This is a genomic window from Pseudoalteromonas luteoviolacea H33-S, from assembly GCF_001625695.1.
In the GTDB taxonomy this organism is placed as follows: Bacteria; Pseudomonadota; Gammaproteobacteria; order Enterobacterales; family Alteromonadaceae; genus Pseudoalteromonas; species Pseudoalteromonas luteoviolacea_B.
Map to the genome: position 1 here is coordinate 1 of NZ_AUXY01000089.1, position 57,671 is coordinate 57,671.

Here is a 57,671-nt window from a genome sequence, read left to right on the forward strand (position 1 = left end):
TCATAGTTTGCTCTAAATTGTTCGCTGGAGCGCGACGGGTCGCGTCTAACGTTTTAGCAGCTGAGCTAATGCTGCTTCATAGTTTTGTCTTAACAAAACCCGCTCAAAAAAACTTGCTCTTAGCCTTAAGAGCTTGTCGTTTCAAGCGGGGCAGGATTCTACAAGATACAAAATGCTTTGCAAGCTTTTTTTATAAATTGAAGAATTTTTCTTGATAAACCTTCAACTCCATAATGGAGTCTTTGATATCGTCCAATGCTAAATGCGAGCTTTTCTTCTTGATATCATTTAAAAGTTCAGGTCGCCAACGCCTTGCAAGCTCTTTAATCGTGCTCACGTCAAGGTTGCGATAATGGAAGTATGCCTCAAGTTCTGGCATATACTTGTGAAGAAAACGACGGTCCTGCCCGATAGAATTACCACACATAGGCGATTTACCCGGTGGCACCCACTGCTTCAAGAAGTCGAGTGTTTGTGCTATCGCGTCAGCTTCGCTAAACGTACTCGCTTTACAGCGCGCAGTAAGCCCCGAGCGGCCATGTTGGTTCGTACACCACTCATCCATATTATCAAGTAATTCATCACTTTGATGAATCGCAATCACTGGACCTTCAGCAAGCACATTTAAATCGCAATCTGTTATCACAGTTGCAATTTCGAGAATTTTATCTGTTTTAGGTTCTAGCCCTGTCATCTCTAGGTCGAGCCAGACCAAATTTGATTCATGAAAAGACATACACTACCTTAACGGTACTTTCCTTTAGATCCAATGCAATTAGATATATCATATTAGCTTCATCACTCGACCAAAAGCTTTTTTTTACAAAGCGGGGCATTTTTATTGAGTTATAGCCTATGAATGGCTTATACACCAATCATTCGCAATAATTCGTCTCGTGAGTTTACAGATATGGCAAAACGAAAAAAACTCAGTCATGGCCAATCCAGACGGATTAAGGCCAACCAACAGAAGCGTTTGGCTAAAGCCAAACATAATGAAACCGCTGAATTACAGTGGCAATCAGACAACCTCGGCCCCACCGAGCCGGCTATCGTTGTAAGCCGTTTTGGTCAGCATGCAGATATTGAGGTCGAAGATGGCCAAGTGCTGCGCTGTAATATCCGCCGTACCGTGAATAGTTTAGTCTGCGGTGACAACGTCATTTTCCGACGCGCGAAAGTCAGTGAGGGCGATTTAGCTGGCGTAATTGAAGCCGTTGAAGAAAGGCGCACACAGCTCACGCGTCCAGATTTTTATGACGGTGTCAAAGTCGTGGCCGCCAATATCGACCAAATTCTAATGGTCTCCGCGGTAGTGCCCGAATTCACGCCACAGATCATAGACAGATATTTGGTGGCCTGTGAAGATATGGGTATCGAGCCTATTTTACTGCTCAATAAAATTGACCTACTTGACCCTGAAGGTCTGGGATATGTCGATGAGGTACTCGATATCTATCGTGAATTGGGTTACCGCGTCTTGCTGGTCAGCAATAAATCAGGGGAAGGCATCGACGAACTCAAAGAGTTATTAAAGGACAAAAACAACATATTTGTTGGTCAATCCGGTGTCGGCAAATCTACGCTGGTTAACACGGTTTTGCCTGATGCAGATATCCTGACTCAAGAAGTATCAGAAAACAGTGGTTTAGGGCAGCACACAACCACGGTATCTAAACTTCATCACTTACCAAGCGGGGGTAACCTCATAGATAGCCCAGGGATCCGTGAGTTTGGCCTGTGGCACTTGGAAGTAGAGCGCGTGACTTGGTGCTTTAAAGAGTTCAGAGAATTCATCGGTGGTTGTCGATTTAGAGACTGTAAACACCATAACGACCCAGGCTGTTTGATCACCGAAGCTGTTGAACAGGGCAAAATCAGTGAACTACGTTTTGATAGCTATCACCGTATTTTAGAGTCAATGGCCGATGGCCGTGCAGGTGCGCGCGCACCAAGAGTTTGATACTATCCGTTACCGGTTTTAGATAATTTATATAAATAACGCCAATGGCAGCGACGGTGCACTTGGCTGAGACTTCAGGAAAATAATGTGAATTTGGATAAAATTAAAATTGCTCTGCAATATGCGCTTCCTAAACATGCAGTATCACGTTTAGTGGGTAAACTCGCTGCAGCCCAAGCTGGCGCACTGACAACTCAGTTAATCAAGCTATTCATTAAGCAATATAAAATTGATATGACCGAGGCATTGCACGAAGATCCTGCGCATTATAAGACGTTTAATGAATTTTTTACTCGCCCGCTGAAGCCAGGTATTCGTCCGTTAACCACTGAAGAGCATATCATTGCCCACCCTGTTGACGGTGCAATCAGTCAACTTGGCGATGTAGTCGATGGTCAGATCATCCAAGCAAAAGGCCATGATTACAGCTTGCAAACGCTATTAGGTGGTAACGAGCAAGATGTTGCACCTTTCCTAGGTGGTAAGTTCGCTACGATTTATTTGGCACCAAAAGATTATCACCGCATTCATATGCCAGTAGATGGCGTATTAAAAAAGATGATCTATGTACCCGGTGACCTATTTTCAGTTAATCCTCTAACGGCACAAAATGTACCCAACTTATTTGCACGCAACGAGCGAGTAGTCGCCATTTTTGATACCGACATTGGTCCATTGTCGATGGTGTTAGTGGGTGCAACCATCGTAGCAAGCATTGAAACTGTATGGGCAGGCACTGTCACACCACCAGCTGGCAAAGATGTATTTAGTTGGGATTACCCAACGACAGGGCCGCAAGCCATTAAATTGAAAAAAGGCGATGAAATGGGCCGCTTTAAGCTGGGCTCAACTGTGATTCTATCGTGGGGTGCAGACACTGCTGAATTCCTAGCGGATCAACAGCCAGAAACAGTAACAAGAATGGGCACGCCATTTGCGACCATCAATCAATAACAACTAAAAAGGCCCGCTCTGGGCCTTTTTATTATCTTCACTTGCACTTTGCACAAATGAGTTTAATTACATACCTTACATGCTGGGTCTTTCGCTAACGCAAACCGTCTTTGCATCAGCGTTAGTGCGTCAATGCTGACAAAAAAACTCTCCCCTTGTTGCAAACCCAATATCGCATTACACACGGCTTGTGCTTGCATTGAGCCAACCATACCCAGTAACGGACTCATAACTCCAGCATTTTGACAGTTAAGCCCTTCACTGCTTTGCTCCGACTCAGGAAACAAACATGCATAACAGGCACTGTACTCGCGGTAATCAAAAAAGCCAAACTGACCACTGGTCGCCTGCGCTGCGCCCGAGATCAAAACTTTACCATTATCAAAGCAATATTGATTAAGTAAATAGCGAGTGGTGAAGTTATCACTACAATCCACCACCAAATCAACACCTTTTAATTGCGCTTCAATGTTGTCTTTAGAGAGGCGAAGATTATGCGGGTTAAGTTGAATATCATTGTTCAAACTGGCCAACACTTTTTTAGCAGCAAGACTTTTATCCTGCCCCAAGTGATTAACCTTATATAGTATCTGACGCTGAAGATTCGATAGCTCAACCTTGTCATCATCATAGAATGACAAGGTGCCAACGCCGCTGGCCGCTAAATAAAATAACACCGGGCTACCGAGTCCTCCGCAGCCAATGACTGCTACATGCGCCGCTTTGAGCTGTTTTTGACCCGTTTCTGACACTTTGTCTAACAAGATATGGCGACTGTATCTCAGCCGCTCTCTATCGCTTAATTCTTCGCTCATTGCTCGCCTATGGCCTGCTTAAGGTCGATAATCGCTTGCTCAGGTGACTGTGCCTCGGTAATCGCGCGAACCACAGCGACACTACCAACGCCCGTCGCGGCAACTTCACTGGAGCGAGCCAAATCAATACCGCCAATGGCAACTGTCGGATACACAGAGTCCATCAATGGCACAAAGTGACGCAGTTTTTCCAAGCCTTGGATCTGCCCTGTCATATCTTTTGTGGTTGTAGGATAAATTGCGCCAAAGGCCAAATAGCTTGGGCGATAGTTGTGTGCGCGTAGCATTTCGTAAAAACCATGCGTCGAAAGCCCTAACCTTAAACCAGCTTGTTTGATGGCATTTAAATTCGCGACATTTAAGTCTTCTTGGCCTAAATGCACACCGTATGCACCATGTTTTATCGCCAGTTCCCAGTGATCATTGATAAACACACGACCGCCATAAGTGCTGCCAAGCTCAATTGCTTTGGCAATATCCTGCTCAAGGGTTGGAGAGTCAGCATCTTTTATTCGTAGCTGAACTGTTTTAACGCCATTCTTTAAGCACAACTCAATCCAATCAACAGAATCCACTACCGCATATAGGCCTAGCTCGCCGTCAATGGGTGCAAACCCAGCGGCGTAGTTGTATTCATCAGGTACTAAAAATTCAAGCTCATCACCCAACCAGCTGCCAGGCTCAATCACTTGAGGGTAATCCGCAATAGACTCTGGGAAATGAGTATGTGCAACAGGCCCAATCCCCTCACCATAGCGTTTAGCCGCTTTCAGCCCTGCATTGATATAGGCTTTACCCAAAATAAAGGCATCTTTGAGCGGATAACCTTTTGCCAAACAAGCCGCAATAACCGATGACAAACTACATCCCGTACCATGTGTATGCGGTGTATTGACAGACTCATTACCCAGCCAATATTCTTCCTTTTGATACCAACAGTAATCAATGCAATATCCTTTCGGGTAATCCCAATGGCCGCCCTTAATCACCACAGACTTCACCCCAAAGGACAGCAGCTTTTGTGCCGCCTCTCGTACCGCATCAGGTCCAATTAAATAGACGCCCGTCAATAACTGCGTTTCATGGGTATTTGGCGTGATCACATCCACTAAAGGTAGTAAGTGAGTTTTTAAAGCATCTACAGTATCTTCTTCTGTGAGCGAGTCACCACTGGTCGCAATCGCCACGGGGTCGTACACAATCACAGGCGGCGTTTCCCAACGCGCCTTGTAACGTGTCAAATGCTCAGCAATCAATTGAATTTGCTGTACATTGGCCAACATTCCTATTTTTATCACCGCAGCCGGCATATCCGACTCAAGCGCCAATAGCTGCGCTTCTATGACTTCTGTTGATACCGCATTTAAAGACTCTACACCTAGGCTATTTTGTGCGGTCAATGCCGTAATAGCTGTACAGCCATGTACGCCAAAGCTGTGCATCGCTTTTAAATCTGCTTGCACACCTGCACCACCACCGGAATCAGAACCAGCAATACTCCATACAACTTTTGACACTTGGACTCCTAATTTTCTTAATTTTGATGCCAAAAAGGCATGCCCATAGTAGGCGTTGAAGGCGCTGCGACCTCTTTTTCAGGCATTGCTTGTGCAATATAGCCCATACGACCCGCTTCCACAGCATGAGAAAATGCCGCCGCCATCTTGACCGGATCGCCGGCACCTGCAACAGCACTGTTTAATAGCACGGCATCGTAACCTAATTCGAGTGCTTGGCAAGCATGTGAAGGCAGCCCAAGGCCAGCGTCCACAATCAAGGTTTGCTCAGGTAAGCGTTCACGAATGGTCTTTAAGTTATAGGTATTAATGAGCCCTTTACCTGTCCCTATCGGCGCGCCCCATGGCATAAGCACTTCACAGCCAAGATCCGCTAATCGCTGACATAACACTAAATCATCAGTGCAATAGGGTAATACTTTAAAGCCCTCTTTCAACAAGATATCCGTCGCTTCTAACAAACCAAAAGGGTCCGGCTGTAAATTATATTCATCACCAATCAGCTCCAGCTTTATCCAATCGGTATCAAAGACTTCTCGGCACATCTGCGCCAGAGTCACGACTTCTTGCACACTGTGGCAACCTGCGGTATTGGGTAGCACTTTAAGCCCAGTCTCTTTTATCAGCTGCCAAAAGTCTTCACCTGCTGAAACCGAGTTTTGTCTGCGCAATGATACAGTCACGATTTCTGCCCCCGAGCTTTGTATCGCTTGCTGCATAATTTGCGGCGAAGGGTAAAGCGCAGAGCCAATCAATAATCGACTATTAAAATACTCACCATAAATATTAAGCTGTTCAGAATGAGAGTTAATCATCTAACCCCCTTGGATAGGTGAGAGCACTTCAATGCTGTCACCTTGATTAGGCATGGTATCAGAAAGCTTCGCTGAGGGTACAAACTGCCCATTGAGCGCCACCGCAAAGGGCGGCTTTGCCCCTTTGCTGACGATGATTTGCTGCAAAGACTGTGCGCTTTCAATACGGATAGCCTCGCCATTATAAGTTAGATTCATAGTAGCCCCTTTGAAAGTGCTTGTTGTACAACAACTGGCGCAAGTAAATACCCATGTCGATATAAACCATTAATTGAGATGACATTATTCTGAACTTCGATATGCGGGTGATTATCGACGAACGCAGGCCGTAAGCCCGCATTTAAGGACATGACTCTCCCCTCAGCAAAACCACTGTGTACCGTATAGGCCGCTGATAACAACTCCAATGTAGAGCGCACGGTAATGTCATTGGCATCTTGAGATTCAATCTCAGTTGCACCGATCACATATTGATGATTTGGTTTAGGTGCAATGTAGATAGGGTAACGCGGATGCATTAAGCGCACTGGACGCTGTAAATTGACCTCTGGTGCAAATATACGCGCCACCTCACCACGCACACCGCGAAGCCCTGGCTTATCTTGCTTAGCCCCCACCCCTCGGCAATCAATGATCCAATCGAATGCTTGACCATTAACTTTATCTGCTTCGATGGTGGCAGCTTGAGTAAATTGAAAATCGACGCCACGACAGCACAGCGTCTCATAGCTGCTTGTAAAAAAAGCGGAATTATCTAATTGCCCTTCACAGGGTAAAAACAGCCCTTGGTTAAATTTGCCACCAAGTTCAGGTTCTAACGTAGCAATATCACGTTGACTCACCCGTGTTGATTGATGTTCACCCAAAGGTTTTAAACGCTGTTCGAAGCTCTGTAGATCGCCTCTATCTTGTTGGTGCGCGACGATTAAACTACCTTGCTGCTGAAAAAATACCGGTGTGTCTAGCTTTTTAAGTAAACTTGGCCACAAAGCAATGCTTTTCAAGCCTTGCTCAGCGAGTATTCGGTCACAAATCACTGATTCGGCCAAAGGCGCTAACATAGCGGCGGCCAAAGTGCCGGCACCCGTTTGCGCATCTTGCGGATCTTTTTCAAAAATGGTGAGCTGATAACGATCCATCAGCTCCAATGCCGCGACCCTGCCAACTAAGCCAAACCCGACGATAGCAACGGATGGTTTTGCTCCGTACTCTGTCATGAGAATTCCAGTTGTTATGCGCTACAGCACTAGACTGCAGCGCTATAAAGTTAAATAGCTTTGTGATAAATCTCAGAACCAGTGCTCTTAAACTCTTCTGATTTCGCTTTCATTTCAGCTTCAACATCAACCATTTTAATTTCAATCGCATCACCCACGTTATTCGGGTCAATACCACGTGCTTCTAGCTCTTTTGCATAGTCACGAACGTCTTGGGTAATTTTCATCGAACAGAACTTAGGTCCACACATTGAACAGAAATGTGCCACCTTACCAGACTCTTGTGGCAGTGTTTCATCGTGGTAAGACAAAGCTCTTTCAGGATCAAGGCTCAAGTTGAATTGATCGTGCCAGCGGAATTCAAAACGCGCTTTAGATAACGCGTTATCACGGATCTGTGCACCACGGTGACCTTTTGCCAAATCAGCAGCATGTGCAGCAATCTTATAAGTAATTAAGCCTTCTTTCACATCCTCTTTGTTCGGTAAGCCCAAATGCTCTTTTGGTGTTACGTAACACAGCATCGCTGTACCGTACCAAGCGATCTGCGCAGCACCGATACCAGAAGTGAAATGATCATAACCTGGGGCAATATCCGTTGTCAGTGGGCCAAGTGTATAGAAAGGCGCTTCATGACAGTGCTTTAATTGCTCATCCATATTCTCTTTGATCATGTGCATTGGTACGTGACCTGGGCCTTCAATAAAGACCTGTACGTCATGCTCCCACGCGATTTTTGTCAGCTCACCCAATGTGCGTAACTCAGATAACTGTGCGTCATCATTGGCATCTGCAATAGAACCTGGACGCAGACCATCACCTAATGAGAAACAGACATCATATTGCTTCATGATTTCACAGATGTCTTCGAAGTGCGTATAGAGGAAGTTTTCTTTATGGTGTGCCAGACACCACTTCGCCATAATTGAACCACCACGCGATACAATACCGGTTACACGCTTTGCCGTCATAGGCACATAGCGTAGAAGCACGCCTGCGTGAATGGTGAAGTAATCCACACCCTGCTCAGCTTGCTCAATTAAGGTATCGCGGAAAATTTCCCATGTCAGATCTTCTGCGACCCCATTTACCTTTTCAAGCGCTTGGTAAATAGGCACGGTACCAATTGGGACTGGCGAGTTACGTACTACCCACTCACGGGTTTCATGGATATAACGACCTGTAGAAAGATCCATCACGGTGTCAGCGCCCCAGCGCGTTGACCAAACTAGCTTTTCTACTTCCTCTTCAATTGATGAGGTGACCGATGAATTACCAATATTGGCATTCACCTTAACCAAAAAGTTACGACCCACAATCATAGGCTCAGATTCAGGGTGGTTGATATTGTTTGGAATAATCGCTCGACCACGTGCCACTTCTGAACGAACAAATTCAGGTGTAATAAAATCTGGGATCTCTGCTCCAAAAGACTGACCTTCATGCTGCTCTGCCAACAGCTCTTCACGAATTTTTGCACGGCCCATGTTTTCACGGATCGCAACAAATTCCATTTCAGGTGTGATAATCCCCTGACGTGCATAGTGCATTTGCGTCACGTTTTTGCCCGGCTTTGCACGGCGTATCTTAGGTAGGTTTTCAAAACGGATATGATCTAAACCTTCATCCGCCATACGTTGCTGAGAAAACTTCGAGGTTACTGAGTCTAGCAGCTCCGTATCGTCACGGTTAACGATCCAATTCTCCCTATACTTTGGCAAACCTTCACGCACGTTTAACGTAAACTCAGGATCTGTATAGGGACCAGATGTATCATACACTCGAACTGGCTCATTTTTTTCATAGATAGGTTCTTCTTCTGTGCCCCCAACAAAAGAGTCATTCAATGAGATCTCTCTCATTCCAACACGAACACCATCTTGCTCCCCATCTACATAGATTTTCTTTGAATTAGGGAAGGGTTGACCTTTAAGGTTATAGATAAATTCCGAAGCCGCTTCGCGTGACTCGCGACGTGACAACTTGCTACTGTTATTTGACATGACATGCCTCATTGTTAGTTAAGGTGTCTTGTCAGAATTCCGAAAGGAAGAGATAGGGTTCACTTATCTGTACCATATAAAAAGCATAGCTAGACAGTGATGTTGGTGGAAAAATTTATTAGCACGACACTAACAAACTTGGCAGCCTTAACATCCATACACATTGGTACAACCATCAAGGCAGCTTGTTCCCTACGCAGGCATTAACCTGATCAGGTCCACGGATCCCGCAATACAGCGATCTCAGCCCAAAAGGGCACTCCGACAAGTAACGAATTGAGACAAAGTCTACTGAATGTCACCCCATTAGTCAAAGCGACCTTCAACCAATTTAAAGTGCCATTCAAGGTCAGAACTTAAAATCAACTCACTTTGTGTATATTGCATAGGCGCCCCAATTTGGAGCATGTTTAAAAATGCATCCTCTCGCTCGTTGGTCGCTGCATCACATAGCTTTCTGGTCATACCAATATTAGATACAAATAATTGTCCGTCTTTGATTTCAGCTTGGCCAAAAAAGCGATTGCAACCAGCAAAACCATTAACACGAAAAGCATCTAAAAATTCGATACGGATGGGGTTATTTTTGACGTTCATATCATCAGATATAAACTGCCAGCTTGAATATTTGAGTGTATCTGCGTTTACCGTCCCTGTACTTGAGCATCCCATCAAAACCACACTCAACAAGCATAATAAAAAGGAATATTTCATGGTAAACCAATCGTTTGATAATCAGTGCTAATTATAACGCTTGGCAGCACAGAATAGGCAGTAAAAATATGTAATAAATTGCCTATCCTGTTAAAAATTACGAAAATAGTTGCTCTATTTCCTGAGGTAGGAACGGACGACCCCGCTCATTGACAGATGTACCTGTTACGATAGCATCCAACATCAGTTTATCATCTCGGCTTCTTAGTACTTTTTGATGGAATGCAAACTTCAGTTTACTGACTTTCTCCACTTCAACTTCGACATAAAACGCATCACCTGGGCGAAGGGAATCTTTGTAATTCATCTCAGAGCGGATCACAACCAAGTTTACTTTTTGCTCAGCTAACGCTGCGAAATCGATATTTTTATGCGCTAAAAATTCATGTCGCGCATGCTCTAAATAGTTAAAATACACACTGTTGTTCACGATCCCTTGCAGGTCACACTCATAATCTCTTACTTTAAAGTCAACTTTAAACGTCATCATTCGTCCTCAAATTAGATTGCAAAAGTTTATAACACAATTTTTCAGTCATCTGGTCGGGCTTTTGCTAAACTAGTGCGCAACTAATACGGGACATATATAAACGAATGAAATTAAAACTCTCTTTACTCACCATGGGTCTGATGGTGGCATTTTCTAGCTCAGCGAATGAAACAAACTCTATAGCAACAAATAGTATTGAAACCATTGAAGTTAGTGGAGACTTTCAGCAAGAATCTCTACAAACATTAAGTGCAAGTGCCTCTGTCTTTGGTGAAACGCAAATTACTACACGTGGCGCTAGCTACTTAGATGAAATCCTCAACAGCGCAGCCAATGTCAACTTTACTGCTGGCGCTTCTCGTGGACGCTTTGTGCAAATCCGTGGGGTTGGCCTGCGCTCACAATTTGTTGATCCAATCACACCCAGTGTGGGCGTTTTAATCGACAATATTAACTATTCTGGCCTAGGTGGCAGTGCGTTGCTATTCGATGCGGATCAAGTCGCTATTTATCGAGGTCCTCAAGGCACTAAATTTGGTGCAGACGCCATGGGCGGGATCATTGATATTCACTCAAATTCACCTGCCCAAGCGCCCAGTCTCAACCTTAAGTTAGGCGCTGCAAATTATGGCACACACGAAGCAGGCGTTGCGGTCGGTGCAGGTCTGACTGACACGATTGCCGCACGTGCCAGTATTTATCAAAAGCAATCTGATGGCTTTGTAGAGAATGTGTACTTAGACGAAGACACTCAGGATTTAGATGAAAGCATCGCAAGATTTAAACTCAACTATGCTGCGAGCGACGATTTAAAGCTAGACTTTGCCTATCACCACATTGATATTGAGAATGGCTATGATGGCTTTACTTTAGACAATACACGCCAAAGTGTTGCAAGCCAGCCCGGCCAGGATACACAACAAAGTGATGCATTCTCTTTAACCGCTGACTACACAGGTTTATCTTCTGTCGACATTGAAATACTTACTAGTGGTCTGCAAGCTGATACCGTATACAGCTATGATGAAGACTGGGTTTGTGCAGATTTAGCGCAACCGTCACTGTGTGAAGCTGGCCTTCACCCAGATCATATCGCTTACTATGGCCAATACTTTGACAAGTATGCGAGAGACCATGAGAGAGGCTCGGCCGAAGTAAGAATTAAAAGCAAAGATAGGTCTTGGGTCGTTGGTATAGTGAGTCGCAGACATGATGTCGATTTGGACCGTAATAGAGGCAAACATGGTGACTTCCCAGCACAGTTTAAATCTAACTTCGAAACACAAAACCATGCCTTATTTGCACATAAAGTCACACAGCTACAAGATGATGTCAGACTAATTACAGGTATTCGCGTTGAGTCATATTCAAGTGATTACATGGACAGCAATGCATTCGACTTAGACACAGATGATACTATGGTCGGTGGCAAGGTTGCGCTTGAGTACCAAGTTGTGCCACAAACGATGATCTATACCAGCTTAAATCGCGGTTACAAAGTAGGTGGTGTGAACGGTGAAGCACTTGCTAAAGCCAAAGATGATGGCATCACAATTCCACAATCAGGCTTCACATTCGACCCTGAGTACCTCTGGAATCTTGAGTTTGGTGTTAAAGGACAATCTGAAGACAAGCGCCATACTTTAAACCTCAGCGCATTTTATATGCATAGAGAAGACATGCAGTTAAAGCAATGGCAATTAGAAGGCGTGCAATTTGCCGGATTTATTAGCAATGCTGGCAAAGGCACAAATTATGGCCTTGAAATCGAGGGGACCAGCCAACTGCTTGATGCACTGTCACTGCAATATAGTGTTGGTTATTTAGATACCAAGATTGAGGACTTCATTACTGTGAATGGCGACGATTTTGATGGCCGCGAACAAGCACAGTCACCAAAGTATCAATATGCCTTTAGCTTTGTCTATGACGTTACCAATAACATCAGTGCACAATTAGGATTTGAAGGTAAAGATGACTACTTCTTCTCTGATAGTCATGATGCTCAAGCGCCAAACCAGAACCTGATCAATGCCAGTGTTTCATACTACAGTGAAAGCTGGAGCTTAACGGCATGGGGTCGTAACTTAGCAGATAGAGACGTACCTGTACGTGGCTTCCAATTTGGTAATGATCCGAGAAATGGCTGGGAAACGGATACGTACGTACAGTATGCAGAGCCTCGTGTATATGGCTTAACGTTTAACTATACACTTTAATAAAAAACGGCGCTTAAAGCGCCGTTTTTACTGTTATCTTTGGCTTTATTCTGGATCTGGTAAATTTCTACCGTAAAAGACTTCTTGAATTTCACGATTTAATTTATTACGGATCTCTTCTTCTTCCTCATCAGTGAGCTCATCCGTTGTAATACCGAATAGATAGGTATTCAAATCGGTTTCTTTAAGCATCATCTTAGTGTGGAACAAGTTCTCTTGATACACGTTCACGTCGACCATTTGGTAAGCGTCTTTTGTATCTTCAGTCATAAAGTTCTGAATTGAGTGAATTGGGTGATCAATATAGTGTTTTACACCATTCACATCACGGGTAAAGCCACGTACTCGGTAATCGATTGTCACCACGTCTGACTCAAGCGAGTGAATTAAAAAATTCAGCGCTTTAAGCGGAGAAATAATGCCACAGGTAGACACTTCAATGTCCGCTCTAAACGTACAGATCCCATCGTGCGGGTGCGCTTCAGGATAAGTATGAACACAAATATGGCTTTTATCCAAATGAGCCACAACTGAATCAGGTAAAGGTCCAGGTGTTTCCTGAGAATGTGGCATCGTCCCCTCTACCGGCTCCTCAGATACCAAGATAGTCACACTGGCGCCCTGTGGGTCATAATCTTGACGAGCGATGTTCAAGACATTCGCACCAATAATATCGACAACTTCCTTCAGAATATCCGTTAAACGCTCAGCACTATACTGTTCGTCAATATATTCGATATATTCTTTTCGCTGTTGCTCAGTTTTGGCGTAGCAAATATCGTAGATACTAAAGCTTAAACTCTTTGTTAAGTTGTTAAAGCCGTGGAGTTTAATTTTATTAAAGGGCTTGTTCACGATAGACCCACCTTAAAACAAGAAAATCTGCGCTGCAGAACTAAAAGTTCGCGGATTTTATACGAAAAGTAACAGCTTAAAAAGCGTTATTTTTCTTCGCTTTGTACAACCTCGTGGGTATGCGTAATTTCCACTGCTTTTTCAAGCATTAAGGCAACTGAGCAGTACTTTTCGGCAGACAAATTAACGGCGCGAGCAAGGTGCTTTTCAGACACATTGTCACCCGTAACTACAAAGTGTAGATTGATTTTGGTGAATACTCTAGGCGCAGATTCTGCACGCTCTGCAGAAAGTTCGACTTCCACACTCTCAACAGATTGTTTTGCTTTCTTAAGAATGCTGACAACATCCACAGATGCACAACTGCCCGCCGACATTAATACCATTTCCATCGGACTAGGCGCTGCACTGTCAGCACCTGCATCAAATACCACATTATGACCAGAGTGAGAGCGGCCTAAAAATGTATCGCCACCAACCCATTTTACACTTGCTTGCATAGTACACCTTCTAAAACCAATAACACCGCCATAAGGCGGTGTTATTAAAAATATAAATCTATTCCAGCTTACTGAATGGCAGAATCAAATAAATTTTTAACCAAACCAGCAAACTCTTCGATAAACTCTTGTTGTTCTTCTGTCACACGTTGATCAACAACACTTGATAACACTTCCTGTAGGTCGTACACAATGCCATCAACTTCACGTACGATCAAGCCGCGCTGCTCGGTTGATAAGCCAGTGTGCTGTTCACACAAACGGATCACATGCTCAGCGATAACGTCTTCAATTAATTCAACGACCTTAGGTGCATTCGGCTTTACCACACCCGGCTTTTCAAACAAGGCTAAATTTTGTGTCAGATACATGACTAACTCATCATATCCTTGTTTATCTAAAACCATATATTGCCCACCTGAGTTTACCAATGACATCTCCTATTGATTTAAGCAGAAACTTGATCTGATTGCTACTTTTGAGCGACCCTGAAAAATAAAAAAAGCAGCAAATGCTGCTTTTTAAGAATAAAGCGTGAGACTTAATCTCCGCATCACAACATTGCATTTAGCCATGTTGTGAATTACCTAATGCAGGTAATTTTAATCTAATGATAGGCCTGGACTCAAGCTTCCTGGTAATGTAACTTTTTCAAGTTCAACAGAAGCAACTGGGTATGCGCAGTAATCTGCTGCATAATATGCACTTGCTCTGTGGTTACCAGATGCGCCAATACCACCAAATGGAGCAGCACTTGATGCACCCGTGATTGGACGGTTCCAGTTAACAATACCCGCACGAATACGACGTAAGAAATGGTCATAATCTGCTTCATTGTCACTTAATAGACCTGCTGATAAACCAAAGCTAGTATCATTCGCAAGCTCAATAGCCGCGTCAAAGTCAGTGTAACGGAATACTTTCAGTAGCGGACCGAAGTGCTCATCATCAGGGAAGTCTGCAACCTTAGTACATTCGATGATGCCAGGTGTAACAAAGCCAGTACCCGCTGTGTGCGTCAGCTCAAGTAAGCTCTCTGCGCCAAGGTCGATAAGTTGCTGCTGTGCTGCAACCATACCAGCCGCCGCCGCTTCAGAAATCATAGAGCCCATGAAAGGCTGATCAGCATCGTCAAAGTTACCAATCTTAATCGCTTTCGTTGCACGTAATAGCTGCGCTAGGATTGCATCGCCCTGCTCACCGTGAGGCAAAAACAATTTACGCGCACAGGTACAACGCTGACCGCTTGAGATAAATGCAGACTGGATAATATCGTGCACAACCGCTTTAGTATCTGTCACATCTTTGACGATTAATGGGTTATTACCACCCATCTCAAGCGCTAAGATTTTGCCAGGTTGACCGGCAAATTGCTCATGCAGGAAGTGACCTGTGCGAGATGACCCCGTAAAGAATAAACCATCGATGTTTTTGTGCGATGCAAGTGCTTTACCTGTATCCACTTCGCCTTGTACTAGGTTAATAACACCAGCTGGTAGGCCTGCTTTTTCCCAAAGCTTTAATGTCAGCTCAGCAACATATGGCGTTAATTCAGACGGCTTAAATACCACAGTGTTACCAGCAATAAGCGCAGGTACAATGTGACCATTAGGCAAGTGGCCAGGGAAGTTATAAGGGCCAAATACCGCAACAACACCATGTGCTTTATGGCGAATAACAGCACGACCTACAGGCATTGCATTTTCTACTACACCGGTACGCTCATTATAAGCTTTTTCTGAAATGGCAATCTTACCAACCATTGCACCTGCTTCAGTACGCGTTTCCCAAAGTGGCTTACCTGTTTCTTTGGCAATTGCGATTGCAAGCTCTTCGCTGTGCTCTTTCAAAACCTCAGCAAAACGTTTAACCACGTCTAAACGTGCTTCAACGCTCAAGTCGCTCCACAGGTAATAAGCTTCGCGTGCTGATTTTACTGCGCTATCAACCTGCTCAGCAGTTGCTGCGTTTGCTGACCAGATCTGTTCATTGTTTGCTGGGTTTACAGATGCAAACTCTGCACCTTCACCCGCTGACCATTTACCATTGATAAATTGTGCTGCATGTGTTGTCATAATTCTTTCCCGATTAAAGAGTTGCGATGCTTACAGTGTCGCCTTCAGTCACCTGAAGCGCATTTGCCAATTCAACCGAAATGGTGATTTCTTCACCACTTTGTGGTACATCAAGCTCAACTGCCGTAGCACGATAGCCTGCTAGTTTATCATTAGCAATAAGCACTGGGGAACCATTTGTCTGTACAGGTACATTTTCAGCAATACGCACCTTGAAAAACTGTGTTGCACGAATAGTACGAATATTATCGACTTTAGCTTCTACCGTTGGACCTGCATCAAAAATATCAACATACCCGTTAAACGTGAAACCTTCGCTTTTCAGCAATTCGATGGCTGGGCGTGTATTATCATGTACTTCACCAACCACGGCCTGTGCATCTTCACTTAGCAAGTTTACATAAATCGGGTATTTTGGCATCAGCTCTGCGATAAATACTTTCTGGCCAATACCCGTTAAGTAATCTGCTGTTGGGAAATCCATTGAGAAGAAATGCTCTTCCAACCACTTCCAAAATGGGCTGCTGCCATTTTCATCAGATACACCACGCATTTCTGCAATAACAGTTTCTGCAAAGCGAGATTTATGTTGATTGATAAACATAAAACGAGATTTAGATAAAAGCTTGCCATTGAAGCCCTTACGGTACTTATCTTTTAAGAATAAAGTACATAATTCTGTCGCACCGGTATAGTCATTACACAGCGTCAGAATATCCACTGCTTTGTAAACATTTAAAGTACGAGAAGAATGGATAACTTTACTTAAATGATAGTGATAAAACGCGTCATCTAATCCCACTGCAGCTTCAATTGCACTGGTTCCGACAACTTCGCCCGTTTCTGAGTCTTCAAGCACAAACAGGTAACCTTCATCAAAAGGCACATCAGTTTCTTTAGCAAAAGACGTCATAGAACGTTCAATTTTGTTTTGTAACAACTCTTCATTTAGAGGTAATGAAGTAAAACCATGCCCCGACTCTTGGGCAATGTTCAAAAGCGCTGGATAATCGCTTTTTTGGATTGGGCGAAGGATCATCATGAGCCCGCTTACTCCTCAGTAAACCTTTAGACAGGTGACGCTCTATCGAGCGTCACGTTGGTTATCGCTTGGTTTGTGCGACAACTTATGCGTTATTTTCTACAACGCGAGCAACTGCTTTTTCAAAGCGTGCCATACCTTCGCGGATGTCCGCATCAGTAATAACAAGCGATGGGGTAAAGCGCACTACGTTAGCACCAGCAACCAGTGACATAACGCCTTCTTTAACACCTTCAGTTAAGAACTCTTTTGCTTTACCAGCGTATTGCTCTGTGACAACTCCACCGATCAATAAGCCTTTACCACGAATTTCAGAGAATATGTTGTACTTGTCATTGATTGCAGTTAGTAACTCACGGAAAAGCGCTTCTTTTTCTTTTACGCCATTTAATACTTCAGGTGTATTAACTGTATCGAATGCCGCTTCTGCAACCGCACAAGCCAGTGGGTTACCACCGTATGTTGAACCATGAGTACCAATTTTAAGGTGCTGTGCAATTTCAGTTGTCGTGATCATGCCGCCGATAGGGAAACCGCCACCAAGCGCTTTTGCTGTCGTTAAGATGTCAGGTGTCACACCTAAACCTTGGTATGCATATAGCTCACCAGTACGACCAACACCCGTTTGTACTTCATCAAAAATAAGCAATGCATTGTGCTTGTCACACAACTCACGAACGCCCTTAGCAAATTCAGTCTCAGGGGAAACGATACCACCTTCACCTTGTAAAGGTTCCATCATCACAGCACAAGTCTTGTCAGAGATAAGCGCTTCGAATGCAGCTAGGTCATTATAGTCACAGTGGACAACATCCCCTGGCTTTGGACCAAAACCATCAGAGTATGCAGCTTGACCACCTACAGTAACCGTGAAGAAAGTACGGCCGTGGAAACCTTTGTTAAATGCGATAATTTGTGATTTTTCAGCGCCAAACTTATCTAGTGCCCAGCGACGAGCAAGTTTAAGTGCCGCTTCATTCGCTTCTGCACCAGAGTTTGCAAAGTAAACTTTATCTGCAAATGTTGCATCAGTTAGTTTTTTAGCCAATCTAAGTGCTGGTTCATTGGTCATGACATTTGATAAGTGCCAGATTTTTTCGCCTTGCTCTTTTAATGCAGCAACAAGCGCAGGGTGACAATGACCCAAACAGTTTACAGCGATACCACCTGCAAAATCGATGTATTCACGACCTTCTTGGTCCCAAACGCGAGAGCCTTCACCTTTCACAGGGATAACAGCAGAAGGTGAATAGTTAGGTACCATTACTTGATCGAATAATTCACGATTAATAGTCATTTTAAATCCTCATTTTAGCGAGTTCAGCACTGACACATGGGCGCTCGGAATTACAAATAATTACCTTCAGCAATACTGTAAAAGATCCGAAATTACCCAAATCGGCGCAAATTTCATACGCACATTATTCCAAAAAAATACCGGAATGTCTCATATAAAACACTCCTGTAACCCTTGATATTCAAGGATTTAATATATTCTTTCAAGAACAGTGAATAACTATTAACGTCGTGATTGGATACGCCCCCATCATACAAGGATTTTAGTCGATCCTTGGCAATGGGGCGAATGAATGAATAAGCGTGAAAAAATTTCCAGTTTTTTTACAAAATTGTCAGTTGAAGGCTTTGTAATGATGTTTTGGCCAACAATTTTTCTTCTTGAGCGGTTAGACCCAGATAAGTAAACCAATCTTTGGCTTCATCCTGCTCAATTAAATGGCTGTCTTTCAAAAGCTGATATTGTGCATAGCCATACGCTTTTCTCAGTACCTGCGTTAATGGTAGTAACTCGGATGGGTTATTATTCACATTTGGCAGATAACTTTGCGCGAATTCCGACATAGCAGCATTAAATGGCAAGTATTTAAATGACATCTGCTCAATGAGGCGCTGGGAAACCACTGGTGCGTGCTCGAGTAACAAGTTACGCAAAAATAGCGGATCTGGCCCTAACTCTAACAACGCAGTATGTAAGTCTTTTTGGCTTTTATCTCTGGCAATTTTAACTTTCCCTTGCCAAACACGCTCATAAGTTCGCAAATATAAACGTGTCAGAGCAATTTTACCCAAATCAAGTAACATACCCAGCGTAAAAGCATGTTGCTCTTTTACATCATATAGAGGTGCTAATGCTTTTGCTGCTATGGCACTGGCCATACTCACATCTCTGAGCTTTCTTTTTAGTAGTGGAAACGGCTCCGTTGAATGTGGCATCCAATGACGCACGGCAAATGTTGGGATCACCATCTGTAAATTTTCTAGACCGAGATAACGCAGCGCCAATGCTGGCGTATCCACTTTTACAGACGTCCCTTTACTGTTTACTTTGCGGTACTGAGGTAAGTTCACCAGAGAAACCAAGTCCCGGCCAAGCCATGATAAATCATTAACTAATGGCTCTAAACGCCCTACTGAGGCAGATTTAACGGCTAAAATATCTAAAACGGTTGGCACAGCATCTTGTATGCCAACCACATCAGCATAAATCGAATCTAGGTCACTTAATTGAGTTTCTATCCCACTTTCAATCACTTGATGCAGATGGTTACTCGCCTTCGCGATATATTTATGATGACTGGTGCTTTTTTCTTGACGTTTTGCAGCCGCTGCCAACTCAACTTCGAGCATAGTACGCTGTGGGATTGACTCCCCAAAGTTCATGTCAAATGTATGGATATAACCTATCTGCTGCTGTGCAAAATTATGGCTAATTAGAACGTCATGTGCACGCTGAGCGATGGCTTGAGCAATGTGCGACTGCCTAATATCTTGTGTCATCAATTATAATCTTTTTCGGTATATTAAAAGAAAGCTCTTTAAAGGTTAGAAGCGAGCAATAAAGTTATCAAGTAGTCTTAAGCCATACTCAGTTAAGATTGCTTCGGGGTGAAATTGCACGCCTTCCAATGCGAGGTCAGTATGACACAAGCCCATTATTTCATCTAGTTCATTAGAGTCGCTTTGCGTCCACGCAGTAATCGCTAAATTGTTTGGTAACGTCTCTGCATCCACGGCCAAAGAATGATATCGACAGACATTAAACTGGCGCGGTAGCCCCTTAAACATCCCGTGATCTGAGTGGTGTATCTGTGACACTTTACCATGCATCACAGATTTTGCTTTGTGTACTTGAGCTCCCATTGCTTGTGCAATCGTTTGATGACCCAAACACACACCTAAAATCGGAAACTGTCCTTTTAACTGTTGTACAACTTGCAAAGATATACCGGCTTCATTCGGGCTGCAAGGGCCTGGGGAAATCACGATATGCGCCGGGTTTAGCTGCTTTATCTGGGCAATAGACACTTCGTCATTGCGCTTAACAAGCACATCTTGATCTAACTTTTGAAAATACTGGACTAGGTTAAACGTGAACGAATCATAGTTGTCTATCATTAATATCATTCCGTCTTTACCTCTAAACTTTTAAGACTCACCATTTTACTTACTACATCAAATTCAAAGTACTACTTCACTGCCACCGTGGTAACAACGGCTCGCGCTCTGCGATTGGCCGTGCATGATAACACAATTTGTAAATTCACTGGCATAACCTCTCAAACGACAAAAACACCTGCTTAAAGAGCTTACACATACGCTGTTACATATAACACTAGACAACTGAAGGAAAAGGAAAATAGTATAGAGGAGCATTAAAACAATAAGGAAGAAATATGAAATTCACAATCAAAAAGAAACGCATCAAGAATTTATCTACTGAGCACGCTATCAACACACAAAAAACCAAACAGGTTGCTGGCGGTGCAGTTTTCCAATCACCTGATACCGATTTCTCAATCGGTCAGCAAAATACTTGCAAAACCGCATAAGCGTCCGAACGCAGCTGGGCGCTGTTAGCCCAGCTGTTATGTGTAATTATTGAAACACCACGTTTTCGCTACCAGGTAAAGCTTTAAACTCTTCTAGTAGTTTGTCGCAATCTTTCAATATTTGTGCCTCAAGTCGCTCTTCAGCGCGCCAACGCTGAGTATCCATTTTGAAGATTTCCTTTTTTGAATACTTTTTGCGAGCATCGTGTGTCGGCATTTCTTTGACTTCATCATACATTTCAAAAACACCTGGATAGGTCTTTTCTAAAGCCACTTCTGAATCAAAGCTGTATTGAGAGATCAATACCCAAACACGTAAACACCCTTCTGAGTACTCGCATTGCTTTTGCTTCATCGCTTTTGCAATCAAATTTATGCTATCTGCCAATTTGCCATTGCGCTCTTGTCTGGATTTTTCCAGCTTCTTTGCCTGCTCTTCTTTCAATTTAGCAATCGTGTCCTTTTGAACTTTAAGCTGCCACAGTAATTTGCCTGCATAAAAAGCCAAACCTGCGACAATTAAAGCGCCAACGACTAATGCGACCACCCAAATCGTGCTCATCGCTCATCCTCGTCATCATCTAACCACTCATCCGCCAGATCATTACTGACAAAATCAGCTAATGGATCAGCTTCAATCATATCTTCTTCTTCAAACTCATCATCTATGCCAAGAATTTCGCATAACTCTTGGTGACGAGCGATCGCGCGATTGAAGAACTTAGCATCTTTACCTGTTAATAGTTCTCCACGTTCATGACGCTCTAATAGCTTCATTAAACGCTCATCATTTTCTAACTGCTGCAGCTCTTGCTCAAGCGTTAGCTCTGGTTCATTCGCCTTGCTGAGTGTTACTTGCGGCGTTAGATGACGTTTCATCTGCGGCTCAGCCTTAGGTGTTTGTACTTCAGGCGTCAGTGCAATTTTTTTCTTACTGCCTGCACGCGGATCTGTTTGCGTTCCAGTTTGAGATTTCACCTCAATCTTGGCTTCTTGGGCATTACGTGATCCCGCTTTATTCCCTTTATTCTTTTTTGTGCGTTGCTCTTTAATAGCACGCAATTCACGAAGCTTTTCCTTACTTAATCTCGGTGTGCCGTTTTCACCTAATTTGCGTGATTTCTTCTTTCTAGTCATGCTTCTCTACCATCTACTTTAACCGACTATTGTTTACTTAGAATGATCACATCATTCCCAATAAACTCTAGCTTGGTGCCAAATTGCTTTGCTACATACTCAAACGTTTCGCGACTAAAAAATGAAATATGTGTTTGGTCATTTTTATAATGCCAAGATGCAAAACGTGTTGGATCTATGACAAGCTTGGTCATCATTGCAAGGGGAGCTTGAGGCTTCAACATCGCCACTAGCTGCTCAAATACAGCTTTGGGCTGCGCTATGTGCTCAATCACTTCTGTACATGTGATGAAATCATATTGCATGTTTAAAACCGTTGGGGTATTTGCATAATATAAATCATACAAGGCGACTGTGTGCCCCACTTCTTGAAACATCTTGGCCAATAAAGGCCCTGGACCACAACCAAAATCAAGCCCGTGTTGATGATTTGGCAAACGCGCGTTAATCGGTTCGAATACTCGCGACAGAAAGCGGCGATAACCCATATCATGTAGATCATTTTCATGACTATCATAAATGGCTTTTTCTTCTTGCGGAGATAACCTGTCGCATGGCGCGACACTGACTAACTTACAGTGCTGACACTGCCAATAATCACGAAATTTGTCCCGATGATAGTGTTCTAGCGACTCTGATTCACAGAGGCCACATTGAAGCGTTTGTGGATTTTGCAAAGATGATGAACCAAACCTGCTTAAAAGGAGTATTGTAACAGCAATTAAAAAGTGTACAAATAAAAAGACGGCAGAGATTACTCTCTACCGTCTGCTAATCTGAGCGTCTCAATCTGGACACTTCTCCCTTCGACTTTTAGTCTTTATTTTTCTTATTATTTATCATCCATTTTGTTTTTATTGTTACTTCCGTGCTGCTATCCATATTGTTTTTGTTATCAAACTTCCATTGCTTTTTTTATTTTCGGTCTTCCTAACGCTTTTGTACTCATCCTTGTTTAATTGTATTCAAATGAATACTTAAACTTGTCGTCTACGCTTCCGTTTCGAATTGTCCCTGTTTTTATGTTGTCTTGACGACAGGGATTAATCTACGCTTATTTTAAACAGTTACAACTAATCAATAACAAAATTATTACCTAGGTAACAGAAGATAAATTAAAAATAAAGAAAATACATGTGCTTACAAAAAAATACATATTTAATTTGCGTTAACTCCTACAAATTAGGAACGCTACTGTCTTACATCGAAAGTAAGATATATCTCACAAGGTACAGATCAAAAAAAGGCAACGATCACGTTGCCTTTTTCAATACTAAAAGTTTACGTTATATCACGTAAAACCAAATACGACTTTAGTGCAAACCACCCAAATACTTTGACAAGACCTCAATATCTTTGTCCGTCAATTTTGCGGCGATATCTCTCATCATACCATTTGCATCGTTACCCCTAGTGCCATCACGGAACTTAATAAGCTGTGCCTTTATGTATTCAGGGTGTTGAAACGAAATTTTCGGGAATTGCGCCAAAGATGTCCCATTACCTCTTGGACCATGACATGCCATACAAGAAGGGATCCCTCGCTCCGCATCGCCCGCTCGATATAGCTTTTGGCCAGTCTGAACTACATCTTCAGGGGTTGTGCCTGCACTCATTGGCATACTAGCGAAATAGGCTGACAAATCTTTCATATCTTGATCCGACAGCGGCATGGCCATGCCACTCATCACAGGATCCATACGACCTTTAGCACCACCTGATGTCATACCCAATTTAAACTCTTTGAGCTGTTTATACATGTAATCAGCATGCTGGCCTGCAATTTTTGGATACATGGTTACAGGGGCGTTGCCATTTGGTCCATGACATGCTGCACACGTTGCCGCTTTAGCCTTACCAGCTTCGGCGTCCCCATCGAATGCTACTGCGCTGTTGAATGACAGCGTGCCAAGCAGCATAGTTAAAGATAATGCTATTTTTTTCATGGTAAATTCTCTGTTCCGACCCTGTAACTATCTGCTTAAATGAAATACGCTAAATTTCACCGACATAAACAGATACTAATCTGTGCACATTGACTTAAATTTATTAAGTGACGCTCAATGTTTGTTGCTTTACCTTGTAATATTTAGATACTACACGATAAAAAAAGCCCCGCCATGCTTAGTGGCTATTATAAAACTGCTAATTTATAGGTAATTGACATAGATTAAACTTAGTCCAGAAATTCTCTTGACGCTGCTAAAAATTGTCGACTTTCTCAGCTTTTGCATTGTGTGCCAGATGTAATAAAATAGGTATGAATTAAAGAATCAAGCAATCCGCCTAGGAGTTAGAGTGTTAAAATCTCGTATGCCATATAACCGCGCTACTTTCATCACCAGCGCACCTGATATTACCCGCCTACCTGCAGACAGTGGCATAGAGGTCGCATTTGCCGGGCGTTCTAACGCTGGCAAGTCTAGTGCTTTGAATACATTGACAGATCAAAAATTGGCACGCACCAGTAAAACCCCTGGCCGTACTCAGTTGATCAATACCTTTGCTCTGGATGAAGACAAGCGCCTAATTGACTTACCTGGGTACGGTTTTGCTAAAGTCCCTATTGAGATGAAGAAAAAATGGCAGAAGTCTCTGGGCGAATATTTGCAAAAAAGACAGAGCCTAAAAGGTATTGTGGTTTTAATGGATATCCGCCACCCTATGAAAGACTTAGATATGGATCTCATCAATTGGGCTGTAGGAAGTGATATTCCGGTACTTGCACTGCTGACAAAAGCGGACAAATTAAAGCAAGGCAAACGCAAAGCCGAAGTTTTACAAGTACGAAAAGCCCTTTCTGAACTAGACGGCGATATCACTGTGCATGCCTTTTCATCGTTAAAAGGACTTGGACTAAAAGAGCTTGCTTGGCAGCTCGATGATTGGTTCCTAGGACCTTATGTAAAAGAAGAAGCGGACGATAACGCGCCAAACGACTAGGTTAGCTCGTACGCCTGTCCTGCGGAGTGCAATGTCATCGACTGACGTTGCTCATTGTACTTCGCAATCTCTGCCCATTGATAATAGACATTGCGCTCAATTCGCGCGCACAACCCATAATTTAGCTGTAAATGCGGGACTTGCAGGCCTTTATACTCTGTCATGTACAAGGGAAATGCCTTACAAATAGGCCACAGCCTACCCAAATTATCTTCGCAGATAATCGTTGGCTCAACGTCATATTGCTGCGCAACCTCAGACACATGCCAAGCAACAATAATAAATGGGCTTTCTTCTACAGTGACTGTACATGTTTCAGAGGGCGTTTTCAGGGTATATTCACCCTGCTCACAACTGAGCACACTGGCAAATAAGCGCACCAATGCGAGGCGTTTAATCTCATCCCCTTGATGAAACCAACGCCCTGCACTGTCAATCGAGAATGTACCCACACCACACTCACCAGCTTGCCAACGCTCAGTCGGTGAATGGGCAGACACATAGTGCGCTATTAACTGTTCCAGTTTATCTGTCATGAAAAACCAAATTAAATGTCACAGGGACAGTTTGAGCGATGCTATTTAGACCTGCCAACTTGCGTAAGACTTCAATCCCATCTGTCAGGTCAAAATCACGGCTGTTAATCAGTACTGCGCGCAGTGGTGATACTTGCAATGTTTTAGTCTGTTTATTCACCATAAGATCCAGCTTTAACACCAAGCGTTTACCATGCAAATTAAGCGTAACGGGTACTGCTTTGAGCACTTGAGGACCCGTATTGAGCTGGGATAACCATGGCTTGATATCAGCCTTAATGGTCGCTGTTTGATATTGAGAAACATCAAAAAGCACTTTTTTCATGCGCTCATTTCTGATTGGGATCAGAGACTCAATACTGCTTAAATCAATTTCTATACTCAACTGGCCTGACTCAGCGATCTCGCCAGATAATGATGTGAAATGATGATTTTCAGCGACGCTATTTAATTTTATAGAGGTGAAGCTCAGATCACTCAGCTCATTATTTAGCTGCCAAGCGGACACCGCTTGAGACATTAAGCATAAGCTACCAACAAGAAAAGGCTTAAGCATGACATATTCCTATTTGTAAAGTTTTTCACATCTTAACAAATAAATATGGAGAGAGTTAGATTTACACCCGTTGTTCAATATTTGATATGGCGAACTTTTAAAAGATTGGCAGATATTATTACGAAGAGAAAAGCCGGCTCGTATAAACCTTTTACGAGCCGTTATAGCAATCTGGGGAGAAGCTATCAATACACAGTATCCTCTTTCGAGAGATACATCATCAACAGGATGTCCTACAGGATGAGGACGCGGCGAACTTTAGCAAATAGCCATCTAGAAATAAACAGCACAAAGCAAATAACGAGCCAATTTGATAAATATTAAACAAAGAAGTGATATTTTTTACGTTAGCTTTACACCAAGCCAGCTAATTCGGGACACAGAGCGTGTTTGATGCAAGGCAAATAAAAAAGCATGGCTAGGCCATGCTTTTATGTATAAACGCTAAAAAGCACTTAATTAATGGGCTTGTTCCCAGTTTTCACCGTGGTCGGCTTCCACCACAAGCGGCACATCTAATTGCGCAGCTTCGCTCATTAAACTACAAATTTTCTCGCTAAATTCATCAACCTTATCGGCACTGATCTCAAAAACCAATTCATCGTGTACTTGCATTAATAGCTTAATTTCATCTTGGCTATGTGTTTGCAACCACTGATGCACTTTGATCATGGCTTTTTTAATGATATCAGCAGCGGTTCCCTGCATTGGAGCATTGATTGCCGCACGTTCAGCAGCTTTACGACGCGCACCATTACGCGCCTTAATATCAGGTAAATAAAGACGACGACCAAACAACGTCTCAACATACCCTTGCTCAGCCGCCTTTTCACGCGTGCTTTCCATATACTCTAAAACACCCGGGAAGCGCTCAAAGTATTTATCCATGTAATGCTGAGCTTCATTACGTGGAATATCTAACTGACGCGCAAGGCCAAATGCACTCATACCATAGATCAAGCCAAAGTTTACCGCTTTGGCTTTGCGACGCATATCCGAGGTCACTTCTTCAAGTGGCACTGAAAATACTTCTGAAGCCGTTGCACTATGTACATCTTTGCCTTGCGCAAATGCGCTTAACAAACCTTTATCCTGAGATAAATGCGCCATAATTCTCAGCTCAATTTGGCTGTAGTCGGCTGCTAAAATCACATGCCCTTGATCTGCAACAAATGCTTGGCGGATCCGACGCCCTGCTTCGTTACGAATTGGAATGTTTTGCAAGTTCGGATCGCTGGAGCTTAAACGACCTGTTGCAGTCACAGCTTGATGATATGAAGTGTGTACACGTTGCGTATCCGCGTTAACCAGCTTTGGTAATTTGTCTGTATAGGTCGACTTCAACTTTGCCAAGCCGCGATGTTCGATGATGAGCTTTGGCAAAGGATAATCATGTGCTAATTCCTGTAGCACTTCCTCAGCGGTAGAAGGTGCACCTTTTGGTGTTTTCTTCAAAATTGGCAGTCCAAGCTTTTCAAATAAAATCGCTTGTAATTGCTTTGTGGAGCTTAAGTTAAACTCTTCTTCAGCCAAGGTATATGCTTCTTGTTCCAGTTCTGCTAAGCGCTTTTCAATTTCTAAGCTTTGTTCACCTAGCATGGTGCTGTCAATTTGAACGCCCGTTCGCTCCATATCAGAAAGAACATTAATTAATGGCAATTCAATATCCATAAACACACCCACCAGACTCGACTCTTTTTCTAGTAGCGGCCATAAATGCTGGTGCAAACGAAGCGTAATATCGGCGTCTTCAGCTGCATAAGGTGCCGCTTTATCAAGCTCTATTTGGTTGAATGTAAGCTGCTTTTTACCCTTGCCGGCAATATCTTCAAAACTGATATTTTTGTGGCCTAAATACTTCAGTGCCAATGAGTCCATATCATGTCTGGTACCCACACTGTTAAAGACATAAGACTCAAGCATAGTATCAAATGCGATGCCATTTAATGTGATACCCGCACGGGCAAGTACGCTTTTATCATACTTTAAATTTTGCCCTACTTTTTTAATGCTTTCATCTTCTAAGATCGGCTGTAGATGTTCAAACACCAAGCCTTTATCTAGCTGTTCAGGCGCACCCATATAGTCGTGCGTTAACGGTAAATACGCCGCTTCACCAGCTTCAACCGCGAAGCTCATGCCAACTAAATCAGCCTGCATGTAATCTAGACTGGTGGTTTCAGTGTCAAAGGCAAAAACATCTGCGCTCTTGAGCTTTTCCACCCAAACTTTTAACTGCTCAACCGTTAAAATTGTTTCATAGTTGCCTTTAATCTCGGGCTGTTGCGCTTCGACAGCTGCTGGCGCTTTGCTATCCGCTGCTGATTTACCATCGAGCAGTTCACTCAACCAACGCTTGAACTCACATTGACCATATAACTCAACCAATCGATCTTTGTCCATCGGTTGGATCTTGAATGTATCGAGATCTTCTTCAACATCACAATCCAGTTTGATGGTCGCTAGCTCATATGAAAGCTCAAGCTGAGCTTTATGCTCTTCTAGCTTTTTCGCCATGCTTTTCGAGCCACGAAAACCAAGTGGTGCAATTTCATCTAGGTTATCGTAAAGCGTGGTAATTGAGCCTAGGCCCTGTAACATTGCCAACGCCGTTTTTTCACCAACGCCCGGCACACCAGGAATGTTATCGACCTTATCACCCATCAAGGCAAGGAAATCAATGATCAACTCAGGACCGATACCAAATTTATCCACCACGCCTGCCGGATCTAAAACCGTATCCGTCATCGTATTGATTAACGTCACATGCTCATTTACTAACTGAGCCATGTCTTTATCGCCAGTACTGATCAAAACATGGCGCTTTTGTTCAGAAGCAATACGAGAGAAAGTACCAATTACGTCATCCGCTTCGACCCCAGCAATACTCACCAATGGCAGACCCATTGCTTTTATGATCTCATGAATTGGCTCAATCTGCGTGCGCAGATCATCGGGCATCGGCGGTCGGTTTGCCTTGTACTCAGAATACATGTCATTTCTGAACGTTGGCCCTTTAGCATCAAATATCACCACCATGTGGCTAGGATCAAATTGCTTAAGTAAGCTCTTAAGCATATTGATTACCCCATAGATTGCGCCAGTGGCTTCCCCCTGAGAATTTGTCAAATGCGGTGGCGCATGATAAGCGCGGAATAAATAGGAAGAACCATCCACCAAAATTAAAGGGTTTTCTGGGATCTGAGGCATAATATTTTTGGATCCTAATAAATGAAATTGAATAACTTGCTAAGGATGCCACAAGGCATAGCATAAAACGAGAGGAGTGCAATGAAACTTAACAAGGAAAAACTGTGGATAACTTTGTAGATAAACATAAGAAAAGCACCAGCGATAAATTAAAGCTAGTGTTCTAATACATACAACACACTGATAAATATAGTAAAATACACAAACTAAATTTCATACAATAAAATATGAATTTGTGGAAATGTATTAACTCATGTATTTTTCACCATAGAGAACTGGTGATAAAACGACCCGTTATTTCGAGCGGACGCGTATACTAACATAAATGATCAAAGATCAAAGCAGATCCTTTATATTTTTTTTCACAGTTGGTCGTCTTACATTGAATATAGCAGGCACAATAAGCCTTAGGAGATAAGAAATGAAACAAGTAGCAATCATTTTTAGTGGTTGTGGGGTATTTGATGGTGCAGAGATCCATGAATCTGTATTGACCATGCTTCATCTAGCACAGCAAGGCATTGCATACCGCTGCTTTGCCCCGAATATTGAACAACATCATGTGATTAACCATATAACGGGTGAAGTGCAAGCTGAATCTCGCAATGTATTAACTGAAGCTGCACGTATTGCACGCGGAGAAATTCAAGATTTAGTAGAGCTTAACGTGGATGATTTTGCTGCCTTAGTGATCCCAGGTGGATTTGGCGTTGCTAAAAACTTATCTGATTTTGCGTTCAAAGGCGCACAGTCACAAGTGCTTGAGTCACTTAAATCAATATGTCAGCAATTCAACAGCAAAGAGAAGCCGATCACGTATCTATGTATTGCACCAGCTCTGATCGGCCATATTCATCAACCTGGTACAAAAGCAACCATTGGCACAGATGCTGACACTGCTGCGGCTGTGAATGCACTCGGCGCAGAACACGTAGAATGTGCGGTTACAGACATTATTGTCGATGAGCAGCAAAAAGTAATTAGTACGCCTGCGTATATGCTGGCAAGTAACATCGTTGAAGCATCAGCAGGCATCGAAAAAGCAATAAAACGCCTCGCACAACTGATCGATTAAACACGCAATTACTTGCTCACAAAAAATTTGCTTGGTTTTAAGCATAAACGACCAAATCTTTGCCCTAACGCAATAAAAGATGTTTTTTATACGCTTAAGATCAAGTTTAAATTTTAACTAATTTGGTGGTGACGTTATACTCAATTAGGAACCGTCATCCGTCGTGCTTCGTGATCGAAGACATTAAATTTGAAGTGAGCAAGGTAAATGAAGAAACTGTCAGCAGCACTCTTAATGCTATCCACGGCCGCCGTCGCCCAGCCGTATGATAATTCTCTAACCGAAGAAGCCATCAAAAAGCGATTAGCGCCGATAGGTTCAGTCTATTTAGCGGGTGCACAAGACACTGCAGCCGCAGCACCATCGGGCCCACGCTCTGGTGAGCAAATCTACCAAGCCTCTTGTTTCGCCTGCCATGGTACAGGTGCACTGGGTGCGCCAAAAACAGCGGATGATTGGGCTGCGCGTTTAAGTAAAGGCCCTGACGTACTACTTGACCACGCCATCAAAGGATTCAATGCAATGCCACCAAAAGGCACTTGTATGGATTGTAGCGACGAAGAAATCCAAGCCGCTATCGACTTCATGCTAAAATAAAACCGTTTAAAAAATAGAGACAAATCCTCGCATATTTGTCTCTATTAGGGCAAAATGTTTGTCTAGTAACTGAATTAACATTTTGCACTTGACCCCTCAAGTCAAAAGTGAAAATATAAAGTTTAATAAATAAACAATAATAGCCTTTGGTTTTATCATTGGAAGATCCAAACGACGTTGCAATTCGCAAGCTGACTCGTAAGAATCGACGCTTAGAGTCCTTGTTGAAAAAATACAAACAAAACTATCACTTGCAACATGCCTTGATACAGCTTTCTGAGCAGGCTAGTACAGTTGCCGAGCTAACCCTTTTATACCCCGCAATTCATAGTATCTTAGAGCAACACCTGCCCAGCAAAAGCTTCTATGTTGTGCTGCAAAACCAGTTTACCCAGACACTTGAGCTCTCTTATTTTGTTGATGAAAAAGATGGTATTTCTGTGCCGTTACATGAGTCACATCATTTTGACCAAGGGGTTACTGGCTATGTCTTTAATACCAAAAAGGTGCTGTATCTAACCAAAGATGAAATGCAGCACATGATCGATGACTGCAAATTTAAAGCCCTAGGCAGCCCAGCTGAACATTGGGTAGGCGTACCGATATTCCGAGATAAAAACATCATTGGTGTGATGGTATCCCAGAGCTATCAACCTCAACAAGCTTACAGCGAACATCAGATTGAGCTTCTTGAGGTGATGTCTTTATACCTAGCTACGGCGATTGAGCGCGTCAAAAAGCGTGAGTTACTCGAATCAGAAGTCAAGATCCGCACACGTGCGCTGATGCAGAGTAATGACGCACTCAATAAAGAGATTGAGCAACGTAAGCGCGCCCTAGAGCGACAACAAATCTTATTTAAGATTTCTGAACTGGCAACCCAGTTTAGCGACATCGATGATGTGTACAAGCAAGTACATAAAATCATTCGCTCTATTACCTTTGCTAACAACCTCTATATCGCTTTGCATGATACGGGTTCAAATTGGCTGAGTTTCCCCTACTGTGTTGATGAAGTCACTGAATATCGCCCACGGCCCTTTGCTAAAGGATACAGTGAGCTTGTCATCACCACCGAGCGCAGTCAGCTTATCGACACCAAACGTGCAGCAATTTTAATTGAAGGCGGAGTTGTCAAACGCCCACCGGATTACGACGACTTAGAAACGGCCACAAGTTGGCTAGGGGCACCGCTCAAAACAGCTAAAGGGGTGATCGGTTTAATTGCTTGCCAAGCTTATAACCATGAATACGAATACAACCATGAAGATGTTGAGCTGATCTCTTTTGTATCAAACCAAATCGCCTCAGTACTGCAAACTCACTTGGCTAATCAGGCACTCAAAGCCAGCAACCAGGAGCTTGAGCATCGCGTTGCCGAAAAGACAAAAGCGCTTAGACAAACCAATTTGCACCTGCAAATGCAAATTGAAGAGCGTAAAAAAATTGAACAGCAACTCTATCATGACGCACATCATGATCCGCTCACATCATTGCCAAATCGCAGTTTGTTTTTAACTCAGCTTGAAAAAACACTGCAAAAATATCAACGTTATCCTGAGCATAACTTTGCCGTATTGTTTATCGATCTGGACAAGTTTAAAGTGATCAATGATGAGCTGGGGCACCAAGCCGGCGATCAGTTTTTAATCTGGGTCAGCAGCGCATTTGCAGAATGTATTCGTGAACACGATTTACTCGCACGTCTTGCAGGTGATGAATTTGTCATTTTATTAGACCACCTAACCGATAAACAACAAGCCGAAGATGTGGCTAAACGCCTTATTCGCGTGATGCAGCAACCCTTTTGTATGAAAGGCGTGTGCATGCAAAGCGGTGCCAGTATCGGCATCACCTACAGCAATAAAAAGTATAAAAATACCGACGAGATCATTCGTGATGCGGATGCAGCCATGTACTATGCAAAAAATGCGGGGCGCGGCCGATATGAGTTTTATCATCCATTATTAACTGCGTCTACAAGCAACAATAATAAGCCTGAAGAACAACATCATTTAACAGCGCTACCGACGCACTTTAGAAGTACAGAGGTGGTTGATTTTACCAATCACTCGACACAGATCATTACTTTAGAAGCATTTGGCGAGCATCCAGTACTCGGCAGTACCAGCTTTGATGTACTGAAAAAATTTGCGGCTGCGAAAGATGAGCATTTAGACATTGAATTGGGCTTACTAGAAAAGGCGCTCAAAATTGCGCAAAACTATGATCAAGACGTGTTATTCGCATGTTCAACCATCATTCTAGAGTCATCCTCCTTTGCGACGCTCAAGCAAATGCTTGCACACAACACAACCCAGCTTTGCCTCATGTTTGATGAAAGTGAAGTCCGTTATGCCTCTAGTGTCCAACTTGAAAACCTCAAAGAACTGCCACAGTTAGGGGTCAACATTGGCCTCAATGATTTCGCCAAAGAGCGCTGCGATCTCGCCTTTTTAAGCAATATTGATTTTAAATATGTCTTATTGAGTTCAGTATTTAGTAAACGTGTTTTACAGCAAAACAGCTATGATATTCAGCTACAAGGAATATTGGCGATCACCAAATTAAAATCTATACAAGTGATTGCTAAGGGACCGGCCATCTTAAACTTCAGAAGCTTATTGGAAAAACATGGCCTAAAACTGTTTTTTGGCAAGCAACAAAATTTAAAGAGCGCTCGCCAAAACAGCACAGGCATTGACGAGCAAGAAACACTAACGTTTTAACATTGCGCGTAAGTTAGCGACACGCGCCTGACCTTTTTCCATTCTCTCAGACTGAGATACCACCGCTTTTTTGCCTTCAAATTGCAAATCATCTTGTGGCAGCTCTTGTACAAAACGGCTCAGCTCTGGGGTGATCTGCTCACCAAATTGACGGCGGCTTTTGGCATAGGTCATAGTCAACGTTTGCTGTGCTCGGGTGATCCCCACGTACGCTAAACGCCTTTCTTCTTCGACATTATCTTCATCAATGCTGGTTTGATGCGGTAATAACCCCTCTTCCATACCCACCATAAATACATGCGGATATTCCAGGCCTTTTGAAGCGTGCAAAGTCAGCAATTGTACAGCATCACTTTCATCTTCTTCTTCATTGCGCTCTAGCATATCTCTGAGGGTTAACTTTGTTACTACTTCAGATAATGTCATCGGCGGATTATCTGCATCCCCTGTCAGCATGTCACTGATCCAACGATACAATTCAGAGACATTCTTCATGCGCATCTCTGCTGCTTTTGCGCTGGTTGAAGACTCATATAAATAGGTCTCATAATTGATCTCACGGATCATATCCTTCACCGCTTCGAGCGTATCACCTCTTACAGCACGATCACTTAGCTCCACGACCCAGCGTGCAAAGCCTGCCAAGGCGTTAAACCCTTTGCCAGTTAAGCGTTGTGTCAATTCAGGATCAAAACACGCCTCAAACAAACTAATATGTTTGTCGTTGGCTAAGCTGCCTAGCTTTTCGAGCGTCACAGGTCCAATTTCACGTCTCGGGGTGTTAACGATACGCAAAAATGCATTGTCATCATCCTGATTTACCAATAGTCGTAGATACGCCATGATGTCTTTAATTTCACTGCGAGCGAAAAATGACATGCCACCGCTGATCTTGTAAGGAATGCGGTTGGCCATGAGGGCTTTTTCAAACACACGCGCTTGGTGGTTGCCGCGATATAAGATGGCATAATCTTTATAGCTAGTGCGCTTCATAAATTTATGCGAAATGATCTCAGCCACCACTCGCTCAGCCTCATGCTCCTCATCACGGGTCGCGATCACACGCAGTGGGTCACCATAACCCAATTCACTGAAAAGTTTTTTATCAAATTCATGGGGGTTATTGGCAATCAAGATGTTAGCAGATTTTAATATGCGCCCAGCACTTCGGTAATTTTGCTCTAGCTTAATTAACCTCAGGCCTGGGTAGTCCTTGCTCAATAACACCAAATTCTGCGGTTTAGCACCACGCCATGAATAGATAGACTGATCATCATCACCAACTACGGTGAAGCGAGCGCGTTCACCCACCAGCAATTTCACCAGCTGATATTGACTGGTATTGGTATCTTGATATTCGTCCACCAACAAGTATCTAAACTGGTTCTGCCAGCGTTCTCTCACCTCTGCGGAGCTGCCAAGGAGCAAGGTTGGGATCATGATCAGATCATCAAAATCCAGGGCATTATATGCGCGAAGTTGAGTTTGATAACGTGCATATAATTGTGCAAACAACGCTTTTTGCGGTTCACGTGCTTCCCTAATGGCACGCTCAGGCAAGATCAGATCATTTTTCCAGTTACCAATTTGCATCTTTAATAAGTTGAGTAAATCTTTGTCTTTTTCGAGTTCTTTTTCCGTTAACTCTGATAGCAATTGGTTGGTATCTTGATCATCAAACAGTGAAAAGCCGGGTTTAAATCCCAGTGTTTTAACTTCTTTTTTGATGATATTTAAACCCAAGGTATGAAACGTTGAAATCCAAAGCCCTTTTGCGTCTTGCTTCCCCAGTGTTTGAGATACACGCTCACGCATCTCTTTGGCCGCTTTATTGGTGAAGGTTACCGCCGCAATATTGCGCGCTTTATATTCACACTGCTGTACCAAATACGCTATTTTATTTGTGATTACACGGGTTTTCCCCGAGCCAGCCCCTGCTAATACGAGGCATGGACCACTAATATATTTAACGGCTTCATCTTGTTTGGGATTGAGTTTCATAAAAGGCGTGTACCCTGAGCAACTGGAGCCGCTTAGTTTATCTTATTCATGCCACAATACCAATTTGCAATGTTTTGATTATGATTGAACGTAGACACATTTAGATACGTAACAGAGATTAAAATGCATTTATCGATATTCTAGTTTACGGTAAGATATTGCGTATCAACTAGCTATAAGGCACTGACATGATAAACCCAGCAAAAATCGAAGAGATCGCAAAGCAGATCTCAAGCAACATGCCACAAGGTGTGCGTAATTTAGCAGAAACTTTCGAAGCAAAAACCAAGCAAGCAATTCAAACAAAATTGACCGAAATGGATTTTGTTAGCCGTGAAGAGTTTGATATTCAGAGTAAAGTGTTGATCAGAACACGTGAAAAGCTTACTGAGCTAGAAGCCAAAGTAGCAGAATTAGAAGCAAAACTAGACAAGCAAAGCGACGTTGAATAAGACTTTAAGTTTTGAAAAATACATCAAGCACGTTGTTTAGCGTGCTTGTGTTATTGCACCTGTATTATCCAGTTTGCTCAGCCGCCTTATCTAAATGACGCGTGACTAACGAGAGCAAGGATTGTTCATAACTCATTGCCAAACAAGATTGAGAGCTCACGCCTGGTACCAACTCGTTAAGTAGGCCATCTGCCAGCCCATACACCCAACCATGCACTTTTAGCTGTTGTCCGCGCTGCCATGCGTCTTGCACTATACTCGTGCGACAAACATTGCGTACTTGCTCGATGACATTCAGCTCGCATAATACATCACTGCGCTCAACCTCAGTGACTTCACGTAACAATGCCTGATGCTTTTCTTTGATATCAACAACATGTCTCAACCAATTGTCTATCAAACCAAATTTAGCTTCTTCTAACGCCGCCTTAACACCACCACAGCCGTAATGACCCACCACCATAATATGGCTTACTTTTAGTACCTCGACCGCATATTGCATCACTGACAAACAATTATGATCCGTGTGCACCACAACATTAGCCACATTGCGGTGAACAAACAGCTCACCAGGCATTAGGTCAACAATTTCATTCGCAGGTACTCGCGAGTCAGAGCAGCCAATCCACAAATAATCAGGATTTTGCTGCATCGATAAAGTCTTAAAAAACTCAGGATCGCGTACCCGCGTGCGCTCTGCCCACTGACGATTATTTTCCAATAAGTGTGCTAAGTGATTGTTATGTTTTTGGCACATTGCTTTTCCTCGCGCTACTGGCGTTTGGTTGCCTGTATCAATAAATTCCTTGGTGTCAGTGACTTTTCACAAAACTGTTCTAGCGTCACGTCATACCCCTTTGCATGCAAATATAACACTCTATCTAGTACAAGCCATAATTCAATCGCACGCCGAAAACCATGGCGAACTAGCTCAATGCGCTCAGTCACTTTTTGCCTTGTTTGCGCCTGTAATAAATAGCGCTGATAGTCGACCTGCTCAGGCAAGTCGATGCCTTTTTTGTTTGCTGCCCACACACAAAACTCAACAAATTCACCAGAAAAAATGGCCTTATTAACAGAGGGGACACTGACATAATGATCTGTCTGAGTGATGTCTCGTCGAAGCGCATCAAAGGCCAATCGCCACAGTACTTCTTTTTTACGCACCTTGGCCACTCTACTTGGTGCGGTCACAGTCTCCTGTAACGCTAACTTCATGTCATTATGTGTTAAACGCAGCGCACTTTGCTGGCCTTCTTCACTCATTGGTTGATATTCATCACTGGTAAACAAGTGATAACAACAAGGCGATAAGCTAATTTTCTCACAGCCCACCTTAGCTGCTTCACGCATAAAATTCTGGTGTAACTTACCGCATGCATGCAGTGCCACCGCATGTTGCGCTACTTTAAAATGATGGCTCACAGGATCGCTCAGCACATCAGCGCAGTGAAACGTCATATCGAGCTTTTGATGCGCAGCACTCTGCGCTCCTTGCTCACATAAGTGTGCTTGCAATTCAATACTGTCTACATGCGGTACACCCGTATAAGCTAAGATCCGCCCCAAGTGCCCTTTCCCCGCACACCACTCCAATACCGGAAGTTGTTGCTCATTCAGTGCAGAAACAAAATCTTGCAATTGACCAACTTTACGCCCCTTGATGCCATTACTTAACCAAAAAGGCAGCTCAGTGCGCGGACGCTCAGTTAATGTGACTTGTGTTAACTCGCTTATCTCGGTTAGCTGTGGAATGTACTTTGCCAAAGCTTGCTGCAAAGCACCTTGATCCATATCCAGTGCAGTGACAGTTTGCTCATCCAATGTCGATAAATATTCGTCTAACTCAGGCCAAGGCGTTACCAAATGATCAAAGGCTAATAATTGCCAATACTGACGTGTTTCATGGAGCAGTCTATCGAGTGACTGAAAGTGTGTGATGTAAGACGAGATCATAAAATTTTATAGTTACTGCACGTAGCCTCATTGTAATCTATCATCATGACGATAGAAAACCTCTCACTAAAGCTTCCTGTCAATCCATCAAACTATAGCTTTTTCTTTGCAGTACCAAACCGACATACATAGGAACGCAGAGTATACTCATCACGACAGCCAAAATGAGCATCCACGACCAATTGATGTCAGTTGCGCTCTCTTCAGAGTATAAAAACGCATTTTTATGCTCATGAAAAGCCACAATATCTAAATGATATAGTTGCGCTATCCACTGCCATCTGGCCAGAGACATATTGCCAATTGGGATCCCCGGCGCGTTTATAAAAGGGACTAATTTATCAGCTTCATTCGCCAGCTCTTCAAAGCTTTTTTGCGTCGCGTAGAGCTTTGTGATTTGCAAGGCTTCCTCTAAATTCGCCAGTGCATAGCGCCACCCTCGTAAACTTGCGCTGCGAAATTTAGCGACCATTTCAGGTCGATACTTATAAACATCTTCAGAGGTAAATAAAATATCCGCATAAACATTGATGCCATAGTGCTTTGGACAGATCTGCCGTGTTGCTATGCCTTGCTGTGCCATTTTGAAGGGTTCATTAGACACATAAACCTGCAGCGCATCAAACTGGCCTGCTTTAAAGTCTTGCAAAGGAGACAGGCCCGAATAAATTGGCAACTGACTGACATCGATACCCGCACGCTCTAAAATCAAAACTAACTCGGCACCTTCGGTACGCCCCAAGTGACTAATTTTTTTACCTTGAAAATCTTTTGGGGAATAAATATCACTGTCCGCACGTACCATCCAACAATAAGGTGAAGACTGAAACACCGAGGCCAGAGCAATTAAAGGCTTTCCTTGCATACGCTGCTCTAACAACCCCGAATGCGTGACACCAAACTGTGCTTGACCTGATAGTACTTTAAATTGTTCATCAGGCTGATGCTTTTGTGCAGGGATAATATTCACGTCTAAGCCAGCTTGTCGATAAAAGCCTTTTTGCTTAGCAACATAATAACCCGCAAATTGAAATTGGTGGACCCACTTAAGTTGAAGTGTGACAGGCTCTAGCACAGATGCATGGACACTGGTGCAAATGAAAGCAAATAAATAAAAGCAACGAAGCATAGGCTGTCCTTAGAGAATCTATCAATGAATATAGAAGTCAAAGGACAGAAAGAACAGGAATTGTGATTAATTCATCCCACTTTACGTGCAAAATCTTGTTCAGATTTAAGGTATTGAGAAAAACATGGGTTACTTGTTTCATCTCGGTAATCGTATCCCAGACGCCCAAGATGCTCCTCAAATTTAGCATACTCTTGCGGTGCCATTTCAAACCCTGCCAATACATGACCTTTCGCAGCGCCATGATTGCGATAATGGAACAAGGTGATATTCCATTCACAACCTAAAGTCTCTAAAAACCTGAGCAGTGCACCGGGGTATTCAGGAAACTCAAATCGTAATAACCGCTCTTGGATCTCAACAGGCGGCTTGCCTCCGACCATATAACGAATATGCAATTTGGCCAGCTCGTTATCTGACAAATCGGTAAATTCATACCCATTTTCAAAGAGACTTGAGGTCAATTCTTGTAACTCTTGCTCCGCGTCTCGTAGCCCAACCCCAACAAATATTTGTGCCTTTGTGCCACCAGCAAAACGGTAGTTAAACTCCGTGATCGCACGCCCACCCAAAGTCTGGCAGAACTGCTTGAAACTGCCTTTTTGCTCGTCAATGGTCACACCAAATAACGCTTCACTTTTTGCCCCCAGCGCTGTGCGCTCAGCAATATATCGTAGCCGATCAAAATTGAGATTTGCCCCAGAAAGTACAGCCGCTAAAGAAAGCTCAGAATCGCTATGGGCCATGCTCCACTTTTTTAGTCCAGCCAATGCAACTGCACCTGATGGTTCCGCGATTGCCCGTGTTTCAACAAAGATATCTTGTACTGCTGCGCAGATTTCGTCGGTTGAGACCAATATCACTTCATCGCAATAGGTCTGCGCAAGTCGAAATGTTTCTTCACCGATCCGTTTCACCGCGATCCCGTCAGCAAAACAGCCTACTTGATCCAACTCTACCGGTTGACCCTGCTGCATTGCGGCATGCAAACATGCGCTTTCCGTCGCTTCGACACCAATCACACGTATATCTGGACGCAAAGATTTAATATATACCGCCATGCCGGCTAGCAGCCCGCCGCCGCCAACTGGGATAAACACCACATCTAACTTGTCTAATTGCTGCATCATTTCACGCGCAACCGTTCCCTGACCAACAATCACATCTTTATCATCAAATGGCGGTACAAACACCCCCCCTTCTCGCTGACATAAAGATTGCGCGTACGTATTCGCTGCATCAAAGTGATGACCATGTAATACAACATGCCCGCCTAAATTACGCACTGCATTCACTTTTATTTCTGGGGTCGTCACAGGCATAACAATGGTTGCCTGATGACCTAGGTGGGCAGCACTCAATGCTACCCCTTGCGCATGATTACCTGCTGACGCCGTGATCACATGAGAATGCGCAGGCAGTTGGCGCAACTTATTGAATGCGCCTCTGAGTTTGAAAGAATAAACAGGTTGTTGATCTTCCCGCTTAAGCCAAACTTGGTGCTTGAGCCGTTCTGATAACCCTTTTAAGTGACTCACATCCGTTTGCTTCACCAGAGGGGCCATATTCGCTTGGATAATAGCCCGAAAGTAATCTAGCTCTTGTGCCACCATCGCTAACTGAGCTCCTCTAATTTCTCTAAATCACGCACAGCCCCTTTGTCTGCACTGGTTGCCAGCAATGCGTATGCTTTTAATGCAGGTGTCACGACTCGTTCGCGATCAACAGGCTTATACGCCTCTTTACCGCGCGCAACTTGCTTCTCTCGACGCAGAGCAAGCTCAGTGTCATCAAGTAACACATCAATGCCGCGTGTATGTATGTTAATCGCTATCAAATCGCCATTTTCAATCAATGCCAATGTGCCTTCGCTTGCAGCTTCCGGAGAAACATGACCAATTGATAAACCTGAAGTGCCTCCAGAAAAGCGGCCGTCGGTAAGTAACGCACAGTCTTTATCAAGGCCCATAGATTTTAAGTAACTGGTTGGATAAAGCATTTCTTGCATGCCAGGACCGCCTTTTGGCCCCTCATAGCGGATCACCACGACATCGCCTTTTTTCACCTGACCACCTAAGATCCCCTCAACCGCATCATCTTGTGATTCATATACCACCGCTGGGCCTGTGAACTCTAACATTTCATCCACCACCCCAGCGCTTTTAACGATACAGCCATCAGGTGCAAGGTTGCCGGTTAAGACCGCAAGGCCACCGTCTTGACGAAATGCATGCTCAGCACTGCGAATACACCCGCCTTCTCGGTCCAAATCTAATGTATCCCAACGGTATTCTTGGCTCATTGCTTGCGTTGTACGGATCCCCGCAGGGCCTGCACGGTAAAATTTTTGTGCTCTTTCATTGCTGCTATCATTGGCATCCCAACGTGCCAATACATCACCCAATGTGCCACCCGCCACATGGCCCACACCTAAGTCTAACTTACCTGCTTTTGCCAACTCATTTAATATCGCCATGATGCCACCAGCACGGTGCACATCTTCAATGTGATACTGCTGCGTAGCTGGTGCGACTTTACATAAGAAAGGCGTATTTCTTGATAACTGGTCAATGTCCGCCATATCAAAATCAACTCCCGCCTCTTGCGCAGCAGCCAAAATATGTAATACCGTATTTGATGAGCCGCCCATCGCGATATCGAGTGTCATCGCGTTATTAAACGCCGCTTGATTGGCGATATTACGCGGTAAAACCGCCTCATTATCTTGACGGTAATATTCATCACACAGCGCAACAATCCGCTTTGCTGCCCCGTTATATAATTGCCCTCTGTCTTTATGCGTTGCGAGTGTCGTGCCATTGCCTGGTAATGCCAGACCTAGAGATTCAAGCAGACAGTTCATCGAATTGGCAGTAAACATGCCCGAACACGAGCCACATGTTGGGCAAGCTGAACGCTCGACCTGCTCAGAGTCTTCATCACTGACCGTCGGATCTGCGCCTTTTACCATGGCATCCACTAAGTCCAACTTTAAGTCAATGTCTGCAAGACGGGTTTTACCCGCTTCCATTGGCCCACCCGATACAAAGATAACGGGAATATTTAACCTTAAAGCCGCTAATAGCATCCCTGGTGTGATCTTGTCACAATTCGAAATACACACCATGGCATCTGCACAGTGCGCATTGACCATATATTCTACTGAGTCCGCGATGAGATCTCTTGATGGTAGAGAGTACAGCATCCCACCATGACCCATGGCGATACCATCATCAATCGCGATGGTATTAAATTCACGAGGTACGCCACCGGCTTCACGAATGGCATCCGCCATCAAATCGCTTAGCTGGTTGAGGTGAACATGGCCAGGTACAAATTGTGTATACGAATTGACGACCGCGATCATCGGTTTGTGAAAATCTTCATCCGTCATTCCTGTCGCACGCCAAAGCGCTCTTGCGCCTGCTCGTTTGCGTCCTTCAGTCGTTGTTTTACTGCGTAACTTAGCCATGTTGACCCCTTTTTATTTAAATACCGATGCTCGGTAAACCCTCATTCCCAAAAATATATACTCTCAGTACTAGCTGTTTACGTAATCTAACCAGCCCTGAGGATCGCTTGATTGCCCTTTCACTAAATCAAAATAGGCTTGTTGTAATTCTGCTGTGATTGGACCGCGTTGACCTTCACCCACTTGAATTTGGTCAACACTGCGCACAGGTACCACCTCTGCCGCAGTCCCTACCATGAAAAATTCATCAGCAAGATACAGTGCTTCACGGGCAATCGGCTCTTCACGCACTTCATAACCGCGCTCTTTGGCTAGATGAATAATCGTGTCGCGCGTTAGACCTGGCAAAATACAAGCGGTTGTGGGCGGTGTATAAAGCACACCTTTTTTAACCACAAATAAGTTCTCACCCGCGCCTTCACTCAGATAGCCATTCACGTCTAGCGCAATACCTTCTACATAACCGTTGCGCTTTGCTTCACCTGAAATCAGCTGAGATGATAGATAGTTACCGCCGGCTTTTGCTGCTGTCGGCATCGTATTTGGGGCAAGTCGACTCCATGAAGAGACACAAACATCAACACCTTGTGCCAAACTATCTTCACCTAGGTAAGCGCCCCACTCCATTGCCGCTACTGTGACATCCGCACGATGCGATTTTGGGTTAAGCCCCAAACCAACATGCCCTAAGAACGCAAACGGTCTTAAATACGCGTTACTAAAACCGTTTTCTTTTACTGCCTGCTTGCATGCTGTTTTGATCTCTTCTTTTGTAAAAGGGATCTCCATGCGATAAATTTTTGCTGAATCAAATAAACGTTGGATATGATCATCTAAGCGAAAAATAGCCGGACCATTAGGCGTTTCATATGCGCGGATCCCTTCAAAAACCGAACTGCCATAGTGCAGAGCGTGGCTCAATACATGCGTAGTCGCTTCTTGGTAAGGGATCATCTCGCCGTTGTGCCAAATTAATTCAGATGTTTGTGTCATTCTTATAAACCTTAATTTTGTTATATTGCCTGCTGCTGTAATGTATGCAAATCAACTGATTGCACATCCACTAGCTTATTTAATTGTGACGTTAATAGATAGATAGGCTTGTCACTATCTACCGTCATTTTGACGTGAAACAGTTCGTCCTGGCCCTCTAATTGAAGCTGCATCAAACGAAACCCACGGTGACGTGCCACACGTAAGAAACGCTCAACAGCCACGCTTTGATTTTTTACAGCTACAGTTAATTGATGTTTCATTGTGTATTCTCCGTTAACATTTCATCGTTTGCCGCACCCGGCGGAACCAGTGGCCATACATTTTCTTTATCATCAATACACGCGTGTAAGATGTAAGGCCCTTCACTATTTACAAGTTGTTCAATTGCCCCATCGACTTCTGAAGCATGTGTTATGGTTTGCCCTGGAATGCCAAATACAGCAGCAAGTTGTACAAAATCAGGGTTGTCAGATAAATTGGTTTCACTATATCGCGCTGAGAAAAATAGCTCTTGCCACTGCCTCACCATACCTAGTCTTTGGTTATCTAAAATCACAATTTTAACCGCAAGGTTATTTCTTCTGATGGTGGCCAGCTCCTGAATATTCATCATGATTGAACCATCGCCAGATACGGTGATCACCATGTTATCTGGACGTGCTATTTTTGCGCCAATGGCCGCTGGCAATCCAAATCCCATGGTGCCAGCGCCACCACTGCTAAGGTGATTACTCGGATGGGCAAACTTCATATGCTGCGCGACCCACATTTGATGCTGACCGACATCACAGCAAACCACAGTATCGTGTGGGATATCCTGACTGAGCTTATTCAGTAAATACGGTGCAAACACTTTCTCACCTGGGTAATCATATCGCCACGCATGTTCTTGTTTCATGCGGCTGATATGCGCTCGCCATGCTGCTGGGGCCAAAACGCCTTTGAGCAAAGGTAAAGAGGTATTCAAATCCGCCACCAATGACGCCGCCGCAGGCTTACGTTTTCCGATTTCTGCCGCATCAATGTCGAGGTGTATCACTTTTGCTTTCGAAGCAAATTTAGCCAAGTTACCAGTTACTCGGTCGTCAAAACGCGCGCCAATACACACCAGTAAATCACACTCTTGTACGGCTAAGTTTGCCGCTTTAGTGCCGTGCATACCCAGCATGCCTAAGTCATATTCATACTCAGGTAATACACTGCCAAGGGCTTTTAAAGTCGATACTGCAGGCATATTGGTCTGTGCCAAAAATGCCATCAATGCGGGCTGAGCATCGGCGCTATGAACACCACCGCCAACATAAGCCACAGGTTTTTGTGCTTGTTGCAACAATTCATTGGCTAAGCCCAATTCATGCAAATCAGCCTCATCTTGTGTCTGTACTTGCGCAGTCCATGGCGAAAATGGCACCAAGGCTTGTTGTATATCTTTTGGAATATCAACCAATACGGGGCCTGGGCGTCCAGAGACAGCCAAGTGCATCGCTTGCTGAAGCACTTCAGCAAGATCTTCCGGGCGCTCGACCATAAAGCTATGCTTGGTACAAGACAACGACATGCCTAATACATCCACTTCTTGAAACGCGTCTGATCCAATCGCCGCTGTGGGTACTTGGCCTGTGATAGCTAACAGAGGCACTGAGTCCATCATGGCATCTGCCAGTGCGGTCACCAGATTTGTAGCCCCTGGCCCTGACGTCGCAAAACACACCCCTAACTTACCTGTACTGCGTGCATAACCGACCGCAGCAAATCCAGCCCCCTGCTCATGGCGCGTTAAATAATGCTTCAGTGGTGCACCATAAAGCGCGTCGTAAATCGGCATAATTGCCCCACCGGGGTAACCGAATACGTCTGAAATACCCTGTTTAACAAGGATATCAATCACCATTTGTGCGCCTGTCATTGTTTTGCTCATTGCCCTTTGCTCTGTTTTTTGCCCTAAAACGAAAAAGCCCCCCGAACTTTTCAGTGCGGGGGGCTCTTAGCTGATTCTTATCTTACAGCACTACGAAGCCCCCGCGGTAATAATAATCACCACGTTGATAATCACGACTAGTAGCGTTGCTGTTAGTAACATAAATCTTAATCCAAAATTAAACTGTGCTTGATGCCATTTTTCGGCAGAATTATTCTTACTGCCTGTGCTTTATTCTATTAGTAACCCGCGATAGCCGACAAGTCAACTATAAAAACTATGCTAAATAAATGTCACAAAACTACAATAAAGAAAAATAAAACCTCAAAAAAACCAATTTTAGGATTAAATATTCAACTCAATTAAAATAATTTTTGATATGGCAAATCGTTTCAAAAATATCGAAGACAATTATGCACATCATGTTTTTGTATTAAATTTTTGTGATTTACATCAGCAATTGATTATGATGTTAACTCCAAGATTAAACAGGATCGTTGCCGTGAAACACATTTTGCCTTTCAAATTACTCATTTCATTTTGCTTATTAGTGCTTTTTAGTACTGTGAGCTACGCCTCCCCTGCGCTTTGGAGTGTCGAAAAAAATGGCGTAACATCTTACCTATTCGGCACGGTACATGTCGGGGATCCAAGTATGAAGGGTCTACCTAATAAGGTTAAAAGCGCGATAAAGCAATCTGAACGAACTGTGGTTGAGCTTAATATCAATGCACTCTCACCGTTTGAAATCCAAAATAGAACAGCTGCATTTATCGCCAACTCAAATAGCCGCCCCTTGCCACAAGCGCTTTCTAAAGAGGTCTATCAGCAGCTAAAAACTTATTTCTCCAAACGCGATATCAATATCGCGCTATTTGATAGCATGCCGGCATGGACTGTTATCTTGACTATGGTTCAACTTGAATATCAAAAGTCTGGATTTAGTGACACATATGGTATTGATAAGCAGGTTATTGCCTATGCCAATCAACATAATAAACAGATTAAAGAATTGGAAGTATTTGAACAACAGCTAGAAATGTTCAGCCATGTCGCCATCTTCAGTGATGAAATGGTCATGCAAACTCTATCGCAAATGCAGGATTCCGATGGCTTTATTAAAGAAATGATTAACGCATGGAAAACAGGTAACGATAACAAATTAGCCAGCTACTATGATTTAAGCTTTGATGACTCAAAATATGCACGCCTTGCCGAGCAAATCTTAGTGATCGACCGAAATCACACTTGGGTGCGCACACTAGTGCCCGATATGAAGAAGACTTCACATTTTATTGCTGTGGGTGCACTGCATTTACCAAAAAAAGACGGGCTCATCGCACTTCTAAAAACGCAGGGCTTTACTGTTAAGCGAATTTAGTTCAAGAGAATGGGTGCATCTACCTTGCGCCCATCACTATGTTTTAAAAAGCAGCTTTAAAGTATACTGCTGGCCACTGAAGGTATAATCAAAATTTCAACTTTTTCTTGCAATGCTTGCAAATCCACAGGTTTAAACAAATGTGTATTCGCGCCGAGCTCATAGACTCGGCTAACCGCTTGCTCTGAGGTATTTGCCGTAAGCACTAATATCGGCACTTCAAGCCCGAGGTTGTGCCTGATCATTTTTATCGCCGTAAAACCATCCATGATCGGCATATTCAAATCCATTAGGACTAGACTAAAATCTTGCTTTTTCAGCTCAGACAACGCCTCTTGCCCATTGACGACGTGCACAACTGATAATCCCAACTTTTCAAGCAAAGTCACCACGACGCGGGCATTGAGTAAATTATCCTCCACCAGCAATACAGGCACTTCGCGCCTTTTTATAATTGAGCTAGGCGGTGACTGTTTGACAATATCAACAGGCAGCTCTAACAGCACTTGCGTGCCATGTGGCACATTATCAGAAAAGTCAATTTTTCCGCCAAGCATAGTGACAATCAATTGCGCACGCGTTAGACCTAACTGCATGCCTTGAAAGTTTTCCTCTTCATCAATTTTAGCTTGTGACTGCGCAATACCTGGGCCTGTATCAGAGATAATGCATCTAAAAATGCCTTCGCCACTTTTTGTCACGATACAGTCTGCCTCTAAACTCACTTCGCCATATTCCGTATATTTCACGGCATTATCTAAAATTTGCCCAACCAACCAAGCAGTGCGATTATGATCGCACGCCACAGCGTTAGAGAGCCCTTCCCCTAAATCGATGTTAAACAAGACGGACTTCTGTTGTAACAATGGCTTATAAATCGCCACAGAATGAGAAATGGTCTCACACAGACAGGCAACTTTGCTCTCTAGCTTGATGTCTTTGTGCTCCGAAAGCACGTTATAATCATCTATAGACGATAACAAAATATTAAGCTGCTTAGCGGCATGCTCTACAACTTCTAAATGCGCAGCTTTCGCCGATTCTTTAAACAAAGTTAAATAGCCCATAATCGCTTGCAATGGCGTGCGCATTTCATGACTCGCCCTGGCCAAAAACTCACTTTTACTACGCTTTAAACGGTTTGCTTCCAAGCGTAACTTCTGTAAATGCGCAATCTTATTTTGAATGCTTTGTTCCATGGGGTAAAAAATCCAACGCGCTTCTAATATCAAGATTAATAAACCAAAAACCCAAATAAAGAGCTCAACATTTTGTAACTTTTTAACCTTATCTGTCGCAACCAGTTCATGTAGAGTCACCGCTTGATCTAAATACACCAAGAGCTCACTTGCACGGGTTTGGACTTGGATCAGACGCTCTACTTTTAACTGGCCCAATAAAGCTTGTTTATGTGCTGATTCGACCAATACAATAAACTGATCTACGCGCCTTGCTAAAGCAACGGGCTGCTGAAAATAAAACGTCTGTAAATCAGCTGATAAATGGACATACCTTTGCTCAGACTGCTGCAGTAAAAAAGCTTGATTCTCGGCCATCGTACTCAAAGTATCACGCAGCATTTGCTGCTCATCAAATGTGCCTGGGTGCTCTCTGATGTATTCAGCACCTAATAACAATGCAGCCTTTTGCGATAACATTCTCTGCATACCAGCAGTATTAATTACCCGAGCACTGGCCGCTTGCTGAGATAACAGCACTTGCATCGTAGCCATAGCCGTTGTGATCACTATCATCATGATAGAAATGGCAAGTATGTATCTAAAACGAAAGGTTTTCAGTACTTTAAGCAACCGATTGCCTCCTTGTTGGATGCAAAAAACAATGGTGAAGCACGCAGCTTTTATATCCAAGTGTAGCTTAATTTTCATCTTTTACAGATTGATGCTTGACACCTAGATAGCCAAAATGTTTCAATTTGCGCTGACCCTAATATCGCAAAATAGCTTTATAAGCTGTTTTGAGGGCTGGAAGAGGTGCGTTATTCAGGTAGCTAGATTGAGGAGAGCAAACTCCATCGACATCTAGTGAGGGGAATTAACGCCGAGAAAATATCATTTTTGCTGAATGATTTTTTCGGGCGCATGGGCTGAATCCCAGCGACTGTCACCAACATATTTGGTGGAGAGCTTCTGGTCTTAGAAAGATTAAGGCCGAGCCTTATTCTATTTTAAGTCCATTGCTCTTCGAATTTTAATTGTTCGGAAGCTGGACTTCATATCTTATGTCCTACCTCTCCGAGCAGCATTTAAGTTCGGTAGAGATGAAATCTAAATACAACTTATCTGACTACCCGTTATGGACTGCCCTTGTTACGCCGTTCGACGAGAACAATCACGTTGATTTTGCAACATTGACGCAGTTGGTACATGCCCAGCAAGATGCTGGCAACGGCATCCTGTTACTTGGCAGTACCGGAGAAGGTCTTGCACTCTCTGTGCAGGAGCAACGCGATATCGTTCGCTTTGTCTGCGATCTTTCACCCAACGTACCTTTAATGGTAGCTATCGGCGGGTATGATCTCGCACTTCAATTAGAGTGGGTTGAGTTTTGTAATACGCAACCAGTCGATGCATTTTTAGTTGGCTCACCCTTATACGCAAAGCCCGGCAACGTCGGCCTGACTCACTGGTTTAAAACATTGCTAGATGCGAGTAACCACCCTTGCATGTTATACAACGTACCGAGTCGAAGCGCGGTTTCAATTAGCCCAAATGTCATTGAGAATTTATCTTCACATCCAAACCTATGGGCGCTTAAAGAAGCGAGTGGCGACATTGCCACATTTGAATCATTCCGAAAGGCCTCGCCTGAGCTTGCAATTTATAGCGGTGATGACGGTTTGATGCCCTATTTTGCGCAAGCTGGAGCTGCGGGTCTTGTATCAGTTGCTGCCAACGCGTGGCCACAGCAAACTGCGGAGTTTGTAAAGCGCTCTTTAGCGGGTACCTTTCCAAATTTATTTACCACCTGGACAGATGCTGTAAATAGCTTATTTAGTGTTGCTAATCCAATCCCTGTCAAAGTGTTAATGCACTTACAGGGCCAGCTAGAAACACCGCGCCTGCGCCCACCACTGACACACTTAGAACTCAGTGACACCACATTTATTAAAACTGCAAATTCAACAATTTTATCTTGGAGTTAAGGAAGTATCATGAGCTGGTTAACCCTATTAAACAATCTAGAAAACGGCACTGTTCGCGCAGCAACACAGGATGAGCAAGGCAATTGGCATGCAAATGTCGAAGTCAAAGAAGGGATCTTAGAAGCGTTTAGAAATGGCACAAATATCGAATACCCAGGTGGTTTTGTAGATAAAGATAACCTAGCGCCACAAGGCTTTGCTGCTGAAGCAGGCGTACGTATGGTACCAGGTGGAAGCAGTGTTCGCCGCGGTGCATACGTCGCAGCGGGTACCATCATCATGCCGCCAGCCTATGTCAACATTGGCGCATACATCGATGAAGGTACTATGGTGGACAGTCATGCTCTGGTTGGTTCATGTGCACAAATTGGTAAAAATGTTCACCTTAGCGCAGCAGTGCAAGTAGGCGGTGTATTGGAGCCAGTTGGTGCCAACCCTGTTGTTGTCGAAGACAATGCGTTCATTGGCGCAGGCTGTGTACTTGTCGAGGGCGTAGTCGTCAAAAAAGGGGCTGTCCTAGCACCAGGTGTTCGTCTCTCTGCCAGCATCCCTGTGTATGACTGTGTGAACGAACGTACACTAGAAAAAGACGAAGCCATTCCTGAAAACGCCATCGTCATCCCGGGCTCTCGCCCTGCAAAAGGCGAATGGGCTCAGCAGCAAGGTCTCAGTTTATCGTGTGCATTGATTGTAAAATATCGCGATGACCAAAGTGACGCAGCACTTGAGCTAGAAGAGGTGCTTCGCTAATGCCAGCTTTGAGTACGCAAGTAAAAAATGCTATTACCGCTTTGACACAGAGCCAACATGAGCCATTTTATCTTTACGACCTAGATGCATTGCGCGCGCACTTGCAGCAATTAACCGATCAATCCGTAGTGAAACTATGGTATGCAGTTAAAGCAAACCCGTTATCAAGTGTTATCCAAACACTCGATCAAGCAGGGTTTAACTTTGACGTTGCAAGCAGCGGAGAATTACAACAAGTGCTCGCACAAGGTATCAACCCAAAACGCGTACTCAACACTGGACCTGCCAAGTCCAAACGTCAAATTGAGGCCTTCTTAACACAAGGCGTAGACACCTTTGTCGCGGAAAGCCTCAATCAAGTGGCTTGGTTGCAAGAAGCAGCCAAGCGACACAATACAAGATTGCGTATTTTACTGCGCGTTCAACTGCGCTGGCCTGATAACGAAAAGAACCCATTAGGTGGAGATAGCTTGACGCCCTTCGGTCTAGGCACGCAAGAGTGGTCTTCACTTGTCGTGACCGACTTTCCTAATTTAGATGTTGTTGGATTACACATTTTCCAATGGGGAAATATGCTTGACGCTGATAAATTATCCTCGCTTTGGCAGCAAATGGTTGACCCATTGCTGACACTTGCGCAGCAACTCAACATTCATTTGCGTGTGCTCGATCTCGGTGGCGGCCTAGGTATCCCGTATAGTGAAGGTCAGTCTGACATTAATTGGCAAACCGTTTTAACCAGCTTAGAACGCATTAAAGCACAAACCGACATTGATGAACTATGGATGGAACTTGGCCGCTACGCAGTCGGCGAGTGTGGCTACTATGTCAATCCAGTCGTCGAGCAAAAACAGAACTACGGCAGTAATCAATTGATTTTGGCTGGGGGGATCAATCATATTTTACGTCCAGCGGTTACTACACAGGCGTTTCCAGCCAAGCTGTTGCGTGACAGTGAGCACGACTCAGTGCCCTTTACTTTACATGGTCCTCTTTGTACGGCGCTAGATCACCTCGGTGAACATGTATTGCCAGAAGATATTAATGAGCATGACTGGATTGTATTTAGCCAATCTGGTGCCTACGGCTTCACTGAAAGTATGCCTTATTTTCTGTGCCACACGCTGCCCAGTGAATACGTTTATCAATCCGGTCGAGCTCGGTGTGTTAGACCGCCATTAACGCCTGAAAATTACTTGAGGTAACCATGAATCAGATCAAGCAAACATCCATTCAAGTTGCCGAGCTTGCAAATGGTCAAACCATGTCTATCCCTGTGTTTACAGTTGGCGATAGAAATTCGGGTCCTCATGTTTATATACAAGCCAATATGCATGGCGCAGAAGTGCAAGGCAATGCCGTGATCTATGCACTTTTAGAAAAGCTCAAAACAGTTCGGCTGTCTGGCTCTATTACCTTGGTTCCCTACGCAAACCCAATTGGCTGCAATCAAAAATCAGGAGAATTTACCTTAGGTCGCTTTGACCCAATCACAGGTGAAAACTGGAACCGCATGTACCATGACCATACACACCTGGTAGAAGAGTTTGCGATACATCATACTGCATCATCTGAGCAAGAGATCCGCAGTGAATTTAAAAAACTGTTGATTGAAAAAACTGATGAGTTACTCAATCAACCTTTACATACTATGAAAACAGGCAAGCGAATCGCCGTTAATTTACAACGCCTCGCACACGAAGCCGACTTCGTATTGGATTTACATACTGGGCCCATATCTTCAAAGCACTTATATTGCCCAGAATACGCACAAACCAGTGCGGGCTATTTCAATATTCCACATACATTACTAATCCCCAATGAGTTTGGCGGCGCAATGGACGAAGCCTGTTTCTGCCCATGGTGGACATTAAGTGAAACTCTCAAAAAACACGGTAAGCAATTCGATGTGCTCAATGAAGCGTTTACAGTAGAGCTCGGCTCTCAAGAGCATATCGACTTATCAGAAGCACAGCTGGATGCTGACAGCATCCTCAGCTACCTGAGCCACAAAGAGGTGATTCTTGAAGGCCGCTACCAGCCAAGCTCAATAAAACGATATGCCTGTTATTTAAAAGACTATAAAACCTTTTATGCGCCAATGGGCGGCATGGTTGAGTATGTTGCACCGCTGGGCGGACACATTAAGGCAGGCGAAACATTAGTGAACATTTTGCGCATGGACAAATATGTGCAAGGAGTAGCCTTAAACCCGATTAAGTTTGAGCATGATGCCATTGCCATATTGCACTTTGCCTCGGCAAGCGTAAATCAAGGCACAGAGTTATACAGCCTATTTACGAATTATTTTGAGCTATAAAAAATTGCGTGAGAGTAGGTAGGTCTGAGACTTACTTGCTAAAGAGTGATGAAGCCTCATCACTCTTTTTTCCCTGATAACACTCCACTTTCCCTCTTCACTATTTATACTCTTTTGAATTTAGCTTAAAACTCAATCAGCCTAGTGTTCTTTTAATACAGCTAAAATAAAGGAAATAATAATGAAACTAAATAAAAAGCACCTAAAGGCACTATCACAAGATAAACGATTACTCCCTAATGAAAACACACCGCATATCGCGGGCGGCACAGGTTCTTGATCTACTCCTGCAACAACAACCTTTAGAAATAGAACATGTCCAACAAGAGATGCATGTAAAACTAATCAAGGTATCTACGCTAATTAACGCCTAAAACTAAAAAAGCCAAAGTACGTCATATACACTTTGGCCTTTCGATTTCGAATGATAACTCGTTTTAAGGGCGTGGAATAAATCCTACTGCATCATAAACGGCTTTTAACGTTTTTTCAGCACGCTCACCTGCTCTTTCTGCGCCGCTGCGCATAATATTATCAAGTAATGTCTGATCAGCTCGGATCTCACGAAAACGTGATTGAATAGGCTCTAGCATTTCAACAACCGCTGCAGCTGTATCTTTTTTCAAGTGTCCATACATTTTATCTTCGTACTCTGGCACTAATGCATCGACCGAACGGCCTGTTGCAACAGACAACAAGGTTAATAAGTTTGATACACCCGGCTTTTCTTGGCGATCAAAATAAATGCGCGCCTGCTCGTCAGAGTCCGTTACTGCTTTTTTCAGTTTCTTCTCAATTTTTTTCGGTTCATCGAGTAAAAGAACAAATGCATTTGGATTTTCATCTGACTTAGACATTTTCTTTAATGGGTCTTGTAGACTCATTACACGTGCACCTAATTCAGGAATATACGGCTCAGGTACTTTAAATACATCGCCATAGATATTGTTAAAGCGAGTCGCAATATCACGAGTAAGCTCAAGGTGCTGCTTTTGATCTTCACCGACAGGCACTTGATCAGCTTGATAAATTAGAATGTCTGCCGCTTGCAAAACTGGGTATGAAAATAAGCCCACGTTAACGTTATTAGCATGCTTTGAAGACTTATCTTTAAACTGTGTCATGCGGTTCAATTCACCCATCTGCGCATAGCAGTTAAGTACCCAACTTAACTGTGCATGCTCAGGTACTTGCGACTGAACAAACAGCGCTGACTTTTCAGGGTCAATACCACACGCTGTATACATTGCGATACCATCCAGCACACGCTCACGCATCAGTGCAGGATCTTGACGTACCGTGATGGCATGAAGATCTACTAGCATAAAGAAACAATCGTGATCTTCTTGTAGCTTAAGCCACTGGTTTATGGCACCTACATAATTGCCTATTGTCATACCACCGGTTGGCTGAATGCCACTTAATACTACTGGTTTTGTCATCTTGTTCCTTTATATCAATTTTGGTTCGTTAAAATAGGAATTATATCTGAGAACTGCTCACAGAGGTACTGTGGATTAAACTGTGATAAAGCTTCGCCTTGATTATATCCATAGTTTACTGCAATCACGGATACCTCTGCGCTTTGCGCAGCTAAAATATCATTTTTAGAGTCGCCTATCATCACAGCCTCTGCCGTTGAAATGCCTAACTGCTCGCAGGCAAGTTGCAACAGGTCAGGAGCTGGCTTTTTGTTTCCATCATCTCCACATACAATAACATCAAAATGCTTTGCAATGTTAAGTTTTTGCAACAAATGTAATGTAAATACTCTATTTTTATTCGTCACTATGGCTTTTGGCAGATCGCTCAATTCATACAAGCCGATTTCAACACCAGGGTAAAGTTCAGCATGTTCACCAACTAGCGCCTGATAATGTACTTTGAAGCGCTCTGTTGCCTGCGCAATAAGCGCATCTGATAAGGTAGGGTTGATTTCAAAATGACAACTCAAACCGCGCTGAACTAAAACCTCTATGCCATTACCAACCCATTGCTGCACCTGCCCTGGCGAGACGACTGGAAAAGCCACATCTGATAACGCTAAATTCAATGCTAAATGCATCTCTTTAATGCTATCTACTAACGTGCCATCTAAATCAAATAATATGCCTGGTAACTTCATTAGCGCACCTTCGCCAATTCTTGACGCATTGCATCAATGACTGTTTTATAATCTGGCTGATTGAAAATTGCTGAGCCTGCAACGAACATATCTGCGCCAGCCGCTGCAATTTCCGCAATGTTGTCAACTTTAACGCCACCATCTACTTCTAAACGAATTTTTCTTCCTGATGCATCAATGCGCTCTCGTACTTGTTTTAACTTATCAAGCGTATTGGGAATAAAGCTCTGTCCCCCAAAGCCTGGATTAACAGACATTAATAAGATTTGGTCTACTTTGTCCATGACATAATCTAAGCAGTGTAATGGCGTGGCAGGGTTTAATACTAAACCAGCTTCACAGCCTTGCTCTTTGATTAATGCAAGGCTGCGGTCAACGTGCTCGCTTGCTTCGGGATGAAACGTGATGATATCCGCACCCGCTTTAGCAAAACTAGGGATAAGAGCATCTACGGGCTTAATCATCAAATGCACATCTATCGGGGCTGTAATGCCGTAATTTCTGAGCGCTTCACAAATCATCGGACCAAAAGTTAGGTTCGGAACATAATGATTATCCATGACGTCGAAATGCACAACATCTGCGCCTGCCTCAATGACTCTCTCTACATCGCTGCCCAAACGCGCAAAATCGGCGGATAGAATAGATGGTGCGATTAAAAATTCTGATTGTACATTTTTTGATAAAGACATGAGATCCCCTAATTATTAGTTGCGTCGCTACTTTACCCCAATTTATCCAAGAAATACACGCGTGCGCAGCTGGCCAATTGCGAGTAACCAACATAGAAAAGAGATAAATCGATTGTTTAATAAATATCCATAGTGTACTATTAATAGATAGCTAATCGCTGAGGGGATGGTTATGGTAACATGGCTAAAAACACGGACAGTATTGTTGGCATCCGCGACCATAGTTTCAATTGGTGTATTCTCGTTTGGGAATGACGACGTTGAACTGGCACAAGCTAACTCATGTGAATGCGTCGACGTATCTTATAATTATAATAATCAACATTGTAAACGCGAGGCTCACACAAGTTGGTATGCTTGGTTAACTGGTGGAAGTAGCAATGCTCAGTTTCACTATCTAGATTTATTAGAGCTGTTAATTGGCTCTGATGAAAATCAAGATAGTTCAAGTATTTCTGACATTTAACAAGCTGGCAGGACGCATTATGATGACTTTCTTAAGCATCTTTCAAAGCGTCCTCGCTGCTATGTTCGGTGTTCAGAGCAGTAAAAAATATCAATACGACTTCACACACACGCCTTTTTGGCCCTATGTCCTAGTTGGCACTCTCTTTGTCATTTTATTTGTTGTGGGACTCATCTTACTCGTAAACGGCATAGTGCTCGCCGATAGAATTAGCGGTTAATTGCGAGACAGAGGCTTATTATACAAGGCCATTAATTCATTCACTTTATTACGTGCGTTGCCCTTTGGACTGATGGTTCTTTTAACCTGTATCACGTCCAGCTTAGCTTCACTGTAGATTTTTCTCGTCCATACCGTATCATGATTAGAAATCAACACAGGCTTGCCGCCTTTAAAAGCAGCGCGTTCAGCAAGATTAGCCAACTGAGCTTGATCGTCTAAATTAAAGCCGCCTTTTGCGTAGCTGGTAAAGGAAGCTGTCTTGCTCAATGGCACATAAGGGGGATCGCAATATATCACCGAACTTTCAGGTAGACGTTTGAACACTTGCTCATAACCTAAGCAAGTGAATGTCGCACTCTGAGCTTTTTCAGCAAAGTGATATAACTCATTTTCAGGAAAGTAAGGCTTTTTATACTTCCCAAAAGGTACGTTAAAAATGCCTTTAAGGTTATATCGGCATAAGCCATTATAGCCATGTCGATTCATGTATAAAAAAAGAATTGCACGCTCATAAACATCGACACATTCGTTGAACTGCTTTCGATATTCGTAATATGCATCAGCACAATTATTCTGTTCAACAAATAACTTTCTGGCGTCACTGATAAACTCATCAGGCGCACGTTGTATTTCTTTGTATAGATTAATCAGATCCGCGTTAATATCATTCAAAATATAACGCTTGAAATTGCTATTTAAAAACACAGAGCCAGCACCAACAAAAGGCTCTACCAAAGTATCAGCCTCACTGTTTGCACTGCGCAATCGTTTAGTGATTTCTTCCACTAAACTATATTTTCCACCTGCCCATTTAA

The 57,671-nt window shown here is 43.5% G+C and carries 54 protein-coding genes and 2 riboswitches (1 of these 56 running past the window's edge); of the genes, 16 read left to right on the top strand and 38 right to left on the bottom strand.

Annotated elements, in window-relative coordinates; translation table 11 throughout:
* Positions 1 to 190: 190 nt before the first annotated feature.
* Positions 191 to 736 carry an oligoribonuclease gene (gene orn / locus N477_RS17880; protein ID WP_023397748.1) on the bottom strand — a complete coding sequence of 182 codons (546 nt, stop codon included), beginning with the start codon at positions 734 to 736 and terminating at the stop codon, positions 191 to 193.
* A 174-nt stretch (positions 737 to 910) separates the two neighbouring features.
* Between orn and rsgA the strand changes: the two genes are divergently transcribed.
* Together rsgA and asd are read left to right on the top strand one after the other, a co-directional pair.
* Positions 911 to 1,963, top strand: coding sequence for a small ribosomal subunit biogenesis GTPase RsgA (gene rsgA, locus N477_RS17885; RefSeq protein ID WP_063362877.1), 1,053 nt, complete (start codon positions 911 to 913; stop codon positions 1,961 to 1,963).
* Positions 1,964 to 2,050: 87 nt separating this feature from the next.
* Complete coding sequence (gene asd, locus N477_RS17890; RefSeq protein ID WP_063362867.1) at positions 2,051 to 2,917, top strand: archaetidylserine decarboxylase; 867 nt, start codon at positions 2,051 to 2,053, stop codon at positions 2,915 to 2,917.
* Between the two features lie 62 nt (positions 2,918 to 2,979).
* On the opposite strand, the gene N477_RS17895 is transcribed toward asd, so the two are convergent.
* From N477_RS17895 to N477_RS17930, 8 genes are all read right to left on the bottom strand, one after another.
* On the bottom strand, positions 2,980 to 3,732 hold the full coding sequence (locus N477_RS17895; protein ID WP_063362866.1) for a HesA/MoeB/ThiF family protein: 753 nt from the start codon (positions 3,730 to 3,732) through the stop codon (positions 2,980 to 2,982).
* A complete protein-coding gene (gene thiE, locus N477_RS17900; RefSeq protein WP_063362865.1) occupies positions 3,729 to 5,249 on the bottom strand; it encodes a thiamine phosphate synthase in 1,521 nt (506 codons plus the stop codon). The genes N477_RS17895 and thiE overlap by 4 nt, the downstream gene beginning before the upstream one ends.
* A gap of 17 nt (positions 5,250 to 5,266) precedes the next feature.
* The gene (locus N477_RS17905) at positions 5,267 to 6,064 is read right to left on the bottom strand and encodes a thiazole synthase (protein WP_063362864.1); all 798 of its coding nucleotides are present in this window, start codon (positions 6,062 to 6,064) and stop codon (positions 5,267 to 5,269) included.
* On the bottom strand, positions 6,065 to 6,262 hold the full coding sequence (gene thiS, locus N477_RS17910; RefSeq protein WP_039607612.1) for a sulfur carrier protein ThiS: 198 nt from the start codon (positions 6,260 to 6,262) through the stop codon (positions 6,065 to 6,067).
* Positions 6,259 to 7,281, bottom strand: a complete 1,023-nt coding sequence (locus N477_RS17915) for an FAD-dependent oxidoreductase (RefSeq protein ID WP_063362863.1) — start codon at positions 7,279 to 7,281, stop codon at positions 6,259 to 6,261. The genes thiS and N477_RS17915 overlap by 4 nt, the downstream gene beginning before the upstream one ends.
* Positions 7,282 to 7,331: 50 nt before the next feature.
* On the bottom strand, positions 7,332 to 9,284 hold the full coding sequence (gene thiC, locus N477_RS17920; protein WP_063362862.1) for a phosphomethylpyrimidine synthase ThiC: 1,953 nt from the start codon (positions 9,282 to 9,284) through the stop codon (positions 7,332 to 7,334).
* Positions 9,285 to 9,456: 172 nt separating this feature from the next.
* Positions 9,457 to 9,558, bottom strand: a riboswitch (TPP riboswitch).
* Positions 9,559 to 9,590: 32 nt separating this feature from the next.
* Positions 9,591 to 9,998, bottom strand: a complete 408-nt coding sequence (locus tag N477_RS17925) for an META domain-containing protein (protein WP_063362861.1) — start codon at positions 9,996 to 9,998, stop codon at positions 9,591 to 9,593.
* Positions 9,999 to 10,095: 97 nt separating this feature from the next.
* A complete protein-coding gene (locus N477_RS17930; protein ID WP_063362876.1) occupies positions 10,096 to 10,485 on the bottom strand; it encodes an acyl-CoA thioesterase in 390 nt (129 codons plus the stop codon).
* Positions 10,486 to 10,592: 107 nt separating this feature from the next.
* Here N477_RS17930 and N477_RS17935 point away from each other — a divergent pair, with 107 nt between their 5' ends.
* Entirely contained in the window at positions 10,593 to 12,707 is a 2,115-nt protein-coding gene (locus tag N477_RS17935; RefSeq protein ID WP_063362860.1) for a TonB-dependent receptor, read from the top strand.
* Between the two features lie 45 nt (positions 12,708 to 12,752).
* Here N477_RS17935 and speD read toward each other — a convergent pair whose 3' ends face one another.
* The 8 genes from speD to N477_RS17975 form a co-directional block, all read right to left on the bottom strand.
* On the bottom strand, positions 12,753 to 13,562 hold the full coding sequence (gene speD, locus N477_RS17940; RefSeq protein WP_039607607.1) for an adenosylmethionine decarboxylase: 810 nt from the start codon (positions 13,560 to 13,562) through the stop codon (positions 12,753 to 12,755).
* Positions 13,563 to 13,648: 86 nt separating this feature from the next.
* Positions 13,649 to 14,062: an OsmC family protein gene (locus N477_RS17945; RefSeq protein WP_063362859.1), complete on the bottom strand. Its 414-nt coding sequence runs from the start codon at positions 14,060 to 14,062 to the stop codon at positions 13,649 to 13,651.
* A gap of 68 nt (positions 14,063 to 14,130) precedes the next feature.
* Positions 14,131 to 14,469, bottom strand: coding sequence for a DUF3802 family protein (locus tag N477_RS17950; RefSeq protein WP_187301397.1), 339 nt, complete (start codon positions 14,467 to 14,469; stop codon positions 14,131 to 14,133).
* A gap of 195 nt (positions 14,470 to 14,664) precedes the next feature.
* Positions 14,665 to 16,137 (bottom strand): succinylglutamate-semialdehyde dehydrogenase, encoded by a 1,473-nt coding sequence (gene astD / locus N477_RS17955; RefSeq protein WP_063362858.1) that lies wholly within the window; start codon positions 16,135 to 16,137, stop codon positions 14,665 to 14,667.
* A gap of 13 nt (positions 16,138 to 16,150) precedes the next feature.
* Positions 16,151 to 17,179, bottom strand: a complete 1,029-nt coding sequence (gene astA / locus N477_RS17960; protein WP_063362857.1) for an arginine N-succinyltransferase — start codon at positions 17,177 to 17,179, stop codon at positions 16,151 to 16,153.
* Between the two features lie 85 nt (positions 17,180 to 17,264).
* Positions 17,265 to 18,476 carry an aspartate aminotransferase family protein gene (locus N477_RS17965; RefSeq protein WP_063362856.1) on the bottom strand — a complete coding sequence of 404 codons (1,212 nt, stop codon included), beginning with the start codon at positions 18,474 to 18,476 and terminating at the stop codon, positions 17,265 to 17,267.
* A 323-nt stretch (positions 18,477 to 18,799) separates the two neighbouring features.
* Positions 18,800 to 19,975 (bottom strand): HDOD domain-containing protein, encoded by a 1,176-nt coding sequence (locus N477_RS17970; RefSeq protein WP_063362855.1) that lies wholly within the window; start codon positions 19,973 to 19,975, stop codon positions 18,800 to 18,802.
* A gap of 45 nt (positions 19,976 to 20,020) precedes the next feature.
* The gene (locus tag N477_RS17975) at positions 20,021 to 20,602 is read right to left on the bottom strand and encodes an anthranilate synthase component II (protein WP_063362854.1); all 582 of its coding nucleotides are present in this window, start codon (positions 20,600 to 20,602) and stop codon (positions 20,021 to 20,023) included.
* Between the two features lie 269 nt (positions 20,603 to 20,871).
* Here N477_RS17975 and N477_RS26140 point away from each other — a divergent pair, with 269 nt between their 5' ends.
* A complete protein-coding gene (locus tag N477_RS26140; RefSeq protein WP_155731949.1) occupies positions 20,872 to 21,027 on the top strand; it encodes a hypothetical protein in 156 nt (51 codons plus the stop codon).
* A gap of 46 nt (positions 21,028 to 21,073) precedes the next feature.
* On the opposite strand, the gene N477_RS17980 is transcribed toward N477_RS26140, so the two are convergent.
* The 4 genes from N477_RS17980 to N477_RS17995 all read right to left on the bottom strand — a co-directional run bounded on the left by N477_RS17980 (position 21,074) and on the right by N477_RS17995 (position 24,110).
* Entirely contained in the window at positions 21,074 to 21,589 is a 516-nt protein-coding gene (locus N477_RS17980; protein ID WP_063362853.1) for a DUF2489 domain-containing protein, read from the bottom strand.
* The gene (gene yihI / locus N477_RS17985) at positions 21,586 to 22,164 is read right to left on the bottom strand and encodes a Der GTPase-activating protein YihI (RefSeq protein WP_063362852.1); all 579 of its coding nucleotides are present in this window, start codon (positions 22,162 to 22,164) and stop codon (positions 21,586 to 21,588) included. The genes N477_RS17980 and yihI overlap by 4 nt, the downstream gene beginning before the upstream one ends.
* A gap of 26 nt (positions 22,165 to 22,190) precedes the next feature.
* Complete coding sequence (locus N477_RS17990; RefSeq protein WP_063362851.1) at positions 22,191 to 22,841, bottom strand: class I SAM-dependent methyltransferase; 651 nt, start codon at positions 22,839 to 22,841, stop codon at positions 22,191 to 22,193.
* 636 nt (positions 22,842 to 23,477) lie between these two features.
* Positions 23,478 to 24,110 (bottom strand): c-type cytochrome, encoded by a 633-nt coding sequence (locus N477_RS17995; protein WP_063362850.1) that lies wholly within the window; start codon positions 24,108 to 24,110, stop codon positions 23,478 to 23,480.
* Between the two features lie 352 nt (positions 24,111 to 24,462).
* On the opposite strand from N477_RS17995, the gene yihA reads away from it, so the two are divergent.
* Positions 24,463 to 25,107: a ribosome biogenesis GTP-binding protein YihA/YsxC gene (gene yihA / locus N477_RS18000; RefSeq protein WP_063362849.1), complete on the top strand. Its 645-nt coding sequence runs from the start codon at positions 24,463 to 24,465 to the stop codon at positions 25,105 to 25,107.
* Here the strand turns inward: yihA and N477_RS18005 are convergent.
* From N477_RS18005 to polA, 3 genes are all read right to left on the bottom strand, one after another.
* On the bottom strand, positions 25,104 to 25,643 hold the full coding sequence (locus tag N477_RS18005; RefSeq protein WP_063362848.1) for a DUF1285 domain-containing protein: 540 nt from the start codon (positions 25,641 to 25,643) through the stop codon (positions 25,104 to 25,106). The genes yihA and N477_RS18005 overlap by 4 nt on opposite strands.
* Positions 25,633 to 26,199 carry a YceI family protein gene (locus N477_RS18010; RefSeq protein ID WP_063362847.1) on the bottom strand — a complete coding sequence of 189 codons (567 nt, stop codon included), beginning with the start codon at positions 26,197 to 26,199 and terminating at the stop codon, positions 25,633 to 25,635. Before N477_RS18010 ends, N477_RS18005 begins: the two co-directional genes overlap by 11 nt.
* A 459-nt stretch (positions 26,200 to 26,658) precedes the next feature.
* Entirely contained in the window at positions 26,659 to 29,409 is a 2,751-nt protein-coding gene (gene polA, locus N477_RS18015) for a DNA polymerase I (RefSeq protein ID WP_063362846.1), read from the bottom strand.
* A 421-nt stretch (positions 29,410 to 29,830) separates the two neighbouring features.
* Between polA and elbB the strand changes: the two genes are divergently transcribed.
* From elbB to N477_RS18030, 3 genes are all read left to right on the top strand, one after another.
* Entirely contained in the window at positions 29,831 to 30,484 is a 654-nt protein-coding gene (elbB, locus tag N477_RS18020; RefSeq protein WP_063362845.1) for an isoprenoid biosynthesis glyoxalase ElbB, read from the top strand.
* A gap of 207 nt (positions 30,485 to 30,691) precedes the next feature.
* Positions 30,692 to 31,081: a c-type cytochrome gene (locus N477_RS18025; RefSeq protein ID WP_063362844.1), complete on the top strand. Its 390-nt coding sequence runs from the start codon at positions 30,692 to 30,694 to the stop codon at positions 31,079 to 31,081.
* 158 nt (positions 31,082 to 31,239) lie between these two features.
* Positions 31,240 to 33,810 carry a diguanylate cyclase domain-containing protein gene (locus tag N477_RS18030; RefSeq protein ID WP_063362843.1) on the top strand — a complete coding sequence of 857 codons (2,571 nt, stop codon included), beginning with the start codon at positions 31,240 to 31,242 and terminating at the stop codon, positions 33,808 to 33,810.
* Here N477_RS18030 and rep read toward each other — a convergent pair.
* Complete coding sequence (gene rep / locus N477_RS18035; RefSeq protein WP_063362842.1) at positions 33,799 to 35,811, bottom strand: DNA helicase Rep; 2,013 nt, start codon at positions 35,809 to 35,811, stop codon at positions 33,799 to 33,801. The two genes, N477_RS18030 and rep, sit on opposite strands and share 12 nt — an antisense overlap.
* Before the next feature lie 188 nt (positions 35,812 to 35,999).
* Between rep and ubiK the strand changes: the two genes are divergently transcribed.
* Positions 36,000 to 36,263: a ubiquinone biosynthesis accessory factor UbiK gene (gene ubiK, locus N477_RS18040; RefSeq protein ID WP_063362841.1), complete on the top strand. Its 264-nt coding sequence runs from the start codon at positions 36,000 to 36,002 to the stop codon at positions 36,261 to 36,263.
* A 64-nt stretch (positions 36,264 to 36,327) separates the two neighbouring features.
* On the opposite strand, the gene can is transcribed toward ubiK, so the two are convergent.
* The 8 genes from can to ilvG all read right to left on the bottom strand — a co-directional run bounded on the left by can (position 36,328) and on the right by ilvG (position 45,722).
* On the bottom strand, positions 36,328 to 37,020 hold the full coding sequence (can, locus tag N477_RS18045; protein ID WP_063362840.1) for a carbonate dehydratase: 693 nt from the start codon (positions 37,018 to 37,020) through the stop codon (positions 36,328 to 36,330).
* Between the two features lie 14 nt (positions 37,021 to 37,034).
* Positions 37,035 to 38,219, bottom strand: coding sequence for a methyltransferase (locus tag N477_RS18050; RefSeq protein ID WP_063362839.1), 1,185 nt, complete (start codon positions 38,217 to 38,219; stop codon positions 37,035 to 37,037).
* A 79-nt stretch (positions 38,220 to 38,298) separates the two neighbouring features.
* Entirely contained in the window at positions 38,299 to 39,348 is a 1,050-nt protein-coding gene (locus N477_RS18055) for an ABC transporter substrate-binding protein (protein WP_063362838.1), read from the bottom strand.
* A gap of 71 nt (positions 39,349 to 39,419) precedes the next feature.
* Positions 39,420 to 40,961, bottom strand: a complete 1,542-nt coding sequence (ilvA, locus tag N477_RS18060; RefSeq protein ID WP_063362837.1) for a threonine ammonia-lyase, biosynthetic — start codon at positions 40,959 to 40,961, stop codon at positions 39,420 to 39,422.
* Between the two features lie 2 nt (positions 40,962 to 40,963).
* The gene (gene ilvD, locus N477_RS18065) at positions 40,964 to 42,820 is read right to left on the bottom strand and encodes a dihydroxy-acid dehydratase (RefSeq protein WP_063362836.1); all 1,857 of its coding nucleotides are present in this window, start codon (positions 42,818 to 42,820) and stop codon (positions 40,964 to 40,966) included.
* Positions 42,821 to 42,889: 69 nt separating this feature from the next.
* Positions 42,890 to 43,813 carry a branched-chain amino acid transaminase gene (locus N477_RS18070; protein ID WP_039607581.1) on the bottom strand — a complete coding sequence of 308 codons (924 nt, stop codon included), beginning with the start codon at positions 43,811 to 43,813 and terminating at the stop codon, positions 42,890 to 42,892.
* A 20-nt stretch (positions 43,814 to 43,833) separates the two neighbouring features.
* Positions 43,834 to 44,076, bottom strand: a complete 243-nt coding sequence (gene ilvM, locus N477_RS18075) for an acetolactate synthase 2 small subunit (RefSeq protein WP_063356859.1) — start codon at positions 44,074 to 44,076, stop codon at positions 43,834 to 43,836.
* Positions 44,073 to 45,722, bottom strand: coding sequence for an acetolactate synthase 2 catalytic subunit (ilvG, locus tag N477_RS18080; RefSeq protein ID WP_063362835.1), 1,650 nt, complete (start codon positions 45,720 to 45,722; stop codon positions 44,073 to 44,075). Before ilvG ends, ilvM begins: the two co-directional genes overlap by 4 nt.
* A 514-nt stretch (positions 45,723 to 46,236) precedes the next feature.
* On the opposite strand from ilvG, the gene N477_RS18085 reads away from it, so the two are divergent.
* Complete coding sequence (locus tag N477_RS18085; RefSeq protein WP_231098129.1) at positions 46,237 to 47,115, top strand: TraB/GumN family protein; 879 nt, start codon at positions 46,237 to 46,239, stop codon at positions 47,113 to 47,115.
* 56 nt (positions 47,116 to 47,171) lie between these two features.
* Here the strand turns inward: N477_RS18085 and N477_RS18090 are convergent, their stop codons facing one another.
* Positions 47,172 to 48,926, bottom strand: coding sequence for a response regulator (locus N477_RS18090; RefSeq protein ID WP_196760657.1), 1,755 nt, complete (start codon positions 48,924 to 48,926; stop codon positions 47,172 to 47,174).
* Between the two features lie 170 nt (positions 48,927 to 49,096).
* A riboswitch (Lysine riboswitch) is annotated at positions 49,097 to 49,273 on the top strand.
* A 123-nt stretch (positions 49,274 to 49,396) separates the two neighbouring features.
* On the opposite strand from N477_RS18090, the gene dapA reads away from it, so the two are divergent.
* From dapA to N477_RS18110, 4 genes are read left to right on the top strand one after another with little or no spacing between them, the layout of a single operon-like run.
* Positions 49,397 to 50,281: a 4-hydroxy-tetrahydrodipicolinate synthase gene (dapA, locus tag N477_RS18095; RefSeq protein WP_063362833.1), complete on the top strand. Its 885-nt coding sequence runs from the start codon at positions 49,397 to 49,399 to the stop codon at positions 50,279 to 50,281.
* Between the two features lie 9 nt (positions 50,282 to 50,290).
* Positions 50,291 to 51,031 carry a 2,3,4,5-tetrahydropyridine-2,6-dicarboxylate N-succinyltransferase gene (locus N477_RS18100; protein WP_063362832.1) on the top strand — a complete coding sequence of 247 codons (741 nt, stop codon included), beginning with the start codon at positions 50,291 to 50,293 and terminating at the stop codon, positions 51,029 to 51,031.
* Positions 51,031 to 52,236 (top strand): PLP-dependent decarboxylase, encoded by a 1,206-nt coding sequence (locus N477_RS18105; protein WP_063362831.1) that lies wholly within the window; start codon positions 51,031 to 51,033, stop codon positions 52,234 to 52,236. The genes N477_RS18100 and N477_RS18105 overlap by 1 nt, the downstream gene beginning before the upstream one ends.
* A gap of 2 nt (positions 52,237 to 52,238) precedes the next feature.
* Positions 52,239 to 53,351: a succinylglutamate desuccinylase/aspartoacylase family protein gene (locus tag N477_RS18110; protein WP_063362830.1), complete on the top strand. Its 1,113-nt coding sequence runs from the start codon at positions 52,239 to 52,241 to the stop codon at positions 53,349 to 53,351.
* A gap of 437 nt (positions 53,352 to 53,788) precedes the next feature.
* Here the strand turns inward: N477_RS18110 and trpS are convergent, their stop codons facing one another.
* Genes trpS through rpe form a run of 3 tightly spaced genes read right to left on the bottom strand, consistent with a single transcriptional unit; the run spans position 53,789 to position 56,168 of the window.
* Entirely contained in the window at positions 53,789 to 54,793 is a 1,005-nt protein-coding gene (trpS, locus tag N477_RS18115; protein WP_063362829.1) for a tryptophan--tRNA ligase, read from the bottom strand.
* Positions 54,794 to 54,807: 14 nt separating this feature from the next.
* Positions 54,808 to 55,476 carry an HAD family hydrolase gene (locus N477_RS18120; RefSeq protein ID WP_063362828.1) on the bottom strand — a complete coding sequence of 223 codons (669 nt, stop codon included), beginning with the start codon at positions 55,474 to 55,476 and terminating at the stop codon, positions 54,808 to 54,810.
* A complete protein-coding gene (rpe, locus tag N477_RS18125; RefSeq protein ID WP_063362827.1) occupies positions 55,476 to 56,168 on the bottom strand; it encodes a ribulose-phosphate 3-epimerase in 693 nt (230 codons plus the stop codon). The genes N477_RS18120 and rpe overlap by 1 nt, the downstream gene beginning before the upstream one ends.
* A 172-nt stretch (positions 56,169 to 56,340) precedes the next feature.
* On the opposite strand from rpe, the gene N477_RS18130 reads away from it, so the two are divergent.
* Both N477_RS18130 and N477_RS18135 read left to right on the top strand, forming a co-directional pair.
* Positions 56,341 to 56,634 (top strand): hypothetical protein, encoded by a 294-nt coding sequence (locus N477_RS18130; protein ID WP_063362826.1) that lies wholly within the window; start codon positions 56,341 to 56,343, stop codon positions 56,632 to 56,634.
* Between the two features lie 19 nt (positions 56,635 to 56,653).
* Complete coding sequence (locus tag N477_RS18135; RefSeq protein WP_063362825.1) at positions 56,654 to 56,854, top strand: DUF2970 domain-containing protein; 201 nt, start codon at positions 56,654 to 56,656, stop codon at positions 56,852 to 56,854.
* Here the strand turns inward: N477_RS18135 and N477_RS18140 are convergent.
* Positions 56,851 to 57,671 carry the 3' portion of a Dam family site-specific DNA-(adenine-N6)-methyltransferase gene (locus tag N477_RS18140; RefSeq protein ID WP_063362824.1) on the bottom strand. Its footprint extends 25 nt past the window's final position, so 821 of the gene's 846 nt are visible here — the last part of the coding sequence; the start codon falls outside the window, past its right edge; the stop codon is at positions 56,851 to 56,853. The genes N477_RS18135 and N477_RS18140 overlap by 4 nt on opposite strands.

What these genes read in the sequence shown, in the direction of transcription:
- N477_RS18070 (WP_039607581.1), bottom strand. Translation starts at nt 43,813, where the DNA reads ATGACACAAACATCTGAATTAATTTGGCACAACGGCGAGATGATCCCT.
- N477_RS18055 (WP_063362838.1), bottom strand. Translation starts at nt 39,348, where the DNA reads ATGCTTCGTTGCTTTTATTTATTTGCTTTCATTTGCACCAGTGTCCAT.
- ilvD (WP_063362836.1), bottom strand. Translation starts at nt 42,820, where the DNA reads ATGGCTAAGTTACGCAGTAAAACAACGACTGAAGGACGCAAACGAGCA.
- elbB (WP_063362845.1), top strand. Translation starts at nt 29,831, where the DNA reads ATGAAACAAGTAGCAATCATTTTTAGTGGTTGTGGGGTATTTGATGGT.
- N477_RS17970 (WP_063362855.1), bottom strand. Translation starts at nt 19,975, where the DNA reads ATGACACAAGATATTAGGCAGTCGCACATTGCTCAAGCCATCGCTCAG.
- N477_RS18025 (WP_063362844.1), top strand. Translation starts at nt 30,692, where the DNA reads ATGAAGAAACTGTCAGCAGCACTCTTAATGCTATCCACGGCCGCCGTC.
- thiS (WP_039607612.1), bottom strand. Translation starts at nt 6,262, where the DNA reads ATGAATCTAACTTATAATGGCGAGGCTATCCGTATTGAAAGCGCACAG.
- N477_RS17995 (WP_063362850.1), bottom strand. Translation starts at nt 24,110, where the DNA reads ATGAAAAAAATAGCATTATCTTTAACTATGCTGCTTGGCACGCTGTCA.
- can (WP_063362840.1), bottom strand. Translation starts at nt 37,020, where the DNA reads ATGTGCCAAAAACATAACAATCACTTAGCACACTTATTGGAAAATAAT.
- N477_RS18135 (WP_063362825.1), top strand. Translation starts at nt 56,654, where the DNA reads ATGATGACTTTCTTAAGCATCTTTCAAAGCGTCCTCGCTGCTATGTTC.
- N477_RS17935 (WP_063362860.1), top strand. Translation starts at nt 10,593, where the DNA reads ATGAAATTAAAACTCTCTTTACTCACCATGGGTCTGATGGTGGCATTT.
- N477_RS18050 (WP_063362839.1), bottom strand. Translation starts at nt 38,219, where the DNA reads ATGATCTCGTCTTACATCACACACTTTCAGTCACTCGATAGACTGCTC.
- orn (WP_023397748.1), bottom strand. Translation starts at nt 736, where the DNA reads ATGTCTTTTCATGAATCAAATTTGGTCTGGCTCGACCTAGAGATGACA.
- N477_RS17950 (WP_187301397.1), bottom strand. Translation starts at nt 14,469, where the DNA reads ATGGTTTTAGATAAACAAGGATATGATGAGTTAGTCATGTATCTGACA.
- N477_RS18110 (WP_063362830.1), top strand. Translation starts at nt 52,239, where the DNA reads ATGAATCAGATCAAGCAAACATCCATTCAAGTTGCCGAGCTTGCAAAT.
- N477_RS18100 (WP_063362832.1), top strand. Translation starts at nt 50,291, where the DNA reads ATGAGCTGGTTAACCCTATTAAACAATCTAGAAAACGGCACTGTTCGC.
- ilvM (WP_063356859.1), bottom strand. Translation starts at nt 44,076, where the DNA reads ATGAAACATCAATTAACTGTAGCTGTAAAAAATCAAAGCGTGGCTGTT.
- ilvA (WP_063362837.1), bottom strand. Translation starts at nt 40,961, where the DNA reads ATGGTGGCACAAGAGCTAGATTACTTTCGGGCTATTATCCAAGCGAAT.
- polA (WP_063362846.1), bottom strand. Translation starts at nt 29,409, where the DNA reads ATGCCTCAGATCCCAGAAAACCCTTTAATTTTGGTGGATGGTTCTTCC.
- N477_RS17925 (WP_063362861.1), bottom strand. Translation starts at nt 9,998, where the DNA reads ATGAAATATTCCTTTTTATTATGCTTGTTGAGTGTGGTTTTGATGGGA.
- N477_RS18005 (WP_063362848.1), bottom strand. Translation starts at nt 25,643, where the DNA reads ATGACAGATAAACTGGAACAGTTAATAGCGCACTATGTGTCTGCCCAT.
- N477_RS17905 (WP_063362864.1), bottom strand. Translation starts at nt 6,064, where the DNA reads ATGATTAACTCTCATTCTGAACAGCTTAATATTTATGGTGAGTATTTT.
- thiC (WP_063362862.1), bottom strand. Translation starts at nt 9,284, where the DNA reads ATGTCAAATAACAGTAGCAAGTTGTCACGTCGCGAGTCACGCGAAGCG.
- dapA (WP_063362833.1), top strand. Translation starts at nt 49,397, where the DNA reads ATGAAATCTAAATACAACTTATCTGACTACCCGTTATGGACTGCCCTT.
- N477_RS17915 (WP_063362863.1), bottom strand. Translation starts at nt 7,281, where the DNA reads ATGACAGAGTACGGAGCAAAACCATCCGTTGCTATCGTCGGGTTTGGC.
- N477_RS18130 (WP_063362826.1), top strand. Translation starts at nt 56,341, where the DNA reads ATGGTAACATGGCTAAAAACACGGACAGTATTGTTGGCATCCGCGACC.
- rsgA (WP_063362877.1), top strand. Translation starts at nt 911, where the DNA reads ATGGCAAAACGAAAAAAACTCAGTCATGGCCAATCCAGACGGATTAAG.
- rep (WP_063362842.1), bottom strand. Translation starts at nt 35,811, where the DNA reads ATGAAACTCAATCCCAAACAAGATGAAGCCGTTAAATATATTAGTGGT.
- rpe (WP_063362827.1), bottom strand. Translation starts at nt 56,168, where the DNA reads ATGTCTTTATCAAAAAATGTACAATCAGAATTTTTAATCGCACCATCT.
- N477_RS17980 (WP_063362853.1), bottom strand. Translation starts at nt 21,589, where the DNA reads ATGAGCACGATTTGGGTGGTCGCATTAGTCGTTGGCGCTTTAATTGTC.
- ilvG (WP_063362835.1), bottom strand. Translation starts at nt 45,722, where the DNA reads ATGACAGGCGCACAAATGGTGATTGATATCCTTGTTAAACAGGGTATT.
- N477_RS18105 (WP_063362831.1), top strand. Translation starts at nt 51,031, where the DNA reads ATGCCAGCTTTGAGTACGCAAGTAAAAAATGCTATTACCGCTTTGACA.
- N477_RS18010 (WP_063362847.1), bottom strand. Translation starts at nt 26,199, where the DNA reads ATGCTTAAGCCTTTTCTTGTTGGTAGCTTATGCTTAATGTCTCAAGCG.
- trpS (WP_063362829.1), bottom strand. Translation starts at nt 54,793, where the DNA reads ATGACAAAACCAGTAGTATTAAGTGGCATTCAGCCAACCGGTGGTATG.
- astD (WP_063362858.1), bottom strand. Translation starts at nt 16,137, where the DNA reads ATGACAACACATGCAGCACAATTTATCAATGGTAAATGGTCAGCGGGT.
- N477_RS26140 (WP_155731949.1), top strand. Translation starts at nt 20,872, where the DNA reads ATGAAATTCACAATCAAAAAGAAACGCATCAAGAATTTATCTACTGAG.
- N477_RS18120 (WP_063362828.1), bottom strand. Translation starts at nt 55,476, where the DNA reads ATGAAGTTACCAGGCATATTATTTGATTTAGATGGCACGTTAGTAGAT.
- N477_RS17965 (WP_063362856.1), bottom strand. Translation starts at nt 18,476, where the DNA reads ATGACTATTAATCGTGAATTATTCGATCAAGTAATGGTACCTAACTAT.
- yihI (WP_063362852.1), bottom strand. Translation starts at nt 22,164, where the DNA reads ATGACTAGAAAGAAGAAATCACGCAAATTAGGTGAAAACGGCACACCG.
- N477_RS17895 (WP_063362866.1), bottom strand. Translation starts at nt 3,732, where the DNA reads ATGAGCGAAGAATTAAGCGATAGAGAGCGGCTGAGATACAGTCGCCAT.
- ubiK (WP_063362841.1), top strand. Translation starts at nt 36,000, where the DNA reads ATGATAAACCCAGCAAAAATCGAAGAGATCGCAAAGCAGATCTCAAGC.
- N477_RS17975 (WP_063362854.1), bottom strand. Translation starts at nt 20,602, where the DNA reads ATGATATTAATGATAGACAACTATGATTCGTTCACGTTTAACCTAGTC.
- N477_RS17945 (WP_063362859.1), bottom strand. Translation starts at nt 14,062, where the DNA reads ATGCAAGCAAGTGTAAAATGGGTTGGTGGCGATACATTTTTAGGCCGC.
- N477_RS17930 (WP_063362876.1), bottom strand. Translation starts at nt 10,485, where the DNA reads ATGACGTTTAAAGTTGACTTTAAAGTAAGAGATTATGAGTGTGACCTG.
- astA (WP_063362857.1), bottom strand. Translation starts at nt 17,179, where the DNA reads ATGATGATCCTTCGCCCAATCCAAAAAAGCGATTATCCAGCGCTTTTG.